Source organism: Delftia sp. WSY_10 (assembly GCF_043104705.1).
GTDB lineage: Bacteria > Pseudomonadota > Gammaproteobacteria > Burkholderiales > Burkholderiaceae_C > Comamonas > Comamonas tsuruhatensis.
In genome coordinates, this window is record NZ_JBICKY010000056.1 from 666,721 (window position 1) to 709,516 (window position 42,796).

At 68.8% G+C, this 42,796-nt stretch carries 37 protein-coding genes (1 of these 37 cut by a window edge); 26 read left to right on the forward strand and 11 right to left on the reverse strand.

What is annotated here, in order from left to right; genetic code table 11:
* The 7 genes in view from ACF8ML_RS25680 to ACF8ML_RS25710 are tightly spaced (at most 51 nt apart) and all read right to left on the reverse strand, a layout consistent with a single transcriptional unit that may run on beyond the window.
* On the reverse strand, positions 1-648 hold the 5' portion of the coding sequence (locus ACF8ML_RS25680; RefSeq protein WP_392408329.1) for a Bug family tripartite tricarboxylate transporter substrate binding protein. 342 nt of this gene lie to the left of the window's left edge; 648 of the gene's 990 nt are visible here — the first part of the coding sequence; it begins with the start codon at positions 646-648; its stop codon lies off the left edge, out of view.
* A gap of 51 nt (positions 649-699) precedes the next feature.
* Entirely contained in the window at positions 700-1,953 is a 1,254-nt protein-coding gene (locus ACF8ML_RS25685; RefSeq protein ID WP_392408331.1) for an alkyl sulfatase dimerization domain-containing protein, read from the reverse strand.
* On the reverse strand, positions 1,950-3,287 hold the full coding sequence (locus tag ACF8ML_RS25690) for a DUF1254 domain-containing protein (RefSeq protein WP_392408332.1): 1,338 nt from the start codon (positions 3,285-3,287) through the stop codon (positions 1,950-1,952). Before ACF8ML_RS25690 ends, ACF8ML_RS25685 begins: the two co-directional genes overlap by 4 nt.
* An 8-nt stretch (positions 3,288-3,295) precedes the next feature.
* The gene (locus ACF8ML_RS25695; RefSeq protein WP_047472823.1) at positions 3,296-4,681 is read right to left on the reverse strand and encodes a DUF1254 domain-containing protein; all 1,386 of its coding nucleotides are present in this window, start codon (positions 4,679-4,681) and stop codon (positions 3,296-3,298) included.
* 25 nt (positions 4,682-4,706) lie between these two features.
* Positions 4,707-5,729 (reverse strand): Bug family tripartite tricarboxylate transporter substrate binding protein, encoded by a 1,023-nt coding sequence (locus ACF8ML_RS25700; RefSeq protein ID WP_392408334.1) that lies wholly within the window; start codon positions 5,727-5,729, stop codon positions 4,707-4,709.
* A complete protein-coding gene (locus tag ACF8ML_RS25705; RefSeq protein ID WP_392408335.1) occupies positions 5,726-7,843 on the reverse strand; it encodes an acetate--CoA ligase family protein in 2,118 nt (705 codons plus the stop codon). Before ACF8ML_RS25705 ends, ACF8ML_RS25700 begins: the two co-directional genes overlap by 4 nt.
* A 9-nt stretch (positions 7,844-7,852) precedes the next feature.
* Positions 7,853-8,917: a porin gene (locus ACF8ML_RS25710; RefSeq protein WP_392408336.1), complete on the reverse strand. Its 1,065-nt coding sequence runs from the start codon at positions 8,915-8,917 to the stop codon at positions 7,853-7,855.
* 152 nt (positions 8,918-9,069) lie between these two features.
* Between ACF8ML_RS25710 and ACF8ML_RS25715 the strand changes: the two genes are divergently transcribed.
* The 8 genes from ACF8ML_RS25715 (at position 9,070) to ACF8ML_RS25750 (ending at position 14,887) form a co-directional block, all read left to right on the forward strand.
* Positions 9,070-9,807 carry a Crp/Fnr family transcriptional regulator gene (locus ACF8ML_RS25715; RefSeq protein ID WP_016451782.1) on the forward strand — a complete coding sequence of 246 codons (738 nt, stop codon included), beginning with the start codon at positions 9,070-9,072 and terminating at the stop codon, positions 9,805-9,807.
* A gap of 6 nt (positions 9,808-9,813) precedes the next feature.
* Positions 9,814-10,854 carry a dihydroorotase gene (pyrC, locus tag ACF8ML_RS25720; protein ID WP_392408337.1) on the forward strand — a complete coding sequence of 347 codons (1,041 nt, stop codon included), beginning with the start codon at positions 9,814-9,816 and terminating at the stop codon, positions 10,852-10,854.
* A 33-nt stretch (positions 10,855-10,887) separates the two neighbouring features.
* On the forward strand, positions 10,888-11,796 hold the full coding sequence (locus tag ACF8ML_RS25725; RefSeq protein ID WP_016451781.1) for an NYN domain-containing protein: 909 nt from the start codon (positions 10,888-10,890) through the stop codon (positions 11,794-11,796).
* Positions 11,793-12,602 carry a DUF3025 domain-containing protein gene (locus ACF8ML_RS25730; protein ID WP_392408338.1) on the forward strand — a complete coding sequence of 270 codons (810 nt, stop codon included), beginning with the start codon at positions 11,793-11,795 and terminating at the stop codon, positions 12,600-12,602. The genes ACF8ML_RS25725 and ACF8ML_RS25730 overlap by 4 nt, the downstream gene beginning before the upstream one ends.
* Positions 12,603-12,684: 82 nt before the next feature.
* On the forward strand, positions 12,685-13,563 hold the full coding sequence (gene htpX / locus ACF8ML_RS25735; protein ID WP_013804154.1) for a protease HtpX: 879 nt from the start codon (positions 12,685-12,687) through the stop codon (positions 13,561-13,563).
* A 153-nt stretch (positions 13,564-13,716) separates the two neighbouring features.
* Complete coding sequence (locus tag ACF8ML_RS25740; RefSeq protein WP_016450294.1) at positions 13,717-13,974, forward strand: type II toxin-antitoxin system Phd/YefM family antitoxin; 258 nt, start codon at positions 13,717-13,719, stop codon at positions 13,972-13,974.
* Positions 13,974-14,399, forward strand: coding sequence for a type II toxin-antitoxin system VapC family toxin (locus ACF8ML_RS25745; protein ID WP_016450295.1), 426 nt, complete (start codon positions 13,974-13,976; stop codon positions 14,397-14,399). The genes ACF8ML_RS25740 and ACF8ML_RS25745 overlap by 1 nt, the downstream gene beginning before the upstream one ends.
* A gap of 128 nt (positions 14,400-14,527) precedes the next feature.
* A complete protein-coding gene (locus ACF8ML_RS25750) occupies positions 14,528-14,887 on the forward strand; it encodes a YXWGXW repeat-containing protein (protein WP_012203321.1) in 360 nt (119 codons plus the stop codon).
* A gap of 1 nt (position 14,888) precedes the next feature.
* On the opposite strand, the gene ACF8ML_RS25755 is transcribed toward ACF8ML_RS25750, so the two are convergent.
* Entirely contained in the window at positions 14,889-15,806 is a 918-nt protein-coding gene (locus tag ACF8ML_RS25755; protein WP_197953279.1) for a LysR family transcriptional regulator, read from the reverse strand.
* A gap of 290 nt (positions 15,807-16,096) precedes the next feature.
* On the opposite strand from ACF8ML_RS25755, the gene ACF8ML_RS25760 reads away from it, so the two are divergent.
* From ACF8ML_RS25760 to ACF8ML_RS25835, 16 genes are all read left to right on the forward strand, one after another.
* Entirely contained in the window at positions 16,097-18,214 is a 2,118-nt protein-coding gene (locus ACF8ML_RS25760) for a 3-hydroxyacyl-CoA dehydrogenase NAD-binding domain-containing protein (protein WP_392408339.1), read from the forward strand.
* Between the two features lie 108 nt (positions 18,215-18,322).
* Positions 18,323-19,519 (forward strand): acetyl-CoA C-acyltransferase, encoded by a 1,197-nt coding sequence (locus ACF8ML_RS25765; RefSeq protein WP_151020248.1) that lies wholly within the window; start codon positions 18,323-18,325, stop codon positions 19,517-19,519.
* A 10-nt stretch (positions 19,520-19,529) separates the two neighbouring features.
* Positions 19,530-20,726 carry an acyl-CoA dehydrogenase family protein gene (locus ACF8ML_RS25770; protein WP_016450299.1) on the forward strand — a complete coding sequence of 399 codons (1,197 nt, stop codon included), beginning with the start codon at positions 19,530-19,532 and terminating at the stop codon, positions 20,724-20,726.
* 20 nt (positions 20,727-20,746) lie between these two features.
* Complete coding sequence (locus ACF8ML_RS25775) at positions 20,747-21,883, forward strand: acyl-CoA dehydrogenase family protein (protein ID WP_046240841.1); 1,137 nt, start codon at positions 20,747-20,749, stop codon at positions 21,881-21,883.
* Between the two features lie 16 nt (positions 21,884-21,899).
* Positions 21,900-22,700 carry an oxepin-CoA hydrolase, alternative type gene (locus tag ACF8ML_RS25780; protein WP_013804147.1) on the forward strand — a complete coding sequence of 267 codons (801 nt, stop codon included), beginning with the start codon at positions 21,900-21,902 and terminating at the stop codon, positions 22,698-22,700.
* Between the two features lie 175 nt (positions 22,701-22,875).
* Positions 22,876-24,126 (forward strand): CaiB/BaiF CoA-transferase family protein, encoded by a 1,251-nt coding sequence (locus ACF8ML_RS25785; RefSeq protein WP_016450302.1) that lies wholly within the window; start codon positions 22,876-22,878, stop codon positions 24,124-24,126.
* Between the two features lie 118 nt (positions 24,127-24,244).
* A complete protein-coding gene (locus tag ACF8ML_RS25790) occupies positions 24,245-25,264 on the forward strand; it encodes a tripartite tricarboxylate transporter substrate binding protein (RefSeq protein ID WP_016450303.1) in 1,020 nt (339 codons plus the stop codon).
* 65 nt (positions 25,265-25,329) lie between these two features.
* Positions 25,330-26,343, forward strand: coding sequence for a Bug family tripartite tricarboxylate transporter substrate binding protein (locus tag ACF8ML_RS25795; protein WP_392408340.1), 1,014 nt, complete (start codon positions 25,330-25,332; stop codon positions 26,341-26,343).
* Positions 26,344-26,350: 7 nt separating this feature from the next.
* On the forward strand, positions 26,351-27,325 hold the full coding sequence (locus ACF8ML_RS25800; RefSeq protein ID WP_012203331.1) for a nitronate monooxygenase family protein: 975 nt from the start codon (positions 26,351-26,353) through the stop codon (positions 27,323-27,325).
* Between the two features lie 122 nt (positions 27,326-27,447).
* Positions 27,448-28,197, forward strand: a complete 750-nt coding sequence (locus tag ACF8ML_RS25805; protein WP_070080669.1) for an electron transfer flavoprotein subunit beta/FixA family protein — start codon at positions 27,448-27,450, stop codon at positions 28,195-28,197.
* A 14-nt stretch (positions 28,198-28,211) separates the two neighbouring features.
* Positions 28,212-29,144 (forward strand): electron transfer flavoprotein subunit alpha/FixB family protein, encoded by a 933-nt coding sequence (locus ACF8ML_RS25810; protein WP_126311330.1) that lies wholly within the window; start codon positions 28,212-28,214, stop codon positions 29,142-29,144.
* A 125-nt stretch (positions 29,145-29,269) separates the two neighbouring features.
* Positions 29,270-30,256 (forward strand): tripartite tricarboxylate transporter substrate binding protein, encoded by a 987-nt coding sequence (locus ACF8ML_RS25815; protein ID WP_016450812.1) that lies wholly within the window; start codon positions 29,270-29,272, stop codon positions 30,254-30,256.
* Between the two features lie 86 nt (positions 30,257-30,342).
* A complete protein-coding gene (locus ACF8ML_RS25820) occupies positions 30,343-31,887 on the forward strand; it encodes a class I adenylate-forming enzyme family protein (RefSeq protein ID WP_392408341.1) in 1,545 nt (514 codons plus the stop codon).
* 59 nt (positions 31,888-31,946) lie between these two features.
* Complete coding sequence (locus tag ACF8ML_RS25825; RefSeq protein ID WP_012203336.1) at positions 31,947-32,717, forward strand: class II aldolase/adducin family protein; 771 nt, start codon at positions 31,947-31,949, stop codon at positions 32,715-32,717.
* Positions 32,718-32,725: 8 nt separating this feature from the next.
* Positions 32,726-33,655: a 2-hydroxyacid dehydrogenase gene (locus ACF8ML_RS25830; protein ID WP_392408342.1), complete on the forward strand. Its 930-nt coding sequence runs from the start codon at positions 32,726-32,728 to the stop codon at positions 33,653-33,655.
* A gap of 154 nt (positions 33,656-33,809) precedes the next feature.
* The gene (locus ACF8ML_RS25835) at positions 33,810-34,805 is read left to right on the forward strand and encodes a tripartite tricarboxylate transporter substrate binding protein (RefSeq protein WP_392408343.1); all 996 of its coding nucleotides are present in this window, start codon (positions 33,810-33,812) and stop codon (positions 34,803-34,805) included.
* 50 nt (positions 34,806-34,855) lie between these two features.
* On the opposite strand, the gene ACF8ML_RS25840 is transcribed toward ACF8ML_RS25835, so the two are convergent.
* Positions 34,856-35,875: a GlxA family transcriptional regulator gene (locus tag ACF8ML_RS25840; protein ID WP_392408344.1), complete on the reverse strand. Its 1,020-nt coding sequence runs from the start codon at positions 35,873-35,875 to the stop codon at positions 34,856-34,858.
* A 96-nt stretch (positions 35,876-35,971) separates the two neighbouring features.
* Here ACF8ML_RS25840 and ACF8ML_RS25845 point away from each other — a divergent pair, with 96 nt between their 5' ends.
* Positions 35,972-37,348, forward strand: coding sequence for an amidohydrolase (locus ACF8ML_RS25845; protein WP_392408345.1), 1,377 nt, complete (start codon positions 35,972-35,974; stop codon positions 37,346-37,348).
* Between the two features lie 166 nt (positions 37,349-37,514).
* On the opposite strand, the gene ACF8ML_RS25850 is transcribed toward ACF8ML_RS25845, so the two are convergent.
* Together ACF8ML_RS25850 and ACF8ML_RS25855 are read right to left on the reverse strand one after the other, a co-directional pair.
* Entirely contained in the window at positions 37,515-38,084 is a 570-nt protein-coding gene (locus ACF8ML_RS25850) for a VUT family protein (protein ID WP_126311334.1), read from the reverse strand.
* On the reverse strand, positions 38,081-39,865 hold the full coding sequence (locus tag ACF8ML_RS25855) for an NAD(P)/FAD-dependent oxidoreductase (RefSeq protein WP_016454771.1): 1,785 nt from the start codon (positions 39,863-39,865) through the stop codon (positions 38,081-38,083). Before ACF8ML_RS25855 ends, ACF8ML_RS25850 begins: the two co-directional genes overlap by 4 nt.
* 325 nt (positions 39,866-40,190) lie before the next feature.
* Between ACF8ML_RS25855 and ggt the strand changes: the two genes are divergently transcribed.
* Positions 40,191-42,182: a gamma-glutamyltransferase gene (gene ggt, locus ACF8ML_RS25860; protein WP_392408346.1), complete on the forward strand. Its 1,992-nt coding sequence runs from the start codon at positions 40,191-40,193 to the stop codon at positions 42,180-42,182.
* Positions 42,183-42,796 lie beyond the last annotated feature (614 nt).

Genomic DNA, 42,796 nt, shown 5'->3' on the forward strand with positions numbered 1-42,796 from the left:
CACGGTGGAAGAGGTGTCTGCAAACGCCGCTTGCACCTGCCCGCCCAGCAGGCCCTGCACACAGGGGCTGCTGCCCTTGTAGGGCACATGCTGCATCTGCAGGCCGGCCTGCTTGAGCAGGAATTCCATGGTCAGGTGCCCGCCCGAGCCCTGGCCCCAGGAACAGTAGCTGAGCTGGCCGGGCCGGGCGCTTGCATAGGCCACGAACTCCTTGAGCGTGTGCACGGGCAGATCGCGCGAGACCAGCAGCAGATTGCCGGCGCGCCCTATCTGCGCAATGGGCGCAAAGTCCTTGATCGGGTCATACGGAACCTTGCGGTAAAGGCTGGGGTTCACGGCCATGGACGCCGTGTAGGTGAACAGCAGCCGGTAGCCGTCCGGCGCGCCGCGCGCGGCCTGCTCCACGCCGACCAGGCCGTTGGCGCCGGGCCGGTTGTCCACCACGAAGGGCTGCCTGAGCAGCCGGGTCAGGCCTTCGGCAAACACCCGCGCGATGGTGTCCGTGCCGCCGGCGGCGGCCGTGGGCACGATCAGCGTGACGGGGCGGGCGGGGTAGTTGCCGGCATCCTGCGCCGGCTGGGCGTGGCCCGTGCAGGCCATGGCCAGCAGCAGTGCCAGGGCCATGCCGTGCTTCTTCATCGTCTTCATGCACTTGTCTCCTTGTGTCGCCTTGTGTCGCCTTGCCTGTGTGCGGCCCCGTCAGCGCAGCCCCAGGCGCGCCTGCGTGCCCTGCTCGATCATGTCGGCTCCCACGCGGTAGAGGTTGCGCGAGACATAGCTGTCCACCTCGCGCGCACGCTTGCGCAGCCAGGCGGCCTTGAGGCTGCGGGCCTGGCCGATCTCGGGCGCGTCGCCGGTCGCCGTGGCCAGCACGTCGATCACATGCAGGGCCAGCTGCCACTGGCCCGCGTCGGCCAGCGCCTGGGCGCTGGCCACCAGGCCGGGCTTGTCGGTGATGGCATCGGCGATGGCGGCGCCTGCGGCCTCGGGCGGGGCCGGGTGCAGCGTGGTCGGGTTGCGGTCCCACCAGCCGTTTTCCGAACGGTAGATGTCGCGCACGATGTAGCTGGGGTCGCCATAGGTGGGCTTCATCCACTCCACGCCGAACAGCTCCTGCGGATAGTCCATGGCCGCGAGCACCTGCTGCTCGTTCAGGCCCTCGTTCATCAGGCGCACGACTTCGGCGCGCAGCCAGCGCAGCGCCTGTGCGGTGTGCAGCAGCACCTGCTGCACGGCCTGCTCGCCCTCGATCACGGGACCGAACTCGCGCACGGCCTTGAGCGGGCGCAGCGCGGCCATGGCCTGCAGCGTGTCGGCCCAGCGCACGGTGTCGCGCAGCGTGCGAAAGGGCGTGCCGATGTTGGGGATGGAGTCCAGCAGCGCCGCGCCGCCGTACAGCACGCGCTGGCCGGGGCTCCACAGCGCGATGGCGTCGTCGGTCTCGGACGGCGCCCAGAACAGCTCGATGCGGCTGTCCCCGCTGCCTATCTCCAGCCGCGTGTCGAAGGTTTCGGTGGGCTCGTGCATGTCCAGCCGGTGCTCGAAAAAGCCCGCGCTGCGGTTGAACTGGATCTCGGCCATGCGGTGCTGCAGCGCCCGGGTCTCGCGGTAGCGTGCCTGGCGGCGCGGCAGGTTGCGGTGCGCGATCAGGCGCGGCACGGGCTCTCCGCGCGCGGCCGCATGCTCCAGCCAGGCGGGCACGCCCGCGTTGTAGCCGATGTGGCCGTGGCTGTAGCACAGCGCATGCACGGGCGCGTCGCTGAGCTGGCGCAGGCTGGCGATCATGTCCTGGCTGACCTTGCCGCCGGGGCCGGCGTCGATCACCACCAGGCCCGCGTCGGTCTCGGCCACGAAGGACTGGCCCTGGCCGCGCATTATGTGCAGGCCCGGCGCCACGGTTTCGCTGCCGGTGCCCACCAGCAAGAAGGGCTTGTCGTCGTCTCTGGCGTTCATGGGGTCTCCGGGTCTGGTTCGATGGGGGGCAGGGCGTAGCGGCCGTCCAGCAGTTCGGGACTGGGCATGTAGGCGCGCAGGCACAGGTAAAAGCCTTCGCGCGGCGCGGGGAGCCAGTTGGCGCGGTGGTCTTCGCTGGCCGGTGGCGCGTGGCTGATGTGGATAGTCAACCCGCCATCGCCATCGCCATCGCCATCAGCGTCGGGGCGCAGGCCCGGCGTGCGGTCGCCGATGGCATGGCGGTCGATGGGGTTGTCCACCAGCATGCAGTCGTGGGCGCCGTAGAGGGTCAGGGACCAGAAGGCCTGCACGGGCGGCAGCGCGCCTGGGGCAAAGCGCAGCCGGTAGCGGCGGCTGCCGTGCAGGGGCAGGCCCTGGGCGTCATGCCAGGCCAGCGGGTAGATGGCCTCGCGGCTTTCCAGCATGCCGATGTACTTGAGCGCAATCTCGGCGCGGGCCTGGAAGTCGTCGCCAAAACTGCCTTCGACCAGGGCGGGGAGTTCCCAGCCCGAGTCCAGGCGCCGGCCCGTGCTGGCCGCGCGCAGCCGGGGCAGCACGCTGTCCAGTGCGCGCTGCAGTGCGGCTTGCTGTTGCGCATCGGGTGCGCCCAGCCCGGCGCCCAGGCCCACGGCCGCAAAGCGCGCGACCCGTGCGGTGTGTTCCTCTGGTGGCGGGTTGTCGCGCAAGGCGGCATTCACCTGGGCTGCATAGTGCTCGGCATTTGGCGGGGCCTGGGGATCGCAGTCCGGGTCGAAGGCGCGGGCCTGCGAGGGAGTGCCCGCCTGCCAGTCGGCCAGCGGGCGCACCGCAAAGCCGTCCTGCAGCGCGTGCACGGCGGGCAGGTCGTGCTCGCCATCGACCAGGATGCGGCCTATCACCCACAGCCAGGGCGTGGGCGCGGCAATGTGTGCGCCGGGCGCATCGAACGGTGGCGGCAGCGTCCCCTGCCAGCCGGGCGGCGTGACAAGGAAGGAGCGCGCCGCCGTGCCCGTCAGGCGCTGGCCCAGGTGGGCGAAGGGGTTGGTGAAGAAGTCCAGCAGGCCCAGCACGTAGTAGCGGCCCGCCGTGTCGGGCACGTCGATCACCAGCGGCCCGGCGCCCAGGTCCAGCCAGGCGTTGGTGTAGAGCGTGTCGTTGTTGGGCGTGACCACGCGGCTGGTGCCGGCGCGCAGCAGCTGGCGCGCATGCACGAACTGGTTGCACCAGCGCAGCGGTGCGGGCGCAGCCTCGCCCGCCGCATTGCGCCGGGGCGAGGTGGCCGCGCGCATGCGGCGCATCTCGTACAGCGGGCAGGTGTGGATGACGGCCTCCTCGGCCAGGGTGCTCAGGTCCATGGCGTGTCTCATGCGGCCACGGGCTGCAGGGGCGGAACAGGCCATTGGTGCGCGCCTGCCTGCGGGTGGTACATGCGCAGGATGAGGTAGAAGCGCCCGTGCGGCGTGGGCAGCCAGTTGGCGGCGCCCTGTGCCGGCCGGGCATGGCCCAGGTCGATCTGCAGGCTGCCGTCGGCCTCGCGCAGCAAGCCCGGCGTGCGGTCGCCGATGGAGTGGCGGCCGATCTCGTTGCCGTAGAGAAAGCGGTCGGCGTCGTACAGCGTGACGGACCAGAAGGCGTCGGCCGGCGGCATGTCGGCGGCATTGAAGCGCAGCACATAGCGCTGGCTGCCGTCCAGCGGCTGCAGGCCTGCGTCGTGGTGGGCGGCCGCGTAGATGGCCTCGCTGGTGGCCAGCGCGCCCAGGCCCAGGTAGGCGGTGCGTGCGCGGCCCAGGTACTCGCTGCCGTAGCGGCCGGTGGACGGCGTCATGGTCCAGGGCCGGGGACGGCGGTTGCGCCCCATGGCGGCCACGGTGCGCACGCCGTCGGCAAAGCCCTCGGTCAGGCCTTCGCGCACGGGCTCCTCCAGCTGCTCCCACGCCATGTGGGCGCTGGCCACCAGGCCGGCCTGGCCGAACCAGGCCAGCAGCCCCTGGTCCTCCTTGCGTCCGGGCGCCTCGGCCAGTGCATGGCAGAGGTTGGTGAAAAAGCGCGGCGCAACCTCGGCCGCAGGCTCCTGGTTCTCGAAGGCGGCCGCCATGGCGTCCACGGGCGGGCCGACCCAGTTCGTGACGGCGGCCGGGCGGCCTCCTTTCGGCACGCCCGGCGCGGGCTCCAGCCGGATGTCGGCCTGCAGTGCGCGGGCTGCAGGCCAGTCGGGCGCATCGCCCACCACGGTGCGGCCGATGAGCCAGACCAGGTTGCTGGGGCAGTGCACCAGACGGTGGCCGGCCAGATGCTCCGGCACCTGGCCGCCCGGCCCGACCAGGACCACGGTCTCGCCTTCGGGCGCGCAGTTGCGCGGTCCCAGGTTCTCGAAATTCTCGGTATAGGCGTCGTACAGGGCCAGCACGAAATAGCGGCCCGGATGCGCGGCGCTGGAGGGCACGGTCAGCAGGCGCGGGCCGTCGGCCAGGTGGATCCAGGCCAGCGAGTACAGCAGGTCGTTGGCGGGCGTGACCACGTCGCGGTCCTCATGGGTGGAGGGGCGCTGGCTGTGGTGCAGCGTGTCGAAGTCGCCGCGCATGTCCAGGCCCAAACCGGTGGCACGTGCGGCGCCGGCATCGGTCTGCAGGCGGCAGGTGCGGTAGGTCTCTATCAGCGGATAGCCGTAGACAAAGGCGGCCAGGCCGATGGAGCGCGCCAGGGCACGGCGGACTTCGGGCAGGGAGGGAGGGGTCGGGTTCATGTCCATTGTTTTCTTCAGGGCAGGAGGGGGGTCAGTCGAGGGTCACGCCCGTGGAGCGCGCCAGGTCCAGCGCCACGGGCAAGAAGGCGGCGTAGGCGGCGCTGGCCTCGGCCGGGCTGTTGCCCTGGGCCTCCAGGCCCAGCGCCTCGACACGCTGGCGCACCTGGGGCTCGCGCATCACGGCGGCGACCTCGCGGCCCAGGCGTTCGACGATGGCGTCGGGCGTGCGCGCGGGCGCCATCAGCGAGATCGATCCCGTGATGGCATACACGGGCTCGCGGTAGCCCTGCTCGGCAAAGGTGGGCACATCGGGCAGGGCCTTGCTGCGGCGCGGTCCGGCCACGGCCAGGGCGCGCAGCTTGCCGGCGTCGATGAAGGGCTTGAGCGTGGCGGCCGAGCCCAGCGTCATCTGGATCACGCCGCTGATCAGGTCGATGGACATGGGCCCCTCGCCCTTGTAGGCCACGTGCAGCGACTGCAGGCCGTAGGCCTTGTCCATGAAGACCTGGACCTGGTGCGGCTGCGTGCCCGCCCCCCAGGAACCCATGGCGTACTTGCCCGGCGACTGGCGCACGGCCTCGACCAGGCCCTTGAAGTCCCTGGCCGGCACGGCCGGATTGACGGCCATCACCATGGAGGGCGAGACCACGTCCGAGACCATGCGCAGCTCGGTGCGCGGGTCGTAGGGCAGCTTCTTGTAGAGCACCAGGTTGGCCGTGATGGGCCCGGGCACGGTCAGCAGCAGGGTGTGGCCGTCGGGCACGCTCTTGGCCACATGCTCGGTGCCGATGATGCCGCCCGCGCCGCTGCGGTTGTCCACCACCACGGGCTGGCCCAGGCGCTTGGCCAGGCCCTCGGCCAGGATGCGCGCCACGGTGTCGGTGGAGCCGCCTGCCTGGTATTGCACGACGATGCGCACGGGCCGGGCGGGATAGCCCTCCTGGGCCAGCGCGGCGCTGCAGGCCAGGGCAAGGCAGGTCAGCGCGGCGGTGCGCAGCAGGGGCGTGTTCATGGTGGCCTCCGGGCGGGCGATGGAATGGGCATTGGCTTTCATGCAGCCTCCCTGCCGATGACCAGCGCATCGACGGCCACGCAGCCGCCGTCCTCGCGCGGGCGGGCGATCAGGGGGTTGATCTCGGCGCTTTCCAGCGTGGCGCCTGCGCGCTGCGCAAAGCCGGCCAGGGCGCACAGCGTGTCGGCAATGCTGTCCAGGTCCACGCGGGGGCGGCCGCGCGCGCCGTCCAGCACGGCAAAGGCCCGCAGCTCGCGCACCATGGCCAGCGCGTCGTCGCGCGTGATGGGCAGCAGGCGCAGCGAGACATCGCGCAGGATCTCGGCATGGATGCCGCCCAGCCCGAACATCAGCACCGGGCCGAACACCGGGTCGCGGTGCACGCCGGCGATGCACTCCACGCCGCCCTGCACCATGGGGGCGGCCAGCGCGCCGTCGATGTGCGCATCGGGCCGGGCCTGGCGCGCATTGGCCAGGATGCGGTCGAAGGCGGCCTGGGCGCCGGCCGCATCCGCCAGGTTCAGTGCCACGCCGCCCACGTCGGACTTGTGGGCGATGGCATCGCTGCAGACCTTGAGGGCAATGCGTCCGCCCATCTCCTGCGCGGCCTGCGCTGCCTCGGCCGCCGTGCGCACCAGCCGGTGCGGCACCACGGGCACGCCGGCCTCGGCCAGCAGGGCCATGCTGCGCTGCTCCGACAGCGTGCCCGCCGGCAGGTGCAGTGCGCTGCCTGCATCGGCCATCGCGGGCAGAGCCTGCGGTGTTTCATGCAGGCGGGCCAGCGCGCCAATGCAGCGTATGGCCGCGCCCGGGTCGGCAAACACCAGGCAGCCCAGCGCCTCCAGCGCATCGCGGCGCTCGGGCGGGCACAGCGTGCTGACGGCCAGCAGGGTGTCCGGATGGTGGGTGCGCAGCGTCTGCACCAGGCTTTGCAGCACGGGCCAGAAGGCGTCGGACAGGCCGCCTGCCGCGAAGAAGCCCAGCCAGCTGTCGAACTGCCGGTCGGCCAGCATCAGGCGGGCACTGCGCTCCAACAGCGTCATGTCGTTGGTGACCTGGCCCGTGATGTCCACGGGGTTGCGCGGCGCGGCAAACGGCACCCATTCGCGCAGCTGGCGCTGGGCCGCATCGGACAGCGGTGCCACGTCCAGGCCGGCTGCGCTGGCGTCGTCGGCCATCATGGCGCCCACGCCGCCCGAGACCGTGAACAGTCCGATGGACCGCCCCTTGGGGGCCCGCGCGATGGAGGCGCTGGCCGCCAGCGCGAAGAAGTCGGTGATGGAATGCGCGCGCAGCACACCGTAGCGGCGGAACACCGCGTCATAGACGGCATCGTTGCCCGCCAGCGAGGCCGTGTGCGATGCGGCGGCGGCCGCGCCCAGGGCGCTGGTGCCCACCTTGCACATGACCACGGGCTTGCCGCGCTCCTGCGCCAGGGCCAGGGCCGCGCGCAGCCGGGGGCCGTCGCGGCAGCCCTCCATGTAGGCCATGATCACGTCGGTCTCGGGGTCCTGGGCCAGCCAGGCCAGGCCATCGGCCAGCTGCACATCGGCCTCGTTGCCCGTGGTGGCCCACAGCGACAGGCCCAGCCCGCGCTCGCGCGCCAGGCTGTAGGCATAGGCCCCGAAGGCGCCCGACTGGCTGACTATGCCGATGCGCCCGGGCCGCACCAGGCCGCCGCCCGGCGCGGGCGAGAACGTGGCGTAGACCTGGTGGCCGGGGCGCATGAAGCCCAGGCAGTTCGGGCCGATGAGGCGTATGCCCGCCTCCTGCGCGCGCCGCGCCAGCGCCTGCTGGGCGGCCGTGCCGTCGGAGCCGGTCTCGGCATAGCCCGAGGAAAACAGCACCATGGACTGCACGCGCGCGGCGGCCGCATCCTCCAGCACGCCGGCCACCTGCGACTGTGGCACGGCGACGATGGCCAGGTCCACCGGCGCGCCGATGGCGGCCAGCCGCTCGTGCGCGGGCAGGCCCTGCACGCGGCTGGCGCGCGGGTTCACCGCATACAGCGCGCCGCCGTAGCCGAAGCGCAGCAGGTAGTCCAGCGGAATGCCGCCGATCTTGCTGGCCTGGTCCGAGGCGCCGACCACGGCGATGGAGCGCGGCGCGAACAGCGCGTCGAGCCGGGAAGTGTCGAAGCAATGGCTGTCGGTCATGTGTGTCCCTCAGAAGTTGTGGCGCACGCCCAGCGCCAGGGACCGCACGCCGTCGCCGCTGTTGGCGGCCACCGGCACGTTGGCGATGGCGGCCGAGGCATTGGCCGCGTTGCCCAGCTGCAGCCAGCGTGCGTAGAGCACGGTGCGCTTGCTCAGCGCGTAGTCGTAGCCCAGCGTCCAGGTGTTCTGGGCGCGGTCCGTGCCGCCCACCTCGCGCCGCGCCACCGAGACCAGCAGCTTGGAGCGCGCATCCACGCTCCAATCGGCGCCCAACTGGGCCAGCCTCGCCTTGGGTGTGCCGGCGCGGTCCACGCGGTTGATGACGTAGTTGCCCGTCAGGCGCAGCCCATTCAGGGCTTCCCAGCTGGCCGACAACGCCTGGTACTGGCTGGTGGCGGGCGCGGCCACGGGTGCGGCGGCGCTGCCTTCCACGGACTTCTGGAAGCTGTAGGCCAGGAACCAGGGCTTCTGGTTCCAGCCCAGCGTGGCGCCGTAGAGGCGGCCGTTGCTGCTGTTCGGCGAAGCCACTTCGCCAAAGGAATAGGCCAGGTCCGCCAGCCAGGGCTGGCCTGCCGGCGTGCGGTAGCGCACCAGGTTGTTGGCCCGCGCCGCAAACGGCCGCAGGCCGGCCTGGGCATCGGTGGCCGACACCAGGTTCAGCGAGGAAAACAGCGCGTTCATGCCCAGCGGATCGGCCCGGAACAGCGCGCCGAACATGGGCGTGTACATGCGGCCCATCTCCACGGCGCCCCAGCCGCTGTTCAGCCCCACCCAGGCCTGGCGCGTGAAGGCCAGGCCCGGGCCGGGAAGGGTGCCCTGGCCCGTGTCCGGCGCCACGCCGGCCTCCAGCATGAACTGGGCACGCAGGCCGCCGCCCAGGTCCTCGCTGCCGCGAAAGCCGATGCGCGATGCCGCGCTGCCCCCGTCCTCCAGCCGGCTCAGGCGCGTGGCGCCCGACCTTGCGCTGTTGATGTGGACGTCGACGATGCCGAACATCTCCACGCTGCCCTGGGCCCACGCGGACATGCCCAGGGCCGCCATGCCGCCGGCGGCCAGCCAATGCTTGTGCTTCACGAACTTGTCTCCTTGGTAGCGCCCCGGATGCTTTGCCCGGTGGCTTGCTTGCTACTATCCCGAGCGACAGGGATGCACTCTGTCAAGCCATTGACAAATGGCGGTACATGGGCACCGGACTAACCCGGGGCCTTCGACATCGTGAGAGAACCATGCGCTCCAAGCCTGCTCCCGTGGCCGACCCTTCGGCGCTGATCCGCCGCGCCCTGGGCCTGTGCCGCATGCTGCGCAACTGGCCGCCCGAGGTGCTCGATGAGCTGACGGCGCTGTCCCGCCTGGGCCGCTACGAGCGCCACCAGCAGGTGCGCGCCGCCGACCCCAAGCGGCGCGAGGTGCTGGTGGTGGCTTCGGGCTGCGTGGAAGTGGGCGGCGTGGACGCCACGGGCTCGCGCTTCGTGCTGTCCATGCACAGCGCGGGCGACATCGTCGGCCTGGCGCGGCTGCTGGAGCACACGCAATTCGTCTACGACTACCACGCGCACCAGCCCACCGTGCTGGTGGAGATCCCCGGCGAGTCTTTCCTGGCCCTGCTCGATGCCCATCCGCTGCTGTGGAAGGACATCTGCCTGCTGGTGCTGGCACGCATGCACGAGCTGATCGTCGTCCAGCAGCGCCACGCCTTCAGCAACATTGACAACCGCGTGGCCGAGCTGCTGGCGCGGCTGGCCCCCACGCATGGCCAGCCCGCGCCCGACGGGCAGGGCGTGGTGCTGCGCATCTCGCAGAGCGATCTGGCCGCCATGCTGTCGGTATCGCGCCAGACCATCAACAAGGAGCTGCGCCTGCTGGAGCAGCGCGGCCTGCTGCAGGCCGCCTATGGGCGGCTGACGCTGGTCGATCTTGCCGGCCTGGGGCGCGCGGCCGCAGCCGGCCCGGCAATGGGACAATAGCGCACCATGACCGCCTCCACCGACACCCTCACGATCACCCGTCCCGATGACTGGCACCTGCACGTGCGCGATGGCGAAGCCATGCGCAGCGTGGTGCCGCATACGGCCGCGCAGTTTGCGCGCGCCATCATCATGCCCAACCTCAAGCCGCCGGTGACCACCGCCGAGCAGGCGCTGGAGTACAAGCAGCGCATTCTCTCGGCCGTGCCCGAGGGCATGGTCTTCGAGCCGCTGATGACGCTGTACCTCACCGACAACCTGCCGCCCGAGGAAATCGTGCGCGCCAAGGCGGCCGGCGTCGTGGCCTGCAAGCTCTACCCGGCAGGCGCCACCACCAACAGCGACCACGGCGTCACCGACCTGCGCAAGATCTACCCCACGCTGCAAGCCATGCAGCGCGAAGGCCTGCTGCTGCTGGTGCACGGCGAAGTCACCAGCAGCGACATCGACCTGTTCGACCGCGAAGCCGCCTTCATCGACCAGCACCTGATCCCGCTGCGCCGCGACTTCCCCGAACTCAAGATCGTCTTCGAGCACATCACCACGCGCGAAGCCGCCCAGTACGTGACCGAGGCCGACCGCTTCGTGGGCGCCACCATCACGCCCCAGCATCTGCTGTTCAACCGCAACGCCATCTTCACGGGCGGCATCCGTCCCCACTACTACTGCCTGCCCGTGCTCAAGCGCGAGACGCACCGCCTGGCCCTGGTCGAGGCAGCCACCAGCGGCCTGCCCAAGTTCTTCCTGGGCACGGACAGCGCGCCGCACGCGGCCCATCTCAAGGAACACGCCACGGGCTGCGCGGGCTGCTACAGCGCCCATGCCGCCATCGAGATGTATGCCGAGGCCTTCGACAATGCCGGCGCGCTGGACAAGCTCGAAGCCTTCGCCAGCTTCAACGGCCCGGACTTCTACAGCCTGCCGCGCAACACCGGCAAGATCACCCTGGTGCGCGAGAGCTGGACGCCGCCGGACAGCTTCGCCTTCGGCGAGGCGCAACTGAAGCCGCTGCGCTCCGGCGAAGCCCTGCCCTGGAAGCTGGTTTAAGCTGGCGGGACTGCCACCCGCCAGAGGATTGCCATGCCTGAGCCGCAACCGCGCATCGCCCTGCTGATCGACGCCGACAACGCGCCGGCCGAGATGATCGACGAGATCCTGACCGAGCTGTCGACCTTCGGCGTCATCGACATCCGCCGCGCCTACGGCAACTGGACCAAGCATTCGCTCAGCGGCTGGCAGCGCAAGCTGCTGGATTTCGCACTGCGGCCCATGCAGCAGTTCGACTACTCCAAGCACAAGAACGCCACCGACATGGCGATGACCGTGGACGCCATGGAGCTGCTCTACACCGAGCGGCCCGACGCCTTCGGCATCGTCTCCTCCGACGCCGACTTCACCCCGCTGGTGATGCACCTGCGCTCCAAGGGCGCGGCCGTCTACGGCTTCGGCATGGCGCAGACACCCCAACCCTTCGTCAATGCCTGCTCGCGCTTCCTGTACCTGGAAGCGCTGGGCGAGGCGGCGCCCGCCAACGGCAATGGCCAGGACGCCGCGCATGAGGCAGGCCAGGCGGCGGTGCCGCCCGTGGCTGCATCGGCCGCCGCCGCGCCCCAGCCGCCCAACGGTGCCGGCAAGGAACGCGCGCCGGCCCAGGCCGAGCAGGCACCTGCCTCCTTGTCCGCTCCCGAGCCGCAGCGCCCCTGCCTGCGCGTTCCTTCGCAGGAGCTGCGCCAGGACACGCGCCTGCTGAACATGCTGCGCAGCGCCGTCAACGCCACGCAGGACGAAAGCGGCTGGGCCCATGTGGGCGCCGTGGGAGCGCAGATCGGCAACAAGGCCTCGTTCGATGCGCGCAACTACGGCTATGCCACGCTCACCAAGCTGCTGGCGGCCACGCAGGCCTTCGAGATGCGCGACGAAGGCACCTCGCGCGTGGCCGTGCGTGACAAGCGCCTGGCCAAGGCGCAGTCCAGGCCGTCCGGCAATTGACGTTTCCCATCGACTGGAATGCGCCCTGGCTGCAGGGGCTGCAAACGCAGGGCAGGGCGGCCTGCCTGCAGGTTGCGCAGGGCCGGCCGGTCTGGCAGGCCTTGCAGTCACTGGCCGACGCACAGGCGCTGCCCTGGCGCTTTGTGCCCCAGCACGATCTGCCCGAAGGCATGGCCTACGAGCAATTCATCTTCGAGACGCACTGCATTCCCACGCGCGACAACCTGCATGACTTCTTCAACGGCCTGATCTGGCTGCGCTGGCCTGCGCTCAAGCAGCGCTGCAATGCCCTGCAGGCCGGCGCCATTGCCCAGGCGGGCGTGGGCGCGCAGCGCGGGCCGCTGCGCGATGCCGTCACCGTGCTGGACGAGAACGGCGCCCTGCTGCTGGCGCCGGCCGCGCTGTGCGAGGCGCTGCGCCACCGGCGCTGGCACCAGCTCTTCGTGGAGCAGCGCGCACTATGGCGCCAGGCCAGGCTGCTGCCCATAGGCCATGCGCTGCTGGAAAAGCTGGTGCAGCCGCGCAAGCCCATCACGGCCCATGTGCTGTGCGTGCACACGGATGGTGCAGGCGTCACGCCGGCTTCTGGCGCAGCGGATATCGACGCCTGGCTGGCCGCCAGCGCCTGGCTGGAGCCGGACACGCTGGCGGCCAAGCCTTTTGCGCCCTTGCCGGTGCTGGGCGTGCCCGGCTGGTGGCGCGAAAACGAGAACTTTTCCTTCTATGATGACTCTCTCGTGTTCCGGGCGCCCCGTTCCGTACAAGCATCACAACAAGGAATGACAACGGCGCAGGACCCGGCTTGAAAACAGCCGGTGCGGCCCTCACTTTTCAACGCTGCAGGGCCCAGATCCTTCCCCCTTTCCCCACTTTGTGGAGAACCCACTGATGAAACGCATCGCACTTTTTCTATTGACCAACGTCGCCGTCGTGGTGGTGCTGGGCATCGTCGCCAGCCTGCTGGGCGTCAACCGCTTCCTGACCTCCAATGGCCTGAACCTCGGGGCCCTGCTGGGCTTCGCCTTCATCATGGGCTTTGGCGGCGCCATCATCTCGCTGCTGATCTCCAAGCCGCTGGCCAAGTGGAGCTCGGGCGTGCACGTGATCAATGAGCCGCGCAACGCCGATGAGGCCTGGATCGTCAACACCGTGCGCGGCTTCGCCGACCGTGCCGGCATCGGCATGCCCGAAGTCGGCATCTACGAGGGCGAGCCCAATGCCTTCGCCACCGGCGCCTTCAAGAACTCGGCCCTGGTGGCCGTGTCCACGGGCCTGCTGGAAGGCATGACGCGCGAAGAGGTGGAGGCCGTGATCGGCCACGAGGTCGCCCACATCGCCAATGGCGACATGGTGACCATGACCCTGATCCAGGGCGTGATGAACACCTTCGTGGTCTTCCTGTCGCGCGTCATCGGCTATGCCGTGGACAGCTTCCTGCGCAAGAACGACGAAAGCAGCTCGGGTCCCGGCATCGGCTACTACGTGACCACCATCGTGCTGGACATCGTACTGGGCTTCCTGGCCGCCATCATCGTGGCCTGGTTCTCGCGCCAGCGCGAATTCCGCGCCGACGCGGGTGCCGCCCAGCTCATGGGCCGCAAGCAGCCCATGATGAACGCCCTGGCCCGCCTGGGCGGCATGCACCCCGGCGAGCTGCCCAAGAGCGTGGCCGCCATGGGCATTGCCGGTGGCATCGGCAAGCTGTTCTCGACCCACCCGCCGATCGAAGAGCGCATTGCCGCGCTGCAAAACGCGCAGAACCTCTGATTCAGGATCAGGTTCGACACGCTGGAGCCTGTCCAGTGGGGCCCGGTCATCGACTGGGCTCCGCTTTCCGAAGCCCCATCAGAAATGCTTGTCCGGTGCTGCATTTATGCGAATGTAGTAACGTACAAGCATTTTCTTTGACGGAGGTGCGTCATGCAGATTTCGACCTTCAGCAGCCGTGAATTCAACCAGCATGTTTCCGCTGCCAAGAAAGCGGCCAGTGGTGACGACGTGGTCTACATCCTGGACCGGGGGCAACCTGCCCACGTGCTGATGAGCATTGAGAAATTCCGTGAACTGTCGGGGCAGACCCGGAACATTCTTCAATTGCTGGCCATGCCCGAGGCCGCCGATATCGATTTTGACATTGAGCGCGCGAAGGATTTGCCGCGCGCCGTGGACCTGTCCTGATGTATCTGGTGGACTCCAACGTCGTTTCCGAACTGCGCAAGGCATCGTCGGGCCGCGCGAACGATGGCGTTGTGGCCTGGGCGCAATCGGTCGCGGCCGAGTCCCTTTTCATCAGCGCGATCACGCTGATGGAGCTGGAGAAAGGCGTGCAGTTGAAAGCCCGGCAAGACCCGATTGCCGGGCAGGTGCTGCGCCGCTGGCTGGTGGAGCGCGTGTTCACGGCCTTTCAGGGGCGTGTACTGCCAGTGGATGCGATGGTGGCCATGGAAAACGCGGCCTACCACGTGCCTGCGCCGCGGCCGCTGGCCGACAGCCTGATCGCGGCCACGGCGAAGGTGCATGGCTTGTGCGTGGTCACCCGCAACATCAAGGACTTCGAGCCGTTCCAAGTTCATGGAGTGCGCGTCTTGAACCCTTGGATGTAGGGCCCGTCTCAACCCCACGTACAGCCAGACTTGATCTTTACCCAGGCTTCACAAGCCCCTGTCAACAACCGGCAGGGGCTTTTTCGTTGTATCTGCATGGCCGCCCGAAGTGCGGCCAGGAGTGCATCGTGAAGTCTGTATCGATTCAAACGCCGGGCCGTCGCCTGGTTCCGGCCCTGGTCCTGGCTGCCGCCACCGTGGCATTGACCGGCTGCGTGGTGGCGCCTGCCTATCCCGTAGGTCCTTCGGGCGAGGTGGTCTACGCGCCCATGGCGCCGCCGCCCCTGCAGACCGAGGTCATTCCGGTCGCTCCCTCGCCCGTCCATGTCTGGATCGGCGGCTCCTGGGGCTGGGGTGGCGGCCGCTATGCCTGGCGCCCCGGCTACTGGGCCGCGCCGCCGCATCCCGGCTATGCCTGGCGTCCGCACGGCTGGGACCATGGCCCGCGTGGCTGGTACCAGCGTCCGGGCGGCTGGTACCGCCGCTGATTCAGGTGGCAGCAGCGTCGCCGCTGCCGCTGCCGCCCTGGCCGGCCTTGGCCAGCAGGAAGTCGATGCAGGTGCGCACGGCCCGCGTCTGGTGGCGGTCGGGCAGGTACAGCAGGTACATGTGGGTGCCGAAGATGCTCAGGCGGTACTCCTGCAGGGTCAGCACCACCTCGCCGCTGGCCACCTTGTCCTGCACCACGTAGTCGGGCACCAGGCCCACGCCCAGGCCCGCCAGAATGCCCTGACGCAGGAAGGGGAAGTGCTCGGAGATCATGGTCGGCGCCAGCAGCACCTCCTGGCGGTCCGTTCCCTGGTAGGCCGACAGGCGCAGCTGGCGGCCCATCACGCCGGCCGTGATCAGCGGGCTGTTGCGCAGCTCGTAGAGCGTGGCGGGCAGGCCGTGCTGCTGCGCATACTCGCGTGAGGCGCAGGCCACGTAGTGCACATTGCCCAGGCTGCGCGCAATCACCGACAGCGGCGGCTCCTGGATCACGCGGATGGCGATGTCCACCTCGTCGCGCAAATGGTCGGCCCGGTTCTCGAACAGCACATCCAGCACGATGGCCGGATACAGCCGCTTGAACTCGATCAGCCAGTCGCTCATCACGATCTGTCCATAGCCGCTGGGCACGCTCAGCCCCACGCGCCCTGCCATCCCCTGGCCCAGCGACGTGATCGTCTCGCGCGCCGACATCATCTCGTTCTGGATCGCGCGGCCATGCTCGTACATCCGCAGCCCCACCTCGGTAGGCTCCACGCGCCGCGTGGTGCGCCGCACCAGCTGCACCCCCACCGATTTTTCGAGCTGCGTCAGGTGATAGCTCACATTGGCCCGCGTCATCTTCAGCTTGCGCGCCGCCTGGCTCAGATTGCCGCTATCGATGATTTCCACCAGCAGGGTCAGCGAGTTCAGATCCATAGGTATGTCCAGATACTTTGCTTCGCCCACAGCCTATGAAACTGGCGCGCTCCAAAGCCAGGGGCAGCGAGGAAGGGCCTACGCCGGCCGCGCCGCCCCGCACCGAGGCTGTCGTCCCCCTCCCTTGCGAAGCAAGCAGAGAGGGGGAAGGCGCGCAAGCGCCTCAGGGGGTGTTCAACACTGTCAAATACGTTTTTACAGTCTGTCAATCATTCATGGGATTGTAAAGAACCATTGTCGTGGCAAGAATGGATGTTTTGAGTGGAAAACCCAAGTTCGGAGACATGCAGATGAGCGAACAAGCCCAGGCTTCCGTGGTCCAGACCCGCCTTGATGGTGCTGTGCTGGTGGTCAGCATCAACAACCCCCCCGTGAATGCCCTGGGCCAGGCCGTGCGCGCCGGCCTGCTGGCTGCCGTGGAGCAGGCCGAATCGGATGCCGCCGTCAAGGCCGTGCTCATCGTGGGTGAGGGCAAGGCCTTCATCGCCGGAGCAGACATCCGCGAATTCGGCAAGCCCGCCATGCCGCCCTCGCTGCCCGAGGTGCTCAATCGCCTCGAAGCCTCCGACAAGATCGTGGTCGCCGCCATCCATGGCCCGGCCCTGGGCGGCGGCCTGGAAGTGGCCATGTCGGCCCACTACCGCCTGGCTTTGCCGGCTGCCAAGCTCGGCCTGCCCGAAGTCAACCTGGGCCTGCTGCCCGGCGCTGGCGGCACGCAGCGCGCACCGCGCCTGATGGGCGTGAAGGCGGCCGCCGACCTCATGCTCAGCGGCAAGCACCTGTCGGCCAAGGCCGCGCTGGCCGCCGGCCTGGTGGACAAGCTGGTGGACGGCACCGACGCCACGGCCGCAGGCCTGGTCTACGCCAACGAGCTGCTGGCATCCAATACCGCGCCGCGCCGCACGCGTGACATCGAGATTGCCGACAAGGCCGCCGCCCTGGCCGAACTCGACGCGCTGGCCGCCGAGACCGCCAAGAAGAGCCGCGGCCTGTTCTCGCCGCTGAAGATCGTGGAATGCGTGCGCGCCGCCGTGGAGCTGCCCTTCGACGAAGGCATCGCCAAGGAGCGTGCCCTGTTCGTGGAATGTCTGAACAGCCCGCAGCGCGCCGGCCTGATCCACGCCTTCTTCGCCGAGCGCGAAACCGCCAAGATTCCCGAAGCCAAGGCCGCTGCGCCGCGCCACTTTGCCAAGATCGCCGTCATCGGCGGCGGCACCATGGGCGCCGGTATCACGGTGTCCGCGCTGGACGCGGGCCTCACGGTGACCATGATCGAGCGCGACGCCGACTCCATCGCGCGCGGCCAGGCCAATGTGGAGAAGGTCTACAACGGCCTGATCGCCAAGGGCCGCATGACCGAGGAGGCCAAGGCCGCCGTCATGGCGCGCTACACACCCAGCACCTCCTATGACGACATCAAGGATGTGGACCTGGTGATCGAGGCCGTGTTCGAGGACCTCGAAGTCAAGAAGGCCGTGTTCAAGGAACTGGACCGCGTCTGCAAGCCCGGCGCCGTGCTGGCCACCAACACCTCCTACCTGGACATCGACGCCATTGCCGCCGCGACCTCGCGCCCGCAGGACGTGATCGGCCTGCACTTCTTCAGCCCCGCCAACATCATGAAGCTGCTGGAGATCGTGGTGCCCGCCAAGGTGGCGCCCGACGTGGTGACCACGGCCTTCGAGCTGGCCAAGCGCATGAAGAAGGTGCCCGTGCGTGCCGGCGTCTGCGACGGCTTCATCGGCAACCGCATCCTGGCCGTCTACAAGCAGGCTGCCGACTACATCATGGAAGACGGCGCCAGCCCCTACGAGATCGACGAGGCCGTGCGCGGCTTCGGCTACCCGATGGGCCCGTTCCAGGTCACCGACCTGGCCGGCGGCGACATCGGCTGGGCCACGCGCAAGCGGCGCGCGGCCACGCGCGATCCCAAGGCCCGCTACGTCGAAGTGGCCGACCGCGTCTGCGAGCGCGGCTGGTTCGGCCAGAAGACGGGCCGTGGCTTCTACCTCTACCCGCAGGGCGCACGCGTCGGCCAGCCCGACCCCGAAGTGCTGGCCATCGTCGATGCCGAGCGCGCCAAGAAGGGCGTGACGCCGCGCCAATTCACCCCTGAGGAAATCATGCGCCGCTACATGGCCGCCATGGTCAACGAAGGCGCCAAGGTGGTGGAAGAGGGCATTGCCCTGCGCCCGCTGGACGTGGACGTGACCTTCCTGTCCGGCTACGGCTTCCCGCGCTTTCGTGGCGGCCCCATGAAGTGGGCCGACATGCAAGGTCTGGACAAGGTGCTGGCCGACATCCGCGAATTCGCCAAGGAAGACGCGCTGTTCTGGAAGCCCGCTCCCCTGCTCGAAAAGCTGGTCGCCGAAGGCCGCGATTTCGAAAGCCTGAACAAGGCAGCGTAAGCCGCCCCCGCGTTTCCCCGCCATGCCCTTGACCCGCTCCGTCCAACGCAGAGCGGGCAGGGCCATGCACAACCACAACAATTTTCCAGAGACAAGCAAGGACCGACCATGCGCGAAGCCGTCATCGTTTCCACTGCCCGCACGCCCCTGACCAAGTCGCACCGCGGCGAGTTCAACGTCACGCCCGCTGCCCAGCTGGCGGCCTTCTCGGTCAAGGCCGCGGTCGAGCGCTCGGGCATCGACCCGGCCATGATCGAGGACCTGATCCTGGGCTGCGGCAACCCCGACGGCTTCCAGGGCCGCAACCTGGGCCGCCAGACCGTGCTGCGCGCCGAGCTGCCCCTGTCCATCGCGGGCACGACCATCACGCGCTTTTGCGCCTCGGGCCTGCAGTCCATCGCCATCGCGGCGGGCCGCATCGTGGCCGAGGGCGTGGACGCCATGCTGGCCGGCGGCGTCGAGACCATCTCGGGCATCCGCCCCGGCAACAACCTGCCCACCGACATGGACCCCTGGCTGGTCGAGCACAAGCCCGCGCTGTACATGGCCATGATCGACACGGCCGACATCGTGGCGCGCCGCTACGGCATCAGCCGCGAGGACCAGGACGCCTTCTCGCTGCAAAGCCAGCAGCGCACGGCCGCCGCCCAGGCCGCCGACCTGTTCAAGGACGAAATCATTGCCTGCGCCACGCGCATGGCCGAGAAGAACAAGGACACGGGCGAGATCACCTACCGCGACGTGGTCGCCACCAAGGACAACTGCAACCGCGCCTCCACCACGTTGGAAGGCCTGGCCAAGCTGGAACCCGTCAAGGGCCCGGACCAGTTCATCACGGCCGGCAATGCCTCGCAGCTGTCCGATGGATCGTCGGCCTGCGTGCTGATGGAAGCCAGGCAGGCCGAGCGCCTGGGCCTGTCCCCGCTGGGCGCCTTCCGCGGCTTTGCCGTGGCCGGCTGCGAGCCTGACGAAATGGGCATCGGCCCCGTCTTCGCGGTCCCCAAGCTGCTGGCGCGCCACGGCCTCAAGGTCGAGGACATCGACCTGTGGGAACTCAACGAGGCCTTCGCCTCCCAGGCCCTGTACTGCCAGCGCAAGCTGGGCATTCCCAACGAGCGCCTGAACGTCAACGGCGGCGCCATCTCCATCGGCCATCCCTTCGGCATGACGGGTGCGCGCCTGGCCGGCCACATCCTGCTGGAAGGCCGGCGCCGCAAGGCCCGGGACGCGTCAGTCAAGTGGGGCGTGGTCACCATGTGCATCGCTGGTGGCATGGGCGCCGCAGGCCTGTTCGAAATTTATTGAGGACACAGCAATGGATTTGCAATTTACGACTGAAGAACTGGCCTTCCGCGACGAGGTTCGCGGCTTCCTCAAGGACAAGCTGCCCGAGGACCTGTCGCACAAGGTCAAGAACGGCCTGCAGCTGACCAAGCAGGACATGGAGCGCTGGCACGCCATCCTCAACGAGCGCGGCTGGCTGGCCAACCACTGGCCCGAGCAGCACGGCGGCCCGGGCTGGAGCGCGGTGCAGAAATTCATCTTCGAGCATGAATGCGCACTGGCGGGCACGCCGCGCATCGTGCCCTTCGGGCTGAGCATGCTGGGCCCCGTCCTGATCAAGTACGGCAACGAGGCGCAGAAGGCCCACTGGCTGCCGCGCATCCTCAATGGCGCCGACTGGTGGTGCCAGGGCTATTCGGAGCCGGGTTCGGGCTCGGACCTGGCCTCGGTCAAGACGTCGGCCGTGCGCGATGGAGATCACTACATCGTCAACGGGCAGAAGACCTGGACCACGCTGGGCCAGCACGCCAACATGATCTTCTGCCTGGTGCGCACCAACCGCGAGGCCAAGGCGCAGCAGGGCATCAGCTTCCTGCTGGTGGACATGAACTCGCCCGGCGTGGAAGTGCGCCCCATCATCACGCTGGACGGCGAGCACGAGGTCAACGAAGTCTTCTTCACCGACGTCAGGGTGCCCGTGGAGAACCTGGTCGGCGAGGAGAACAAGGGCTGGACCTACGCCAAGTACCTGCTGACCTACGAGCGCACCAACATCGCGGGCGTGGGCTTCTCGGTGGCCGGCCTGGAAAAGCTCAAGGCCGTCGCCGGCCGCATGCTGCGCAACGGCAAGCCGCTGACGCAGGACCCGCTGTTCGCGGCCCGCCTGGCCAAGGTCGAGATCGACCTGGAGAACATGAAGACCACCAACCTGCGCGTGATCGCCGCCGTGGCCGGCGGCGGCGTGCCGGGCGCCGAAAGCTCCATGCTCAAGATCCGCGGCACCGAGATCCGCCAGGAAATCCTGTCCCTGGTGCGCCGCGCCATGGGGCCGTACGCCGCGCCCTTCATCGAAGAGGCCCTGCAGGCCGGCTACGACCAGCCCGCCATCGGCGACGCGGCTGCCGCCACGGCCGCCGCCGCGTACTTCAACTACCGCAAGCTGTCGATCTTCGGCGGCTCCAACGAAATCCAGAAGAACATCATCTCCAAGATGATCCTCGGCCTCTGATCCGGCAAGGAAAACGGAACATGAACTTCGAACACACCGAAGACCGCCGCATGCTGGCGGACAGCCTCAACCGCTTCGTCTCCGAGCAGTACGCCATCGAGGCGCGCAACCACGTCGCCTATGGCGAGGAAGGCCACAGCCCGCTGCTGTACGGGCAGTTCGCGGACATCGGCGCCATCGGCGCGCTGTTCCCGGAAGACGCTGGCGGCTTCGGCGGCCAGGGCTTCGACATCAGCGTGGTCTTCGAATGCCTGGGCCGTGGCCTGGTGGCCGAGCCGCTGCTGGGCGCCCTGGTCGTGGGCCAGGCCCTGATCGCGGCCGGCAGCGATGCGCAAAAGGAACAGCTGGCAGCCATCATCGGCGGCACGTCCATCGCGGCCCTGGCCCATGACGAGCCTGGCAGCCACTACGAGCTCAACAACGTCGCCACCACGGCCGTGCGCAGCGGCGACGGCTGGGTGCTGAACGGCGCCAAGGGCGTGGTCGCCTTCGGCGAGAAGGCCGACCTGCTGCTGGTCTCGGCCCGCACCTCGGGCAGCCAGTACGACGAGGCCGGCATCAGCCTGTTCCTGGTCCCCGGCAATGCCGCAGGCATCCAAAAGCGCGGCTACAACCGCATCGAAGGCGGCCGCGCGGCCGAGCTGGTGCTGGACAAGGTGCAGGTCGGCGCAGACGCCCTGCTGGGCGAAGAAGGCCGGGGCCTGTCCCTGCTGGAACGTATCAGCGGCTACGCCGTGCTGGCGCTGACCGCCGAGGCCGTGGGCGCCATGGACGTGGCCAAGGACCAGACGCTGGAGTACCTGCGCACGCGCAAGCAGTTCGGCGTGCCCATCGGCAGCTTCCAGGCCCTGCAGCACCGCATGGCCGACCTGCTGCTGGAAGTGGAGCAGGCGCGCTCGGCCGTGATCAACGCGGCCGCCGCCATTGCGGACGAAGACCGCGTGGCGCGCGAGAAGGCCCTGTCGGCCGCCAAGTACAGCATCGGCCGCATCGGCACCCTGGTGGCCGAGGAAAGCATCCAGATGCATGGCGGTATCGGCATGACCTGGGAGCTGCCCCTGGCCCACTACGCCAAGCGCCTGGTCATGATCGACCACCAGTTCGGCGACGAGGACCATCACCTCTCCCGCTACATCGCACTCGGCTCGCAACACTGAGCCAAGGAAAGCCGCCATGACCGAAGCGAACCAAGTCCTGCTGACCCGCCGCGAAGGCGCCGTGCTGGTGCTGTCCAACAACAACGTGGCCGCGCGCAATGCGCTGTCGCCCGAGTTCTACGCGGCCGTCTCGGCGGCGCTCAAGAGCGCGGCGACCGACCCTACCGTGGGCGCCGTGGTGCTCACGGGCGAGGGCGGCCACTTCTGCGCGGGCGGCGACCTGCGCCAGCTGGCCAAGCGCCGCGAGCTGCCTGTGCAGGAGCGACGTGCCAAGCTCGAAGGCCTGCATGACCTGATCCGCAGCGTGCGCGACTTTCCCAAGCCCGTGATCGCCGCCGTCGAAGGCGCGGCGGCCGGCGCGGGCCTGTCGCTGGCCCTGGCCTGCGACATGCTGGTGGCGGCGAAGAACGCCGTGTTCTCGGTCGCCTACGTCAAGGTCGGCCTCACGCCCGATGGCGGCGCCACCGCCTTCCTGGCCGAGTTCGTCTCGCGCCAGGTGCTGACCGAGCTGTGCCTGACCGGCGAGCGCATCAGCGGCGAGCGCCTGCACGCCCTGGGCCCCGTCAACCGCCTGTCCGAACCGGGCCAGGCCCAGGCCGACGCCGTGGCGCTGGCCGCCCAGGTGGCCACCGGCCCCGACCAGGCCATGGCCCTGATCAAGGACCTGTGCCGCCAGGCGCCGCGCAACACGCTGGAAGAGCAGCTGGAGCTGGAGGCGCAGTACATGGTGCGCTCGCAGGAGAGCGAGGAATCGCGCGAAGGCATTGGCGCCTTCCTCGAAAAGCGCGCTGCCGACTTCACCAAGCTGCGCGGCTGAAATGAAGCACCCCCTGAGCGGCTGCGCCGCTTCCCCCTCTCTCGCTACGCGGGAGGGGGACGGCGCCCTCGCTGCGGGGCGGCCCTTGCTAGGCGCCCCGGGTTTGGGCCACGCCAGTTGCAAGGGTTATGAGCCGTATGGACGTTGTTGAATAGAGGAATCTCAAGGAGACAAGATGGCAAGCAAGGAAAAATCGGGCGACATCGACTTCCCGCTGGAGGGTGTGCGCGTGCTCGACCTCTCGCGCGTGTTCGCGGGGCCGCTGTGCGGCATGGTGCTGGCCGACTTCGGCGCCGAAGTGGTCAAGGTCGAGCACCCGGGCCGCGGCGACGACACGCGCGACTGGGGCCTGCGCATCGGCAAGACCGAGACCACCTACTACAACAGCATGAACCGCAACAAGCGGTCCATCACGCTGGACCTGCAGACCCCCGAGGGCGTGAAGATCGTCCACGACCTGCTGCCCCAGTTCGACGTGGTCATCCACAACTTCAAGACCGGCGGCGCCGAGAAGCTGGGCCTGGGCTACGAACAGCTCAAGGCCATCAAGCCCGGCATCATCTACTGCGCCGTGGCCGGCTATGACAGCAGCGGCCCCGAGGCCAAGCGCCCCGGCTACGACCTGGTCATCCAGGGCGAGGCGGGCCTCATGGCGCTCAACGGCGAGGCCGGCACGCCGCCGCTCAAGTTCGGCGTGGCCGTGGTCGATCTCATGACCGGCATGTACGCGGCCCAGGCCATCCTGGCCGCGCTGTTCCGCCGCGAGCGCACGGGCAAGGGCCGCCTCATCGAGATGGCGCTGTACGACAGCGGCATCATGATCACCGGCTACTACGGCCTGGACGCCATGCAGCTCGGCCATGACCCCGAGCGCTACGGCAATGCCCACCCCTCCATCGTTCCCTACGGCATGTATGAGGCGGCCGACGGCCCGCTGATCATCGCCGTGGGCAACAACGCCCAGTTCGACAAGTTCTGCCGCCAGGTGGTGATGCGCCCCGACATCGTCGAGGACGAGCGTTTCTCCACCAACGTCAACCGCGCCAAGAACCGCCTGGAGCTGGGCCCCATGCTCAAGGAACTGATCCGCTCCTTCCCGCGCGATCTGCTGCTGGAGCGCCTGACGGCCGCCGGCATCCCCTGCGGCCGTGTGGCCGGCCTGCACGAGGCCCTGACCAGCGAGCGCACGCGCCGTGGCGGCCTGCTGCGTGACATGCCCCACCCCGTGGTCGGCACCACGCCCGTGTTCGCGCCGCCCTACCGCCTGGACGGCCAGCGCCTGCCCATACGCCATGCACCGCCCACGCTGGGCGAGGGCACGCGCGAGGTGCTGCACCGGCTGCTGAGCATGAGCGACGAGCAGCTGCAGCAGCTGCAGTCCAAGGGCGTGCTGACCCTGCCCGAGACCCCCGCGCAACAGGGATAAGAGGACCGACCACGCGACTGATTGCACGGGGGCCATTGATGCCCGGCTCCCGACCCGCCAGGTTTGCATGCCGCACCAAGACGGCACCCATAGACAGCAACACCCAGGAGACAAAGCCATGAGCAACCAAGTCACACGCCGCGACATTCTTCAAGGGCTGGCCGCCATCGGCGGCACCAGCCTGCTGGCCACGGGCGCCACCAGCGCCCTCGCACAGGCCGGCAAGCCGGCCGCGTGGCCCACCAAGCCCATCCGCGTGGTCGTGCCCTTCAACGCGGGCGGCGCCACCGACATCATTGCGCGCACCATCGGCGAGGCCCTGGCCAGGCGCGTGGGCCAGCCCGTGGTCATCGACAACCGCGCGGGCGCGGCCGGCATCCTGGGCACGGACGCCGTGGTCAAGGCGCCCGCCGACGGCCACACCCTGCTGGTCTCGCTCAGCACCTCCATGCTGATCAACCAGTTCCTCTACACCAAGCTGCCCTACAACCCGCAAAAGGACATCGCCCTGGTCACCCAGATCGCGGCGGCGCCCGTCACCCTGGTGGTCCATCCCTCGGTGCCGGCCAACAACATGAAGGAACTGCTGGCCTACGTGAAGGCCAACAAGGGCAAGCTCTCGTACGGCTCCTGGGGCGTGGGCTCGTATGCCCATCTGGCCGGTGCCTACATGAGCAAGACCATGGACGCCGACATGACCCATGCCGCCTACAAGGGCGAGGCACCCATGATCCAGGAGCTGATCGGCGGCCAGCTGCAGATGTGCTTTTCCAGCGCGCTCAACACCAAGCCCTTCATCGACTCGGGCAAGCTCAAGGCCATCGGCGTCACCGGCAAGGAGCGCATGGAAATCCTGCCCAAGCTGCCCACCATCCATGAACAGGGCGTCACCGACGACGCCTACGCCATCTACGGCTGGGTGGCCATGGGCGCACCGGCCGGCGTGCCCAAGGAGATCGTGGACCAGCTCTACGGCCACCTGCGCGAAATCGCCAAGGACCCCAAGGTGCTGGAGCGCACCGTGGGAGCAGGCTTCATGCCGCTGATGAACAGCCCGCAGGCCTTCCGCGAGAACTACCAGCGCGACATGCCGATCTGGAAGGCGCTGGTGGAGGAAGCCGGCGCGAAGCTTGATTGATTTTTCCGGCCCGCAGCAGCGGGCCGCCACCGACGACTGCTGAGACAGCTTTGAGAGGAGACTTCATGTACACGCGCAATCCCGCATCCCCGGCACGCCCCACGCGGCGCAGCGTTCTGGCCCTGGCCGCAGCCCCGCTGCTGGCCGGCATGGCCGGCGGCGCCCTGGCCGAGACCGGCTGGCCCAGCAAGATGCTGCGGCTGGTCGTGCCCTTCCCGGCGGGCGGCCCCACCGACACGGCATCGCGCATCGTGGGCCAGAAGCTGGGCGAGCGTCTGAAGCAGACCGTGGTGGTGGAAAACCGCCCCGGCGCCTCCGGCTCCATCGCGGCCGTGCAGGTCGCCAAGAGCCCGGCCGACGGCTACACGCTGATGATGCTGGCCACGCCCACGCTGCTGGCGCCGCACCTGTACAAGAAGGCCGGTTACGACACCGTCAAGGACTTCACGCCCGTGGCCACGGTCTATGACCTGCCCATCGTCATCGTGGTCAACCCCACGCTGCTGCCCGATGTCACCGACCTCAAGAGCCTGATCGCCCACGCCAAGGCGCAGAAGGTCGCGCTCAACTACACCAGCTCGGGCGCAGGCAGCTTCGGCCACCTGAGCATGGAGCTGCTCAAGCAGATGGCCGGCTTCGACATGCAGCACGTGCCCTACAAGGGCGGCGTGCCCGCCATCACCGACACCATCGGCGGCCAGGTGCCCATCATGTATGCCGACCTCGTGGCCGCGCTGCCCCACATCCAGGCCGGCAAGCTGCGCGCCATCGCCGTGGGATCGCCCCAGCGCGTGGCCATGCTGCCCGACACCAAGACCATTGCCGAGCAGGGCATCAAGGGCTACGACGCCGTCTCCTGGGGCGGCCTGCTGGCGCCCCAGGGCACGCCTAAGGCCGTGGTCGACCGCATCGCCAGCGAAGTTCAGCAGATCCTGGCCGACAAGGACATCCAGGACAAGCTGCTCAACGCAGGCGCCATCGCCGCCTACCAGAACCCCGCCCAGCTGGGCCAGCGCATCCAGCAGGACTACACGCGCTGGGGCCAGCTGATCCGCGACAAGGGCATTGCAGTGGAGTGACATCGACATGAAGACACGCATCACCGAACTCTTTGGCATAGAGCACCCCATCATCCAGGGGGGCATGCACCATGTGGGCCTGGCCGAACTGGCCGCCGCTGTCTCCAACGCGGGCGGGCTGGGGCTGATCACGGGCCTGACCCAGCGCACGCCCGAACTGCTGGCGCGCGAGATCGCGCGCTGCCGCGAGATGACGGACAAGCCCTTCGGCGTCAACCTGACCTTCCTGCCCTCGGTCAACCCGCCCGACTACCCGGGCTACGTCAAGGCCATCATCGAAGGCGGCGTCAAGGTCGTGGAGACGGCGGGCAACAACCCGCAGAAATGGCTGCCCGCGCTCAAGGAAGCCGGCATCAAGGTCATCCACAAGTGCACCTCGGTGCGCCATGCGCTCAAGGCCGAGGCCATCGGCTGCGACGCCATCAGCGTGGACGGCTTCGAATGCGGCGGCCATCCGGGCGAGGACGACATTCCCAATTTCATCCTGCTGCCGCGCGCGGCCGAAGAACTGAAGATTCCCTTTGTCGCCTCGGGCGGCATGGCCGACGGCCGCTCGCTGGTGGCTGCGCTGGCGCTGGGCGCCGAGGGCATCAACATGGGCACGCGCTTCATCGCCACCCAGGAAGCGCCCGTGCACGACAACGTCAAGCAGGCCATCGTCGCGGCCAGCGAGCTGGACACGCGCCTGGTCATGCGCCCGCTGCGCAACACCGAGCGCGTGCTGACCAACCCGGCCACCGAGCGCCTGCTGCAAAAGGAGCGCGAGCTGGGCGCGGCCATCACCTTTGCCGACATCGCGCCCGAGGTGGCCGGCGTCTATCCGCGCATCATGCATGACGGCGACATGGACGCAGGCGTCTGGTCCTGTGGCATGGTGGCCGGCCTGATCAACGACGTGCCCACGGTCCAGCAGCTGATCTCCGGCATCATGGACCAGGCCCATGCACTGATCAACGAGCGGTTGGCCGGCCTGGCCCGCTGACCGCCCATCTTCACAGGACTTACGCAAACAGGATGCGACAACGTGCTGCGCCCCATGGCAAGCCGCTTGCCTTGTTCCTTCTTGCGTAGGTCGTACTTCAAAAACCAGGAAAGAGCTTTCTCATGAAAATCCTTGTACCCGTCAAACGTGTCGTGGACTACAACGTGAAGGTCCGCGTGAAGTCGGACGGCACGGGCGTGGACATCGCCAACGTCAAGATGAGCATGAACCCCTTTGACGAAATCGCCGTCGAAGAAGCCGTTCGCCTCAAGGAAAAGGGCGTGGTCACCGAAGTCATCGCCGTCTCCTGCGGCGTGGCCCAGTGCCAGGAAACCCTGCGCACGGCCATGGCCATCGGTGCCGACCGCGGCATCCTGGTGGAGACCACCGAGGAGCTGCAGCCCCTGGCCGTCGCCAAGCTGCTCAAGGCCCTGGTGGACAAGGAGCAGCCCGGCCTGATCATCCTGGGCAAGCAGGCCATCGACGACGATGCCAACCAGACCGGCCAGATGCTGGCGGCCCTGGCCGACCTGCCGCAAGCCACCTTCGCCTCCAAGGTCGAAGTCGCTGGCGACAAGGTGAATGTCACGCGTGAAGTGGACGGCGGCCTGGAAACCCTGGCCCTGAGCCTGCCGGCCGTCATCACCACCGACCTGCGCCTGAACGAGCCGCGCTACGTCACGCTGCCCAACATCATGAAGGCCAAGAAAAAGCAGCTGGACACGGTCAAGCCTGAAGAGCTGGGCGTCGATGTCGCCCCGCGCCTGAAGACGCTCAAGGTGGCCGAGCCCGCCAAGCGCGGCGCTGGCGTGAAGGTGCCCGATGTGGCGACCCTGGTCAGCAAGCTCAAGAACGAAGCCAAGGTCATCTAAAGGAATTCGCAGACATGACATCCCTCGTTATTGCAGAACACGACAACGCTTCCATCAAGAGCGCCACGCTCAACACCGTCACTGCGGCCCTGGCCTGCGGCGGCGACGTGCATGTGCTGGTGGCGGGCGAGAATGCCGGCGCCGCCGCGCAGGCCGCGGCCCAGATCGCTGGCGTTGCCAAGGTCATCCACGCCGATGGCGCCAGCCTGAAGGACGGCCTGGCCGAGAACATCGCGGCGCAAGTGCTGGCGATTGCCTCGAACTACAGCCACATCCTGTTCCCCGCCACCGCCAGCGGCAAGAACGCCGCGCCGCGCGTGGCCGCCAAGCTGGACGTGGCCCAGATCAGCGACATCACCAAGGTGGACAGCGCCGACACCTTCGAGCGCCCCATCTACGCGGGCAACGCCATTGCCACGGTGCAAAGCAGCGACAAGATCAAGGTCATCACCGTGCGTGGCACGGGCTTTGACGCAGCGGCCACCACGGGCGGCAGCGCCCAGGTGGAGCAGCTGGCCGCCGCTGGCGACAGCGGCAAGAGCAGCTTCGTGGGCCGTGAAGTGACCAAGAGCGACCGCCCCGAGCTGACGGCCGCCAAGATCATCGTCTCCGGCGGCCGCGCGCTGGGCAGCAGCGAGAAGTTCAACGAGGTCATGACCCCGCTGGCCGACAAGCTGGGCGCCGCCATCGGCGCCAGCCGCGCAGCGGTGGACGCAGGCTATGCGCCCAATGACCTGCAGGTCGGCCAGACCGGCAAGATCGTGGCGCCCCAGCTGTACATTGCGGCCGGTATTTCCGGCGCCATCCAGCACTTGGCCGGCATGAAGGACTCCAAGGTGATCGTGGCGATCAACAAGGACCCCGAGGCACCGATCTTCTCGGTGGCCGACTACGGCCTGGAAGCCGACCTGTTCCAGGCCGTGCCCGAGCTGGTGCAGTCGCTGTAAGAATGCAAGGCGCCGCACCGGGAGGCGGTGCCAACGGGCCCGGGTGAAGTATCCGGGCCCTGGCCAGAGCGGCACACAAGGCATGTGCCCCGGCCCCACCTGGTTCAGAGATGCAGGAGACAGACATGCAGATTTCCATTGGCCGCCGCAGCCTTGCGCTTGCGGCTGTTGTCTTTGTGGCCACCACGGGCGCCAGCGCGCCGGCATGGGCCCAGGCCAGCGACTTTCCCACGCGCCCGATCACGCTGATCGTGCCCTTCCCCGCAGGCGGCTCCACCGACCGCCACATGCGCACCCTGGCCGACATCGCGGGCAAGCAGCTGGGCCAGGCCATCATCGTGGAGAACAAGCCCGGCGCGGGCGGCACGCTGGGCCCGGGCAACATGTCCCGCACGGCCAAGCCCGATGGCTACACCATCACCCAGTTCCCCATGTCCATGCTGCGCATGGCGCACATGCAGAAGACGGCCTGGAACCCGGTCACGGACTTCACCTACATCATCGGCGTCTCGGGCTACACCTTCGGCTTCACGGTGCGCTCGGACTCGCCCTACAAGAGCTTCAACGAATACATTGCCGCCGCGCGCAAGAGCCCCGGCAAGATCGAGTACGGCTCCACCGGCATAGGCTCCTCGCCCCACCTGCTGATGGAGGAGCTGGCCGAGAACGCCAAGGTCACGCTCAACCACGTGCCCTTCAAGGGCAACGCCGACCTGCAGCAGGCCCTGCTGGGCGGCCACGTGGCCGCGCAAAGCGATGCCTCGGGCTGGGACACCTATGTGGATGGCGGCCAGATGCGCCTGCTCATGACCTTCGGCGAAAAGCGCACCCAGCGCTGGCCCGACGTGCCCACGGCCAAGGAGCTGGGCTATGGCGTGGTCTCCACCTCGCCCTACGGACTGGCCGGCCCCAAGGGCATGGACCCGGCCGTGGTGCGCAAGCTGCACGACGCCTTCAAGAAAGCCATGGATGACCCGCGCCACATCGAGGTGCTCAAGCAGCTGAACCAGGACGCCTGGTACCGCTCCGGCGCCGACTATGCGCAGTGGGTGCGCGAGGCCTATGCCAAGGACAAGGTCCTGATCGACCGCCTGGGCCTGGCCGCCAAGTAGGCCTGTCCTCCAACGCGCCCGCAGGGCCAGGGGGCTGGCGGGCGCAGTCCGCTTGAGATTCGTGAATTCCTGGAACGGAGCCCCTCATGACTGTTACCCTGCCTTCGCCCGATGCGCCCTTCACCACGCTGGCCGAGCTGATCCGCAGCCACGCGCGCCAGCAGCCGGCCCATGCCGCGCTGCGCGACGACCAGCAGACGCTGAGCTACGCGCAGCTTGACGCCCTCATGGACCGCGTGGCCACCGCGCTGCAGCGCGACGGCGTGCAGCCTGGCCAGGCGATTGCCATCTGCGCGTTGAACTCGGTGCGCTATGCCGCGCTGTTCCTGGGCGCCTTGCGCGCGGGCGTGGTGGTTGCGCCGCTGGCGCCGTCCTCCACGGCCGACAGCCTGGCCTCCATGCTGCGCGATGCCCAGGCGCGCCACCTGTTCCTCGACAAGGCGGCCCAGGACCTGGTGCCTGCCGACGGCGCCCTGCAATGCATCTCGCTGGACAGCGCCGCGCCCGGCCGGGCCTTTGACGACTGGCTGGCGCCCGAAGGCGCGCAGCCCGCGCCCGTGAGCGTGGAGCCGGCCGCGCCGTTCAACATCATCTATTCCTCGGGCACCACGGGCACCCCCAAGGGCATCGTGCAGTCGCACGGCATGCGCTGGGCCCACATCAACCGGGGCAGCGTCTACGGCTACGGCCCCGAGGGCACGACGCTGCTGGCCACGCCGCTGTACTCCAACACCACGCTGGTGGTGTTCTTCCCCACGCTGGGCAGCGGCGGCTGCGTGGTACTGATGCCCAAGTTCGACGCGGCCCGCTACCTGCAGCTGGCCCAGCAGCACCGCGTCACCCACACCATGCTGGTGCCCGTGCAGTACCAGCGCATCATGGCGCTGCCGCAGTTCGGCGAGCATGACCTGTCCAGCTTCCGCGCCAAGTTCTGCACCAGCGCGCCGTTCCGGGCCGAGCTCAAGGCCGACGTGGTGGCGCGCTGGCCCGGCAGCCTGACCGAGTTCTACGGCATGACCGAAGGCGGCGGCACCTGCATCCTCGAAGCCCATCTGCACCCGGACAAGCTGCACACCGTGGGCAAGCCCGCCGAGGGCCATGACATCCGCCTCATCGACGAGGACGGCCGCGAGGTCGCCCCGGGCGAGGATGGCGAGGTCGTGGGCCACTCTGCCAGCATGATGACCGGCTACCACGGCCAGCCCGCCAAGACGCGCGAAGCCGAATGGTTCGACCCCACGGGCAAGCGCTTCATCCGCACGGGCGACGTGGGCCGCTTCGATGCCGATGGATTCCTCACCCTGTTCGACCGCCGCAAGGACATGATCATCAGCGGCGGCTTCAACATCTACCCCAGCGACCTGGAAACCCAGCTGCGCGCCCACCCGGCCGTGGACGACGTGGCCGTGGTCGGCGTGCCTTCCGAGCAATGGGGCGAGACGCCCGTGGCCTACGTGGTGTCGCGCGCGGGGCAGCCGGCCCTGCCCGAGGACATCATGGGCTGGTACAACCAGCGGGCCGGCAAGACCCAGCGCCTGGCGGACCTGCGCTTCATTGCCGAGCTGCCGCGCAGCGCCATCGGCAAGGTGCTCAAGCGCGAGCTGCGCGACCAGTACGCGACGGGGCGCTGAACCGGCGGAGGCTTTCTCCAAACGATGTCCACCACGATGTCCACCAAGAGGTACACCCCATGAGCAACGACACCACGATGTCCGAGGTCCGCCGCCAGGTGACGGCCGAGGAATGGCAGACCCGCATCGAGCTGGCCGCCGCCTACCGGCTGGTCGCCCACTTCGGCTGGGACGACCTGATCTTCACCCACATCTCGGCGCGCGTGCCGGGCCAGCCCGACCAGTTCCTGATCAACCCCTACGGCATGCTGTTCGACGAGATCACCGCGTCCAGCCTGGTCAAGGTGGACCACGAGGGCCGGCCGCTGATGGAGACCGAATACGACGTCAACCCGGCCGGCTTCGTCATCCACAGCGCCATCCACGACGGCCGCCCCGAGGTGCAGTGCGTGCTGCACACGCACACGCGCTATGGCGTGGCCGTCTCGGCGCAGAAGGAAGGGCTGCTGCCCATCTCGCAGCAGTCCATCTTCCCGCTGGCGCGCCTGGCCTACCACGACTACGAAGGCGTGGCCCTGCGCGACGACGAGAAGCCGCGCCTGGTCGATGACCTGGGCGCCAGCAACTTCCTCATCCTGCGCAACCACGGCCTGCTGACCTGCGGCCGCAACGTGGCCGAGGCCGTGCTGGCCATGTACACGCTGGAGTCGGCCTGCCGCATCCAGATCCTGGCGCAGTCGGGCGGCGGCGAGCTCACGCGCATCCCGCAGGACATCATTGCCGACGCGGTCAACCAGTCGCGCCAGGTCACCAAGGGCAAGGGCGCAGGCCTGGCCTGGCCCGGCCTGCTGCGCCGCCTGGACCGCATAGACCCTTCTTACAAGGACTGAAGGAAACCATGGGAATTCTGGTCAATATCCACCCGAGCATGGGCGCGCCCATCGTCGACTCGCTGCGCGCGCTGGCGCCCGGCGTGCAGGTCTGGGGCCACCGCGAGGAGGCGCCGGCCGATGCGGTCGAGGCCATGCTCGCCTGGAGCCTCAAGCCGGGCGTGCTGCCGGCCTATCCGGGCCTGAAGCTGCTGTGCGCGCCCAGCGCGGGCGTGGACAAGCTGCTGGCCGTGCCCGACCTGCCGGCCGGCCTGCCCGTGGCGCGCACCGTCGATCCGCAGCAGCATGTGGAGATCGCCCAGTACGTGGTGGGCACCGCGCTGCGCCACACGCGCGAGCTGGACCTGTTCGCGCGCCAGCAGCAGGCCGGCGACTGGCTGCGCCGCCCCGTGCGCGCCAGCGCAGACTGCCGCGTGGGCATCCTGGGCCTGGGCGAGGTCGGCCGCTTCGTGGCCGGCGCCATGCAGGCCATCGGCTACCCCGTCGCAGGCTGGAGCCGCAGCGCCAAGAGCATTGCAGGCCTGGCCACGCACAGCGGTGCCGAAGGTCTGAAGCAGCTGCTGTCCACCAGCGACATCCTGGTCTGCGCCTTGCCGCTCACGCCCGAGACGCGCGACCTGCTGGACCGCCGCACCCTGTCCCTGCTGCCGCGTGGTGCCTACTTCATCAACGTGGGGCGCGGCGAACAGGTGGTGGAAGACGACCTGCTGGCCCTGCTCGACGAAGACCACCTGGCAGGCGCCGCGCTGGACGTGCTGCGCGACGAGCCGCCCCAGCCCGGCAACAAGGTCTGGGCCCATCCCAAGGCCTTTGTCACGCCGCACATCGCGGCCCAGGCCTCGGCCGACACCGTGGCGCGCCAGTGCCTGGAGAACCTGCGCCGCCTGCGCGCGGGCGAGCCGCTGCTCAACCTTGTGGATGTGGCGCGGGGGTACTGAGCCCTTTTTCCATCCGACGCTGCGCTGTTGCGTGGCGTTTTTTCATCGCCGGGCCGCCCCAAGATGAAAAGCGGCCCCCTTGGGGGGCAGCGGACCTTGCGCAGCAAGGGTAGCGTGGGGGCCATTTTTCAACTTAGAAGAATCCAGAGACACCATGCCTTCGACTTCCCGCCGCGGCTTTTTGCAATCTACCGCTGCCGCCGCTGCAGCAGCCACCACCGTGCTGGCCCCCTTGGCCTGGGCCCAGAGCCCCTGGCCCTCCAAGCCCATCCGCATCATCGTTCCGTACACGGCAGGCGGTTTCACCGACCAGATGGCGCGCCTGCTGCAGGTCGGCCTGCAAAAGGCCCTGGGCCAGCCCGTCATCGTGGAGAACAAGCCTGGTGCCAACAGCATCATCGGCGTGGACCAGATCGCCAAGGCCGCGCCGGACGGGCACACCTTCGGCGTGGTCATCGCGGCCTATGCGGCCAACACCACGCTCTATCCCAAGCTGCCCTACAACCCGAAGAAGGACCTGGTCGGCGTCTCGCTCATGGGCGTCTCGCCCCTGGTCGCTGCCGTGGCCATGAACGCGCCGTTCAAGACCACGCCCGAGCTGATCGCCTATGCCAAGGCCAATCCCGGCAAGGTGGGCTTCGGCTCCTCGGGCAGCGGCTCCAGCGCCCACCTGACCACCGAGCTGATGAAGCTGCTCACCAAGACGGACATGGTCCACGTGCCCTACAAGGGCGCCGCGCCCGCGCTGGCCGACCTCATGGGCGGCCAGATCCCGCTGTTCCTGGACCCGCCGCCCAACCTCATCCAGCCCGCCAAGGCCGGCCGCATCCGCCTCATCGGCGTGGCCAGCGACAAGCGCCTGGCCGCGCTGCCCGACGTGCCCACCTTCGTGGAGCAGGGCTACGACGGCCTGCTGGGCAGCACCTGGGCGGCCATGATCGCGCCGGCCGGCGTGCCGCGCGAGATCGTGCAGCGCATGTCCGCCGAGGTGTCGCGCATCATCCGCAGTGCCGAGGTGTCGCAGCGGCTGGAGCAGGTGATGGGGACGTTTGCGGAGGGGTCCACGCCTGAGGAGTGCGATCGGTTCATTGCTGCCGAGACGGAGAAGTGGGGGAGGGTGATTCGGGAGGCGAAGGTGACGGTGGACTGAGTCTTTCTTGTTCTCGGGTCTGTTTTTTGACCCGGCAGGGGCACAAACAATCAGGCAGCCCCCACCCTCCACCGCCTCCTGGGCGCCCTCAACGCATGCCTTTCCCGATAGGCAGCAGGCGCCATCCCCACATACCGCAAGAACACCCGCCGAAACGCCGAGGCATCCCCATACCCGCAGGCCAGCGCCACGGACGGCACGCTCTCCAGCGTGATCTCCAGCAGCACCCGGGCCCGTGCGCAGCGCAGGCGGTGCAGGTGGTCCAGCGGGCTGTGGCCCAGTTCCTGCTGGAAGTGGCGCAGCAGGGTGCGCGGGCTGGTGGATGCCGCGTGCGCGAGGGCCTGCAGGTCATAGGGCTGCTCCACGCGCGCCTCCAGCCAGGCGATGGCATGGGCCAGCACGCTGTTGCGCGTGGCGGGAATGCGGCGGTCCTGCAGGGCGGCCCGGGTGGCGCGTTCGCGCTGGGCATCGGGCTGCAGCACGGCGGCCAGCGCTGCGGCCAGGTCGTCGCCGAAGGCATGGCGTGTGAGCGCGACGGCCATGGGTGCCAGGGCCTCGGGGTGGGAGGCGCTGAGCCAGGGCCTGTCGTCCACGAAGGGCTGGCCCTCGGCCAGTTCGATGCCCGGGAAGTCCAGGCCGAAGCCGCCCATGAAATACCAGGGCAGGGCCACAAGCCGGCCCTGGCAGCGGCCGCCCGCTGCCGCAAACCAGGCGGCGCTGCCCAGCGTGCAGACGGCCAGGCCCTGGTCGAAGGCCGTGGTGATGCGGCGCACGAGGGCCGGATGCGCGGCGACGATGTCGCGGATGGAGGGAATGTCAGGGCAGTGCAGCGCGCTCACGAAGACGGCCTGCGCGGGCCCTTCGGCTGCCGCGCCTTCGTCCGCGTGCGGCATGGTGGGCAGGGGCCGGCCCTGGCCGTCGGCCCAGCGCCAGCCAAAGCGCGGTGCGCGCCGGCCCAGGCGCAGGCTGGCGACCAGGTTGGCGCTGCGCAGCATCTCCACCAGGTGCGCGGCGTGGCCGATGGCGCTGTGCTCCAGGCAGGGCAGCTCGATGACAAAGGTCCGGGGCATGGCGGTTCTGGCTCCTCGAATGGCGATTTTGACGTGCCCGTCATACGTGCTTCACTTTTAGCATGGCTGCTTGTGCCACTTTCCAGGACCACGAAGATGCTCCACACCAGCGCCGAGACAAAGCCTTCCTCCTTCCCGCGCACAGGCCTGCGCTCCATCGCCCTGGCCGGGCTGCTGACCTGCGGCCTGCCACTGGCGGCCAGCGCCCAGGGGCTCGATGCACAGGGCCTGGCGGCCCTGGATGCCGCTATCCAGCCGCTGGCGCCCAAGATGGTGGAGTGGCGCCGCGACATCCACCAGCACCCCGAACTGTCGGGGCAGGAAGAACGCACGGCCAAGGTGGTGGCCGATCACCTGCGCCGCCTGGGCATGGAGGTGCAGACCGGCGTGGGCGGCACGGGCGTGGTGGGCGTGCTGCGCGGCGGCCAGCCGGGCAAGACCGTGGCGCTGCGTGCCGACATGGATGCGCTGCCCGTGGCCGAGAAGACCGGCCTGCCCTTTGCCTCCAAGGCCAAGGCCCAGTACATGGGCAAGGAAGTTTCGGTCATGCATGCCTGCGGGCACGATGCCCACGTGGCCATGCTCATGGGCGCGGCCGAGGCGCTGGCCGGCATGCGCGCCAAGCTGCCCGGCACGGTGAAGTTCATCTTCCAGCCCGCCGAGGAAGGCGCTCCCGTGGAGGCCGATGCCCACGGCCATGTGCCCAGCTTCGGCGCCAAGGCCATGGTGGAGGCCGGCGTGCTCAAGGACGTGCAGGCCATCTACGGCCTGCACATCACGGCCAACCTGCCCTCGGGCATGGTGGGCTACCGCAGCGGGCCGCTGATGGCGGGTTCGGACAGCCTCAGCATCCAGGTCGAGGGCCGGGGCGGCCATGGCTCGTCGCCGTGGAATGCGGTCGATCCCATCGTCGCGGCCAGCCAGGTGGTGCTGGGCCTGCAGACCGTGGTCAGCCGCCAGCTCAACATCAGCCTGGAGCCTGCCGTGCTGACGATCGGCTCCATCCAGGGCGGCACGCGCTACAACATCATCCCGGACAACGTGGAGATGCAAGGCACGCTGCGCACCTTCGACGAGGACATGCGCCAGGAGGCGCACAAGCGCATCACCGCCACGGCCGAGCAGATCGCGGCCTCCAGCGGCGCCAAGGCCAAGGTGCGCTTCGGTCCCGTGGCCTATCCGGTGACCACCAACCCCGCAGCACTGACCGAGGCCTCGCTGCCCGCGCTCAAGCTGGCCATGGGCGGCAAGGCCATGGTGATTCCCAAGGTCAGCGGCTCCGAGGATTTCTCGGAGTTCCAGAAGGTGGTTCCGGGCTTCTTCTACTTCCTGGGCGCGCCGCCGGCCGGCCAGGACTTTGCCAAGGCGCCGTCCAACCACTCGCCGCTGTTCGACATCGACGAGAAGCAACTGCCCACGGGCGCGCGCTCACTGGCCGCGCTGGCCGTGGACTATCTGCAGCGCAACCCATAGTTATTGGACTCCCCCTGAGCGGCGGACGCCGCTTCCCGTTGCACGGCGCCCCCTCTCTCGCTACGCGGGAGGGGGACGGCACCCGCGCTGCGGGGCGGCGCGGCCGGCGTAGGCCCTTGCTCGGTGCCCCTGGCTTGAGATCGAGTCCGTGCGAACCGCGTCGGCTTTATTTGGCGCTGGCGATTGCCGATGGGCCTTTCCACCACCGGGCGATGGCAAGGCGGAACGGCAGCAGCAGCGCCACGCCCAGCACCAGCTTCACGCCCAGGTCGCCCAGGGCCCAGGTCATCCAGGGCTCGGCGGAGCCTGCGAAGGCGATGCTCCAGAACAGGAAGGTGTCCAGGCAGGCGGCCAGCAGCGTGGCCACCAGGGGGGCACGCCACCAGCGGCCTGCACGCAGGCGGTGGAACACGCCGATGTCCAGCCACTGCGAGGCAATGAAGGCCGCGCCCGAGGCCAGCGCGATGCGCGGCGGCGCCAGCACCAGCGAGGCGGCCACGGCCACGGCAAAGCCCACCCAGGCCACGCGCCGGGCCTGCTGCGGGCCGAAGCTGCGGTTGACCAGCTCGCTCACCAGGAAGGCGAACGGATAGGTGATGGCGCCCCAGGTCAGCCAGTCGTTGATGGCGTACTGCACCAGGATGTTGGACGACAGCACCACCACGCCCATGGCCGCGATGGCGGCCAGCAGCTGGGTGCGCGAGGGGGCGGCGAAACGGGGCGGACGCGGTGTCATGCTGCGCCACCGGAGCCGCGTGCCCCCGACGAGGGCAGGGGCAGCCCGAGGATGGCGCAGGCCACGGCCTCGCCCACCTTGACGCCATCCACGCCGGCCGACAGAATGCCGCCCGCGTAGCTGGCGCCTTCGCCGGCCGGGTACAGGCCGCGCGTGTTCAGGCTGTGGAAGTCCGCGCCGCGCTCGATCTTCACGGGCGAGGAGGTGCGCGTTTCCACGCCGGTGAGCACGGCATCGTGCATGTCGTAGCCGCGGATCTTCTTGCCGAAGGCGGGCAGCGCCTCGCGCATGGCCTCGATGGCGTAGGCCGGCAGCACGTGGTGCAGGTTGGTCAGCGTGATGCCGGGCTTGTAGGAGGGCTCGACCTCGCCCAGCGCGGCCGATTCCTTGCCCGCGATGAAGTCGCCCACCAGCTGGCCCGGCGCGTTGTAGTTGCGCCCGCCCAGCAGGTAGGCCTTGGTCTCCAGCTGGCGCTGCAGCACGATGCCCGACAGCGGGTGCAGCTCGCCGTCCTTGAGGTTTTCCACGCCATGGGTCTTGCCGTCGAAGGCCCAGGCAAAGCTTTTGGCATCGCGCGGGTAGTCGGAGGGGTCGATGGCGCAGACCATGCCGGCGTTGGCATTGCGCTCGGCGCGCGAGTACTGGCTCATGCCGTTGGTGACCACGCGCTCGGGCTCGCTGGTGGCCGCCACCACGGTGCCGCCCGGGCACATGCAAAAGCTGTAGACCGCGCGCCCGTTGCTGGCGTGGTGCACCAGCTTGTAGTCGGCCGCACCCAGCAGCGGGTGGCCGGCATGCCTGCCCCAGCGCGCGCGGTCGATCACGCTTTGCGGATGCTCGATGCGAAAGCCCACCGAGAACGGCTTGGCCTCCATGTGCACGCCGCGCTCGTAGAACATGGCGAAGGTGTCGCGCGAGCTGTGGCCCAGGGCCATCACGGCATGGTCGGTCTCCAGCCACTGGCGCTCGCCGCTGTCCTGGTCCAGCACTTCCAGGGCGGTGAGACGGCGGTCCTTGCCCTCGCCCTCGATGCGCATGTCACACACGCGCTGGCCGAAGCGGATCTCGCCGCCCAGGCGGATGATCTCCTCGCGTATTCCCTCGACCACCTTCACCAGCTTGAAGGTGCCGATGTGCGGATGCGCGGCATAGAGGATCTCGGGCGGCGCGCCGTGGGTGACGAATTCCTGCATCACCTTGCGGCCCAGGTGGCGCGGGTCCTTGATCTGGCTGTAGAGCTTGCCGTCGGAGAAGGTGCCTGCGCCGCCTTCGCCGAACTGCACATTGGACTCGGGCACCAGCTCGCGCTTGCGCCACAGGCCCCAGGTGTCCTGGGTGCGCTCGCGCACCGAGCGGCCGCGCTCGATCACGATGGGCCTGAAGCCCATCTGCGCCAGCACCAGGGCCGCAAAAATGCCGCAGGGCCCGAAGCCCACCACCACAGGCCGGCGCTGCAGGTCGGCAGGCGCCTGGCCCACGGCATGCCAGCGCATGTCGGGCGTGGGGTTCACATGGGCATGGCTGGAGAACTGCTCCAGCAGCGCGGCTTCCTGGCTTTCGTCGGCCAGCGTCAGGTCGACGATGTAGACGGCCAGCAGCTCGGACTTGCGCGCATCGAAGCTGCGCTTGTGCACATGCACGGAGGCAATGGCCTCCTCGGCAATGCCCAGCTGGCGCGCGGCCAGGGCGCGCAGCGGCTCCAGGGGCAGATATTCGGTGTGGCTGTCGGGGTGGTATTGCACCGCCGACAGGGGCAGTTTCAGTTCAGAGACGCGGATCATGGCTTGTACCTATCAAGCAGAGGGCCGGCGATGGTAAGCCAAAGTGGGCGACCGCACAGGCTGCGGGCCGCACAGCCTTGGGGTGTGCTCGGGTTCGGATTTTCCGCCAGATATTCCTGGTCCTGGTGCCGTCCCGGTCCGGGCACGGACCTTGCATGCAGGGCCGGCCATCCGCGAGCGGGGTCCTTCAGCCCCGGTCTGACGGGGTGGCTGCATCTGCGCGAAGTGGTGGTGGAACGGATGTAAGCTCGCGGCAAGCCTGCGGGCGGGTGCTGCCCCAGGTGAACAAGATCAACGCATTCCACGCACCACAAGGAGACATTTCATGAAGCAACCCCCTTCCAGGCAACGCCTGCCTGCATGGCAGTGGATCGGCCTTGCGGCCGCCACGCCGCTGTTCCTCGCATCGTGCGGCGGTGGTGGTGGCAATGGCGGATTGGGCCAGGACGACCTGGCGGCCTGCGCCATCACCTCGGGCGATGGCAGCGTGGTCGTGGGCTCGGGCCTGCCCGGTGATCCGGCTGCACCCGAACCCTCGTCGGGCTACCGCCTCGGCAAGAAGGCCCTGCACACCTCCAAGTACATGGTGGTCACGGCCAACCCGCTGGCGTCCAAGGCCGGTTGCGAGGTGCTCAAGTCCGGCGGCTCGGCCGTGGATGCGGCCGTGGCCGTGCAGATGGTGCTGGGCCTGGTGGAGCCGCAGTCCAGCGGCATCGGCGGTGGCGCCTTCATGCTCTACCGCGATGCGGCCACGGGCAAGGTCGTGGCCTATGACGGCCGCGAGACTGCTCCGGCTGCCGCCACGGAAAACTACCTGCGCTACGTGGACGATGCCACCGACCAGACCGCGCCCAAGCCTTCGGCGCGCTCCAGCGGCCGCTCCATCGGCACGCCGGGCGTGGTGCGCATGCTGGAACTCGCGCACAAGGACTACGGCAAGACCGCGTGGCCCCAGCTGTTCAATTCGGGCATCGACCTGGCCAGCAAGGGCTTTCCCATCAGCGGCCGCATGGCCGCCGCGCTGGAGGGCTCCAAGACGGAGCTGGCGCGCGATGCCGATGCCGCCAAGCTGTACTTCGATGCCCAGGGCAAGCCGCTGGCGCTGGGCGCCAAGTTCGTCAACCAGCCCTATGCCGACACGCTGCGCAGCATCGCCACGGGCGGTGCCGATGCCTTCTACCGTGGCGACCTGGCCCAGGCCATCGTCAGCAAGGTGGGCGTGACGCAGACCGTCTCGGACGGTGCGCCCATCACCCCCGGCAAGACCACGCTGCAGGACCTGGCCAGCTACGAGGCCAAGCGCCGCGAAGCCGTCTGCACCACCTACCGCGCGCGCTACATGGTCTGCAGCATGCCGCCGCCGTCGTCCGGCGGCATTGCCGTGGCCCAGGCCATGGGCATTCTGGAGAACTTCGACCTCAAGGCCTATGCGCCCACGGCCATCGATGGCGAGGGCGGCAAGCCCTCGGTGATGGGCGTGCACCTGGTCAGCGAAGCCCTGCGCCTGGCCTATGCCGACCGTGACAAGTACGTGGCCGACACCGACTTCGTGTCCCTGCCCGGCGGCTCGCCGGCCCTGATGCTGGACAAGAGCTACCTGCGCCAGCGCGCCGCCCTCATCTCCACCACCAAGAGCATGGGCACGGCCCAGGCAGGCAACTTCGGCACGCCTTCGCAGGGCGTGGTCGATGTCAAGGAGGCCGGCACCACGCACATGAGCATCGTCGATGCCAAGGGCAACGCGCTGAGCATGACGACCACGGTGGAGTCCAGCATGGGGTCCTTTCACGTCACGCGCGGCTTCGTGCTCAACAACCAGCTGACCGACTTCGCGGCCATCCCCAGCACCGCCGACGGCCCGGTCGCCAACCGCGTGCAGCCGGGCAAGCGCCCGCGCAGCTCCATGGCGCCCACGCTGGTGTTCGACCTGAAGACCGACGGCACCGCCGGCGACTTCAAGATGGCCACGGGCTCGCCGGGCGGCAGCACCATCATCCAGTACGTGACCAAGACCCTGGTCGGCGCGCTGGACTGGGGTCTGGATGCGCAGCAGGCCACGTCGATGGTGGACTTCGGCGCGGCCAACAGCCCGACCACCAACGTGGGCGGCGAGCACCCCAACATCAACACGGCCAATGGCGGCAACGACGATCCGCTGGTCAGCGGCCTGCGTGCCCTGGGCCATGTGGTGTCCATCAGTGCGCAGTCCAGCGGTATTGGCACCATCTTGCGGGTGCAGCGCAATGGGCAGGCGCAGCTGGAAGGTGGGGCTGATCCGCGCCGTGAAGGGCTTGTTCTGGGCGATACCGTTCGCTGATTTTGGTCTGATGATTGACTGAGGAAGGCGCTGCTGGCAGGGATGCTGGTGGCGCCTTTTTTGCTGGTTTGCTGGTGGGTCTTTTTTTGACCCTGCCGGGTGGTTGTTTTTCGAGGCCGGGGTTCGGCCCGGCAGCCGACCCGCTTTCTTGTCGCGCGACAAGAAAGCGGGGCAAAGAAGCGCGCCCCGAACTGCCCACGACCCTTCGCTTCGCTGCGGGCGACCTGCGTTGGGCGGGATGCGGGGTGTGCCGCAGAACTCACTCCTTGCGCCTGCGGCGCAATCCGTTCAAACAACTGCGGCAAGCTAGACAACGAAGCAGCCCTGTCCTTCGGCAGGGCTGCCACCCCGCATCCCGCCCAACGCAGGCGTGGGCAGAAGGGGGAGGCTGGGGAACAGCCAACAGCCAACAGCCAACAGCCAACAGCCAGCAGCCAACAGCCAACAGCCAACAGCCAACAGCCAGCAGCCAACAGCCAACAGCCGGCGCCATCGCTCCGCTCGGCTTCAAACCGGGGCCGAGCGCAGCGACGGCCCGAAAAACTCCCCCGTATGTCAGCGCCTGCGGCGTGGTGGTTGCGGGGTTGCAGTCCTGCCGAAGGACAGGACTGCTT

Excerpts from the sequence above, each read along its gene's own strand:
- ACF8ML_RS25775 (WP_046240841.1), top strand. The coding sequence starts at position 20,747 with ATGAACTTCGAACACACCGAAGACCGCCGCATGCTGGCGGACAGCCTC.
- ACF8ML_RS25690 (WP_392408332.1), bottom strand. The coding sequence starts at position 3,287 with ATGGACCTGAGCACCCTGGCCGAGGAGGCCGTCATCCACACCTGCCCG.
- ACF8ML_RS25770 (WP_016450299.1), top strand. The coding sequence starts at position 19,530 with ATGGATTTGCAATTTACGACTGAAGAACTGGCCTTCCGCGACGAGGTT.
- ACF8ML_RS25810 (WP_126311330.1), top strand. The coding sequence starts at position 28,212 with ATGACATCCCTCGTTATTGCAGAACACGACAACGCTTCCATCAAGAGC.
- ACF8ML_RS25820 (WP_392408341.1), top strand. The coding sequence starts at position 30,343 with ATGACTGTTACCCTGCCTTCGCCCGATGCGCCCTTCACCACGCTGGCC.
- ACF8ML_RS25840 (WP_392408344.1), bottom strand. The coding sequence starts at position 35,875 with ATGCCCCGGACCTTTGTCATCGAGCTGCCCTGCCTGGAGCACAGCGCC.
- ACF8ML_RS25725 (WP_016451781.1), top strand. The coding sequence starts at position 10,888 with ATGCCTGAGCCGCAACCGCGCATCGCCCTGCTGATCGACGCCGACAAC.
- ACF8ML_RS25765 (WP_151020248.1), top strand. The coding sequence starts at position 18,323 with ATGCGCGAAGCCGTCATCGTTTCCACTGCCCGCACGCCCCTGACCAAG.
- ACF8ML_RS25760 (WP_392408339.1), top strand. The coding sequence starts at position 16,097 with ATGAGCGAACAAGCCCAGGCTTCCGTGGTCCAGACCCGCCTTGATGGT.
- ACF8ML_RS25785 (WP_016450302.1), top strand. The coding sequence starts at position 22,876 with ATGGCAAGCAAGGAAAAATCGGGCGACATCGACTTCCCGCTGGAGGGT.
- ACF8ML_RS25835 (WP_392408343.1), top strand. The coding sequence starts at position 33,810 with ATGCCTTCGACTTCCCGCCGCGGCTTTTTGCAATCTACCGCTGCCGCC.
- ACF8ML_RS25745 (WP_016450295.1), top strand. The coding sequence starts at position 13,974 with ATGTATCTGGTGGACTCCAACGTCGTTTCCGAACTGCGCAAGGCATCG.
- htpX (WP_013804154.1), top strand. The coding sequence starts at position 12,685 with ATGAAACGCATCGCACTTTTTCTATTGACCAACGTCGCCGTCGTGGTG.
- ACF8ML_RS25795 (WP_392408340.1), top strand. The coding sequence starts at position 25,330 with ATGTACACGCGCAATCCCGCATCCCCGGCACGCCCCACGCGGCGCAGC.
- ACF8ML_RS25800 (WP_012203331.1), top strand. The coding sequence starts at position 26,351 with ATGAAGACACGCATCACCGAACTCTTTGGCATAGAGCACCCCATCATC.
- ACF8ML_RS25805 (WP_070080669.1), top strand. The coding sequence starts at position 27,448 with ATGAAAATCCTTGTACCCGTCAAACGTGTCGTGGACTACAACGTGAAG.
- ACF8ML_RS25845 (WP_392408345.1), top strand. The coding sequence starts at position 35,972 with ATGCTCCACACCAGCGCCGAGACAAAGCCTTCCTCCTTCCCGCGCACA.
- ACF8ML_RS25780 (WP_013804147.1), top strand. The coding sequence starts at position 21,900 with ATGACCGAAGCGAACCAAGTCCTGCTGACCCGCCGCGAAGGCGCCGTG.
- ACF8ML_RS25830 (WP_392408342.1), top strand. The coding sequence starts at position 32,726 with ATGGGAATTCTGGTCAATATCCACCCGAGCATGGGCGCGCCCATCGTC.
- ACF8ML_RS25825 (WP_012203336.1), top strand. The coding sequence starts at position 31,947 with ATGAGCAACGACACCACGATGTCCGAGGTCCGCCGCCAGGTGACGGCC.
- ACF8ML_RS25700 (WP_392408334.1), bottom strand. The coding sequence starts at position 5,729 with ATGAAAGCCAATGCCCATTCCATCGCCCGCCCGGAGGCCACCATGAAC.
- ACF8ML_RS25705 (WP_392408335.1), bottom strand. The coding sequence starts at position 7,843 with ATGACCGACAGCCATTGCTTCGACACTTCCCGGCTCGACGCGCTGTTC.
- ACF8ML_RS25695 (WP_047472823.1), bottom strand. The coding sequence starts at position 4,681 with ATGGACATGAACCCGACCCCTCCCTCCCTGCCCGAAGTCCGCCGTGCC.
- ACF8ML_RS25740 (WP_016450294.1), top strand. The coding sequence starts at position 13,717 with ATGCAGATTTCGACCTTCAGCAGCCGTGAATTCAACCAGCATGTTTCC.
- ACF8ML_RS25715 (WP_016451782.1), top strand. The coding sequence starts at position 9,070 with ATGCGCTCCAAGCCTGCTCCCGTGGCCGACCCTTCGGCGCTGATCCGC.
- ggt (WP_392408346.1), top strand. The coding sequence starts at position 40,191 with ATGAAGCAACCCCCTTCCAGGCAACGCCTGCCTGCATGGCAGTGGATC.
- ACF8ML_RS25755 (WP_197953279.1), bottom strand. The coding sequence starts at position 15,806 with ATGGATCTGAACTCGCTGACCCTGCTGGTGGAAATCATCGATAGCGGC.
- ACF8ML_RS25850 (WP_126311334.1), bottom strand. The coding sequence starts at position 38,084 with ATGACACCGCGTCCGCCCCGTTTCGCCGCCCCCTCGCGCACCCAGCTG.
- ACF8ML_RS25685 (WP_392408331.1), bottom strand. The coding sequence starts at position 1,953 with ATGAACGCCAGAGACGACGACAAGCCCTTCTTGCTGGTGGGCACCGGC.
- ACF8ML_RS25790 (WP_016450303.1), top strand. The coding sequence starts at position 24,245 with ATGAGCAACCAAGTCACACGCCGCGACATTCTTCAAGGGCTGGCCGCC.
- pyrC (WP_392408337.1), top strand. The coding sequence starts at position 9,814 with ATGACCGCCTCCACCGACACCCTCACGATCACCCGTCCCGATGACTGG.
- ACF8ML_RS25815 (WP_016450812.1), top strand. The coding sequence starts at position 29,270 with ATGCAGATTTCCATTGGCCGCCGCAGCCTTGCGCTTGCGGCTGTTGTC.
- ACF8ML_RS25855 (WP_016454771.1), bottom strand. The coding sequence starts at position 39,865 with ATGATCCGCGTCTCTGAACTGAAACTGCCCCTGTCGGCGGTGCAATAC.